Origin of the sequence: Vibrio sinus (assembly GCF_023634645.1) — a bacterium.
Taxonomy (GTDB): Bacteria; Pseudomonadota; Gammaproteobacteria; order Enterobacterales; family Vibrionaceae; genus Vibrio; species Vibrio sinus.
This window is the reverse complement of record NZ_JAMKMR010000006.1, coordinates 115,344-173,014: the sequence shown is the minus strand read 5'-3', so window position 1 is coordinate 173,014 and position 57,671 is coordinate 115,344. Positions and strand designations below refer to the sequence as shown.

The 57,671-nt window shown below is 44.9% G+C and carries 47 protein-coding genes, 1 other RNA gene and 1 pseudogene (1 of these 49 only partly in view); 40 read left to right on the top strand and 9 right to left on the bottom strand.

The window, feature by feature from the left end; all coding sequences use genetic code 11:
• Positions 1–90 precede the first annotated feature (90 nt).
• The 4 genes from M9194_RS08705 to hldE all read left to right on the top strand — a co-directional run bounded on the left by M9194_RS08705 (position 91) and on the right by hldE (position 7,584).
• On the top strand, positions 91–1,608 hold the full coding sequence (locus M9194_RS08705; protein ID WP_250612242.1) for a CYTH and CHAD domain-containing protein: 1,518 nt from the start codon (positions 91–93) through the stop codon (positions 1,606–1,608).
• 232 nt (positions 1,609–1,840) lie between these two features.
• Positions 1,841–3,097 (top strand): methyl-accepting chemotaxis protein, encoded by a 1,257-nt coding sequence (locus M9194_RS08700; protein WP_250612241.1) that lies wholly within the window; start codon positions 1,841–1,843, stop codon positions 3,095–3,097.
• 93 nt (positions 3,098–3,190) lie between these two features.
• Positions 3,191–6,049, top strand: coding sequence for a bifunctional [glutamate--ammonia ligase]-adenylyl-L-tyrosine phosphorylase/[glutamate--ammonia-ligase] adenylyltransferase (glnE, locus tag M9194_RS08695; protein ID WP_250612240.1), 2,859 nt, complete (start codon positions 3,191–3,193; stop codon positions 6,047–6,049).
• Between the two features lie 104 nt (positions 6,050–6,153).
• On the top strand, positions 6,154–7,584 hold the full coding sequence (gene hldE / locus M9194_RS08690) for a bifunctional D-glycero-beta-D-manno-heptose-7-phosphate kinase/D-glycero-beta-D-manno-heptose 1-phosphate adenylyltransferase HldE (RefSeq protein ID WP_250612239.1): 1,431 nt from the start codon (positions 6,154–6,156) through the stop codon (positions 7,582–7,584).
• A gap of 159 nt (positions 7,585–7,743) precedes the next feature.
• On the opposite strand, the pseudogene tolC reads toward hldE, so the two are convergent.
• Positions 7,744–9,078 (bottom strand): annotated as a pseudogene (tolC, locus tag M9194_RS08685) (outer membrane channel protein TolC); the annotation flags it as partial.
• 296 nt (positions 9,079–9,374) lie between these two features.
• Between tolC and nudF the strand changes: the two are divergent.
• The 6 genes from nudF (at position 9,375) to parC (ending at position 16,286) form a co-directional block, all read left to right on the top strand.
• Positions 9,375–9,998: an ADP-ribose diphosphatase gene (nudF, locus tag M9194_RS08680; protein WP_250612238.1), complete on the top strand. Its 624-nt coding sequence runs from the start codon at positions 9,375–9,377 to the stop codon at positions 9,996–9,998.
• A complete protein-coding gene (locus M9194_RS08675; protein WP_250612237.1) occupies positions 9,991–10,428 on the top strand; it encodes a DUF1249 family protein in 438 nt (145 codons plus the stop codon). Before nudF ends, M9194_RS08675 begins: the two co-directional genes overlap by 8 nt.
• A 32-nt stretch (positions 10,429–10,460) precedes the next feature.
• Positions 10,461–11,282, top strand: a complete 822-nt coding sequence (gene cpdA / locus M9194_RS08670) for a 3',5'-cyclic-AMP phosphodiesterase (RefSeq protein WP_250612236.1) — start codon at positions 10,461–10,463, stop codon at positions 11,280–11,282.
• A gap of 39 nt (positions 11,283–11,321) precedes the next feature.
• The gene (gene yqiA / locus M9194_RS08665) at positions 11,322–11,903 is read left to right on the top strand and encodes an esterase YqiA (RefSeq protein WP_250612235.1); all 582 of its coding nucleotides are present in this window, start codon (positions 11,322–11,324) and stop codon (positions 11,901–11,903) included.
• Positions 11,904–12,125: 222 nt separating this feature from the next.
• Positions 12,126–14,006 carry a DNA topoisomerase IV subunit B gene (parE, locus tag M9194_RS08660; RefSeq protein WP_250612234.1) on the top strand — a complete coding sequence of 627 codons (1,881 nt, stop codon included), beginning with the start codon at positions 12,126–12,128 and terminating at the stop codon, positions 14,004–14,006.
• A 3-nt stretch (positions 14,007–14,009) separates the two neighbouring features.
• Positions 14,010–16,286, top strand: coding sequence for a DNA topoisomerase IV subunit A (parC, locus tag M9194_RS08655; RefSeq protein WP_250612233.1), 2,277 nt, complete (start codon positions 14,010–14,012; stop codon positions 16,284–16,286).
• A gap of 80 nt (positions 16,287–16,366) precedes the next feature.
• On the opposite strand, the gene degS is transcribed toward parC, so the two are convergent.
• The 3 genes from degS to zapG all read right to left on the bottom strand — a co-directional run bounded on the left by degS (position 16,367) and on the right by zapG (position 19,529).
• Positions 16,367–17,431, bottom strand: coding sequence for an outer membrane-stress sensor serine endopeptidase DegS (degS, locus tag M9194_RS08650; RefSeq protein WP_250612232.1), 1,065 nt, complete (start codon positions 17,429–17,431; stop codon positions 16,367–16,369).
• 153 nt (positions 17,432–17,584) lie between these two features.
• Complete coding sequence (locus M9194_RS08645) at positions 17,585–18,946, bottom strand: Do family serine endopeptidase (RefSeq protein ID WP_250612231.1); 1,362 nt, start codon at positions 18,944–18,946, stop codon at positions 17,585–17,587.
• 130 nt (positions 18,947–19,076) lie between these two features.
• Positions 19,077–19,529, bottom strand: coding sequence for a Z-ring associated protein ZapG (gene zapG, locus M9194_RS08640; RefSeq protein ID WP_250612230.1), 453 nt, complete (start codon positions 19,527–19,529; stop codon positions 19,077–19,079).
• A gap of 155 nt (positions 19,530–19,684) precedes the next feature.
• On the opposite strand from zapG, the gene zapE reads away from it, so the two are divergent.
• The 8 genes from zapE (at position 19,685) to sspB (ending at position 26,027) form a co-directional block, all read left to right on the top strand.
• Positions 19,685–20,791 (top strand): cell division protein ZapE, encoded by a 1,107-nt coding sequence (gene zapE / locus M9194_RS08635; protein WP_250612229.1) that lies wholly within the window; start codon positions 19,685–19,687, stop codon positions 20,789–20,791.
• A 230-nt stretch (positions 20,792–21,021) separates the two neighbouring features.
• A complete protein-coding gene (gene rplM, locus M9194_RS08630; RefSeq protein ID WP_250612228.1) occupies positions 21,022–21,450 on the top strand; it encodes a 50S ribosomal protein L13 in 429 nt (142 codons plus the stop codon).
• A gap of 15 nt (positions 21,451–21,465) precedes the next feature.
• Positions 21,466–21,858, top strand: coding sequence for a 30S ribosomal protein S9 (gene rpsI, locus M9194_RS08625; protein ID WP_005436094.1), 393 nt, complete (start codon positions 21,466–21,468; stop codon positions 21,856–21,858).
• A gap of 335 nt (positions 21,859–22,193) precedes the next feature.
• Positions 22,194–22,787, top strand: coding sequence for a ubiquinol-cytochrome c reductase iron-sulfur subunit (gene petA, locus M9194_RS08620; protein ID WP_250612227.1), 594 nt, complete (start codon positions 22,194–22,196; stop codon positions 22,785–22,787).
• Positions 22,787–24,052 (top strand): cytochrome b, encoded by a 1,266-nt coding sequence (locus M9194_RS08615; protein WP_250612316.1) that lies wholly within the window; start codon positions 22,787–22,789, stop codon positions 24,050–24,052. The genes petA and M9194_RS08615 overlap by 1 nt, the downstream gene beginning before the upstream one ends.
• Complete coding sequence (locus M9194_RS08610; protein WP_250612226.1) at positions 24,049–24,789, top strand: cytochrome c1; 741 nt, start codon at positions 24,049–24,051, stop codon at positions 24,787–24,789. The genes M9194_RS08615 and M9194_RS08610 overlap by 4 nt, the downstream gene beginning before the upstream one ends.
• A 97-nt stretch (positions 24,790–24,886) precedes the next feature.
• Positions 24,887–25,522, top strand: coding sequence for a stringent starvation protein SspA (sspA, locus tag M9194_RS08605; RefSeq protein WP_250612225.1), 636 nt, complete (start codon positions 24,887–24,889; stop codon positions 25,520–25,522).
• A 10-nt stretch (positions 25,523–25,532) separates the two neighbouring features.
• Positions 25,533–26,027: a ClpXP protease specificity-enhancing factor gene (gene sspB / locus M9194_RS08600; protein ID WP_250612224.1), complete on the top strand. Its 495-nt coding sequence runs from the start codon at positions 25,533–25,535 to the stop codon at positions 26,025–26,027.
• Between the two features lie 76 nt (positions 26,028–26,103).
• Here the strand turns inward: sspB and M9194_RS08595 are convergent, their stop codons facing one another.
• From M9194_RS08595 to M9194_RS08580, 4 genes are read right to left on the bottom strand one after another with little or no spacing between them, the layout of a single operon-like run.
• Complete coding sequence (locus M9194_RS08595; protein ID WP_250612223.1) at positions 26,104–26,688, bottom strand: BON domain-containing protein; 585 nt, start codon at positions 26,686–26,688, stop codon at positions 26,104–26,106.
• Positions 26,689–26,692: 4 nt separating this feature from the next.
• Positions 26,693–27,283, bottom strand: a complete 591-nt coding sequence (locus M9194_RS08590; RefSeq protein WP_250612222.1) for a phosphoheptose isomerase — start codon at positions 27,281–27,283, stop codon at positions 26,693–26,695.
• A gap of 3 nt (positions 27,284–27,286) precedes the next feature.
• Positions 27,287–27,655 (bottom strand): YraN family protein, encoded by a 369-nt coding sequence (locus M9194_RS08585; protein WP_250612221.1) that lies wholly within the window; start codon positions 27,653–27,655, stop codon positions 27,287–27,289.
• Entirely contained in the window at positions 27,642–29,453 is a 1,812-nt protein-coding gene (locus tag M9194_RS08580) for a penicillin-binding protein activator (RefSeq protein WP_250612220.1), read from the bottom strand. Before M9194_RS08580 ends, M9194_RS08585 begins: the two co-directional genes overlap by 14 nt.
• Before the next feature lie 63 nt (positions 29,454–29,516).
• Here M9194_RS08580 and rsmI point away from each other — a divergent pair, with 63 nt between their 5' ends.
• From rsmI to lpxC, 16 genes are all read left to right on the top strand, one after another.
• Positions 29,517–30,377, top strand: coding sequence for a 16S rRNA (cytidine(1402)-2'-O)-methyltransferase (gene rsmI, locus M9194_RS08575; RefSeq protein WP_250612219.1), 861 nt, complete (start codon positions 29,517–29,519; stop codon positions 30,375–30,377).
• A 69-nt stretch (positions 30,378–30,446) separates the two neighbouring features.
• An RNA gene (gene rnpB, locus M9194_RS08570) (RNase P RNA component class A) lies at positions 30,447–30,828 on the top strand.
• 183 nt (positions 30,829–31,011) lie between these two features.
• Positions 31,012–31,962: a 16S rRNA (cytosine(1402)-N(4))-methyltransferase RsmH gene (gene rsmH / locus M9194_RS08565; protein WP_250612218.1), complete on the top strand. Its 951-nt coding sequence runs from the start codon at positions 31,012–31,014 to the stop codon at positions 31,960–31,962.
• Between the two features lie 6 nt (positions 31,963–31,968).
• The gene (ftsL, locus tag M9194_RS08560) at positions 31,969–32,286 is read left to right on the top strand and encodes a cell division protein FtsL (protein WP_250612217.1); all 318 of its coding nucleotides are present in this window, start codon (positions 31,969–31,971) and stop codon (positions 32,284–32,286) included.
• On the top strand, positions 32,283–34,019 hold the full coding sequence (locus M9194_RS08555; protein ID WP_250612216.1) for a penicillin-binding transpeptidase domain-containing protein: 1,737 nt from the start codon (positions 32,283–32,285) through the stop codon (positions 34,017–34,019). Before ftsL ends, M9194_RS08555 begins: the two co-directional genes overlap by 4 nt.
• Before the next feature lie 11 nt (positions 34,020–34,030).
• Positions 34,031–35,521, top strand: coding sequence for a UDP-N-acetylmuramoyl-L-alanyl-D-glutamate--2,6-diaminopimelate ligase (gene murE, locus M9194_RS08550; protein WP_250612215.1), 1,491 nt, complete (start codon positions 34,031–34,033; stop codon positions 35,519–35,521).
• Positions 35,518–36,879, top strand: a complete 1,362-nt coding sequence (locus M9194_RS08545; protein ID WP_250612214.1) for a UDP-N-acetylmuramoyl-tripeptide--D-alanyl-D-alanine ligase — start codon at positions 35,518–35,520, stop codon at positions 36,877–36,879. Before murE ends, M9194_RS08545 begins: the two co-directional genes overlap by 4 nt.
• Positions 36,876–37,958, top strand: coding sequence for a phospho-N-acetylmuramoyl-pentapeptide-transferase (mraY, locus tag M9194_RS08540; protein ID WP_250612213.1), 1,083 nt, complete (start codon positions 36,876–36,878; stop codon positions 37,956–37,958). The genes M9194_RS08545 and mraY overlap by 4 nt, the downstream gene beginning before the upstream one ends.
• A 15-nt stretch (positions 37,959–37,973) precedes the next feature.
• Complete coding sequence (gene murD, locus M9194_RS08535; protein ID WP_250612212.1) at positions 37,974–39,314, top strand: UDP-N-acetylmuramoyl-L-alanine--D-glutamate ligase; 1,341 nt, start codon at positions 37,974–37,976, stop codon at positions 39,312–39,314.
• Between the two features lie 13 nt (positions 39,315–39,327).
• Positions 39,328–40,527: a cell division protein FtsW gene (gene ftsW, locus M9194_RS08530; RefSeq protein WP_250612211.1), complete on the top strand. Its 1,200-nt coding sequence runs from the start codon at positions 39,328–39,330 to the stop codon at positions 40,525–40,527.
• The gene (murG, locus tag M9194_RS08525; RefSeq protein ID WP_250612210.1) at positions 40,514–41,575 is read left to right on the top strand and encodes an undecaprenyldiphospho-muramoylpentapeptide beta-N-acetylglucosaminyltransferase; all 1,062 of its coding nucleotides are present in this window, start codon (positions 40,514–40,516) and stop codon (positions 41,573–41,575) included. Before ftsW ends, murG begins: the two co-directional genes overlap by 14 nt.
• A gap of 13 nt (positions 41,576–41,588) precedes the next feature.
• Positions 41,589–43,061 (top strand): UDP-N-acetylmuramate--L-alanine ligase, encoded by a 1,473-nt coding sequence (gene murC / locus M9194_RS08520; RefSeq protein WP_250612209.1) that lies wholly within the window; start codon positions 41,589–41,591, stop codon positions 43,059–43,061.
• A 170-nt stretch (positions 43,062–43,231) separates the two neighbouring features.
• Positions 43,232–44,014 carry a cell division protein FtsQ/DivIB gene (locus M9194_RS08515; RefSeq protein WP_250612315.1) on the top strand — a complete coding sequence of 261 codons (783 nt, stop codon included), beginning with the start codon at positions 43,232–43,234 and terminating at the stop codon, positions 44,012–44,014.
• Positions 44,007–45,269 (top strand): cell division protein FtsA, encoded by a 1,263-nt coding sequence (gene ftsA, locus M9194_RS08510; protein WP_250612208.1) that lies wholly within the window; start codon positions 44,007–44,009, stop codon positions 45,267–45,269. The genes M9194_RS08515 and ftsA overlap by 8 nt, the downstream gene beginning before the upstream one ends.
• Before the next feature lie 30 nt (positions 45,270–45,299).
• Complete coding sequence (gene ftsZ, locus M9194_RS08505) at positions 45,300–46,520, top strand: cell division protein FtsZ (protein ID WP_250612207.1); 1,221 nt, start codon at positions 45,300–45,302, stop codon at positions 46,518–46,520.
• Positions 46,521–46,620: 100 nt separating this feature from the next.
• Positions 46,621–47,538: a UDP-3-O-acyl-N-acetylglucosamine deacetylase gene (gene lpxC, locus M9194_RS08500; RefSeq protein WP_250612206.1), complete on the top strand. Its 918-nt coding sequence runs from the start codon at positions 46,621–46,623 to the stop codon at positions 47,536–47,538.
• Positions 47,539–47,641: 103 nt separating this feature from the next.
• Here lpxC and M9194_RS08495 read toward each other — a convergent pair whose 3' ends face one another.
• Positions 47,642–48,106: a DUF721 domain-containing protein gene (locus tag M9194_RS08495; RefSeq protein ID WP_250612205.1), complete on the bottom strand. Its 465-nt coding sequence runs from the start codon at positions 48,104–48,106 to the stop codon at positions 47,642–47,644.
• Between the two features lie 331 nt (positions 48,107–48,437).
• Here M9194_RS08495 and secA point away from each other — a divergent pair, with 331 nt between their 5' ends.
• The 6 genes from secA to M9194_RS08465 form a co-directional block, all read left to right on the top strand.
• Positions 48,438–51,167 (top strand): preprotein translocase subunit SecA, encoded by a 2,730-nt coding sequence (gene secA / locus M9194_RS08490; protein ID WP_250612204.1) that lies wholly within the window; start codon positions 48,438–48,440, stop codon positions 51,165–51,167.
• Positions 51,168–51,289: 122 nt separating this feature from the next.
• The gene (mutT, locus tag M9194_RS08485; protein ID WP_250612203.1) at positions 51,290–51,691 is read left to right on the top strand and encodes an 8-oxo-dGTP diphosphatase MutT; all 402 of its coding nucleotides are present in this window, start codon (positions 51,290–51,292) and stop codon (positions 51,689–51,691) included.
• A gap of 73 nt (positions 51,692–51,764) precedes the next feature.
• On the top strand, positions 51,765–52,574 hold the full coding sequence (dapB, locus tag M9194_RS08480) for a 4-hydroxy-tetrahydrodipicolinate reductase (protein ID WP_250612202.1): 810 nt from the start codon (positions 51,765–51,767) through the stop codon (positions 52,572–52,574).
• Between the two features lie 450 nt (positions 52,575–53,024).
• Positions 53,025–54,164, top strand: a complete 1,140-nt coding sequence (gene carA / locus M9194_RS08475; protein WP_250612201.1) for a glutamine-hydrolyzing carbamoyl-phosphate synthase small subunit — start codon at positions 53,025–53,027, stop codon at positions 54,162–54,164.
• Between the two features lie 17 nt (positions 54,165–54,181).
• The gene (gene carB, locus M9194_RS08470) at positions 54,182–57,415 is read left to right on the top strand and encodes a carbamoyl-phosphate synthase large subunit (protein ID WP_250612200.1); all 3,234 of its coding nucleotides are present in this window, start codon (positions 54,182–54,184) and stop codon (positions 57,413–57,415) included.
• 206 nt (positions 57,416–57,621) lie between these two features.
• On the top strand, positions 57,622–57,671 hold the start of the coding sequence (locus M9194_RS08465; protein WP_250612199.1) for a TSUP family transporter. The gene runs 730 nt beyond the window's last position; the window shows 50 of its 780 coding nt (coding positions 1–50); the start codon lies at positions 57,622–57,624; the stop codon falls past the right edge of the window.

Here is a 57,671-nt window from a genome sequence, read left to right as displayed (position 1 = left end):
GTTTTAAATCATCTTCTCAAAGATATTTGTTTCTTGCTCCGCTGAAAGTTTGGCAATATGCTGTTGCCAACTGCTTGGAAAGGTAAAGATATGGAAACTGAGATAGAACTGAAGTTTTTGGTCTCCGCGGATTTTTCTCAATATTTACGCAAAACAATTTCTCAAAAAAAGGTCCTTCAGCATAGCAGCAAAGTGCTGGAAAACACCTACTTTGACACTCCAGAACATTGGTTACGTCAACACGATATCGGTTTGCGTATCCGCCGTTTTGATGATGTGTACGTGCAAACTGTAAAAACGGCAGGACGCGTGGTGGCTGGCTTACACCAAAGGCCAGAATATAATGCCGAGCATATCAACAATACGCCAGATTTATCTTTACACCCTGAAGACATTTGGCCGGATGACACCAATATCGATGAAGTTCAATCGAAGCTAATTCCCCTATTTACCACCAATTTCACTCGCGAGCAGTGGTTGATTGCCATGGACGATGGTAGCCAAATTGAAGTGGCTTTCGATCAAGGTGAGGTGGTGTCTGGTAATAGACAGGTGCCGATTTGTGAAGTGGAACTGGAGCTAAGATCGGGTCAAACCGATGCGCTATTTTCCCTTGCCAGAGTTATCTGTGAGCCAGGCGGGGTTCGTCTTGGCAACGTAAGTAAGGCAGCCAAAGGCTACCGTTTAGCACTCAATGCTAGCTGCAATAAAGTTAAGCCATTGGCCATCGTGCAAACTAGAGAAGAAGACAGTATTGAAAAGTGCTTTATCCACTCATTAGAGCATGCACTAAAGCACTGGCAATATCATGAGCAAATCTACGTTGAGCAGCCTCAAATCGACGCATTATTGCAGATTCGTCATTCGGTCAGCTTTATCTTGCAGATCCTCTCAACCTTCGCCAGCGTGGTGCCGAGAAAAGCCAGCGCAATATTGAGGCAAGAGTTGAAGTGGATGGAACAAGAGTTTGTATGGTTAGACGACAGCACGCATTTGCAAGGTTTAATGGCAGAAAAAGGCCATGCGCTGCGTAAACTAGATGCACGCAAACCGATTTTGAAAGCGTTAAATAGCAAATACCAAACTCTGCCTTCTCATGAAGACATGCTGGCGCTAATCTGTTCTGCTCGATATACGGAGTTGTTATTGGATGTCAGTCGTTGGGTACTTACTCGAGGCTGGAGGCCATTTTTAGACGATAAATCGGAATCCGAGATGTCGAGCAATGTGCACTATTTTTCTGTGCGTCAATTGGACAGAGCATGGGGAGAGCTATCAGAAATGTTCACCCCTGAGCTAAGTTTGTCGCGCCAAGATTATATTGAACAAAGACCACTGCTTAAGCGCAACTTATATACAGGGATCTCGTTTGCCAATTTATTTGATGTGGAAGAGCGTGACCAATATCGATTGCCTTGGGCCGATCTTCTGCAAGGAATTGAAGATCTGCTCATGCTCGAGCCAATGCAAGAGCAGTTAAGTAAATTGCAGGGTGAGGAAAAGGAACAACTTAATCGCTGGCTATCGCGCAAAGAAAACTCGATTCTTCATGCCATGGAGCAAACCCGTCAAATTTGTTTGGAAGCGATCAGATATTGGCAGCATTAACCGAGATCACTCTGCTTGAGTTTTATACTTAAGTTTCATTCTCCAAAGTCGATAAGACAAAAGTAGCCATGCCAAACTCACAATTTAAAACCATACGGTTTTTGTGAGTTTAGTGATCCCTAGCGTTCTGGCTATTCTTGCTTTTGTTATATCCTATCTCTTTTATAAGCGATACGAATGGATGACCAATAACAGATGAGTTATTGGGTTTTAGTGACAGTGGAGAACGACAATGACGACAATGGCATTTAAACCATGGGAGCGAGTGATCACCGATATTCGCTTGGTCCCGAAAATGGTTATGCTCATGGTGTTTAGCACCATCCTCATCATCATAAAGCAGCTTTGGGATGCAAGCACCTTTTACGATTCACTTCTGGCTGCAACCCAAAATGCCGATCTTGCTCAGAAACATTATGAAGCGTACTTACTTCAAGGGGTATGGCAAACCGTAGTTTTGATCGTCATCTTTGTCATTTTGCTCCTCGCTGCCGCGCATATCATGTTGCGACAAACGCAATACATCAGTCATTCGATACGCCAAATGGCGAGTAAAAATCTGTCCGTTCCAATTCGTATGGACTGCAAGGACGAATACGGTGATGTCGCGAGAGAGCTTGAAAAAACTCGCCAGCAATTACAAGAAATGATCAAAATGCAGATCGATTCGTCAAATCAGTTAGCTGGGCTGACAGAAAGCATGACACTGAGTATGTCTGAGACCAAACAGTCAGCTCAAGAAGAGTTCAATGAAATAGACCAACTAGCGACGGCTATGAGTGAAATGAGCTCAACCGTTCAAACCGTTGCTGATCATGCGAATAATGCTTCCTCTTTAACTGAGCAAGCGTCTAAACAAGCACAAACCGGACAACAATTTGTCCAAGGTACCGTGGCAAAAATCAGTGAGCTTTCTGAAGACATCTCTTCTTCGGCACAGGCGGTGAATGAAGTGGAACAAAGCGTTGACTCGATTGGTAGCGTGGTTGGGACAATACAAGGCATTTCTGAACAAACTAACTTATTAGCCCTTAACGCCGCGATTGAAGCCGCGCGAGCAGGAGAAGCAGGCCGAGGTTTTGCTGTGGTTGCAGATGAGGTGCGAAATCTAGCTCAAAGTACACAAAATGCTACCGTAGAAATCCAAGACATGATCAGTCAGTTACAAAATAGTGCCAAGTCTGCGGTGTCTTTGATGGAGAAAAGTGTTGAAGAGGCAGCAGAGGGCGTTAATTTGGTAACGAACGCTGGCAATGAGCTAGATGGTATCGTTGGTCAGGTAAATCAAATTAACGATATGAATTTCCAAATAGCGACCGCTGCGAGCCAGCAAAGCAGCGTTGCGGAAGAAATGAATCAAAACCTCACCAATGTTCGCCAGTTAGTCGAAGCGTCGGTAAACGTAGTCGGAGAGCTGTTAGACACATCAGAAGTGATGCAAAGAAATGCCGAAGAGCTGGATCAAAAGATAATGTCGTTTACGGTTTGACGAGAGACACAATAAACGCCCGCACGGGCGTTTTTTAATGCTTCTGGGTTGGGTATAGTAGGTTTCTATTGCGCTTAAAGACAAGGAAAGACAATGCCACTTCCTAACGAGCTGATTCCTCATTCAAAGTCGACTATACAAACCTTAGCAGACGCTCACCCACAGATTTTCTCTTCATGGCCGAAAATCAGGCAAGACGAACTGAATTATGTGGTGGCGTTGAGCCAGTTTGTTACCGAGACTTTGCGTAAAGATGAGGTGCTGTGCCACACCTTACCTCAAATGCTGGAGCAAACGTCTCGATCAGAGCACTATCGAATTGACTTAAAAAATCAGTTGGCGACCTGCCATAGCGAAGATGAAGCGTACCGAGTACTGAGACGGTTTCGTAATCGAGAAATGGTGTATATCGCTTGGCGGGATTTTAATCAGTCGTGGTCAGTAGAAACCAGTTTGTCTCACCTTTCACTGTTGGCAGAAGCGCTAATTTTTGAAACCTACCAATGGCAGTATCGCTTGTGTTGTCAAGAATGGGGCACACCCAGCAACGAAAGTGGTGAAGCTCAACCTATGCTGATCATAGGGATGGGCAAGCTTGGCGGCGGGGAGCTAAATTTCTCATCAGATATCGATCTCATCTTCACCTATCCAGAAAATGGACAGACCCTTGGCGCACGCCGCAGTCTTGCAAATGCACAGTTTTTTACCCGCTTGGGGCAAAGGATTATTAAAGCACTGGCTCACCATACGGTGGATGGATTTTGCTATCGCGTAGACATGCGCTTGCGCCCGTTTGGTGAAAGTGGCCCATTGGTCATGAGTTACGCTGCACTAGAGGACTACTATCAAGAGCAAGGGCGAGATTGGGAACGGTACGCCATGATCAAAGCCAGGGTGATGGGGCGTGAAATGTTTAGCCAATATCAAGAGCTTAGGCAATTGCTCCGGCCATTTGTTTTCCGCCGCTATATTGACTTTAGCGCCATTCAAGCACTGAGAAAGATGAAAGCCATGATAAGTCGCGAGGTGCGCCGCAGTGGCATGGAAAACAACATTAAACTTGGCGCAGGTGGGATTCGAGAAATTGAATTTATCGCCCAAGTCTTTCAGCTCATTCGTGGTGGACGTGAACCGGGGTTAAGGCAACGAGGTTTATTGGAAACCCTAGATGCGATTGAGTCATTGTCCTTACTAGAACAAGGTGAAGCGAGCTCATTAAGACAGGCTTATCTCTTTTTAAGGCGGTTAGAAAACCTGCTACAGGCACTTGATGATAAACAAACTCAAACCCTTCCGACAGAACAACTGGAGCAACTCAAGCTTGCCACAGCAATGGGCTACCAGAATTGGTCAGCGCTGATGCATGAGGTGCAATCTCATATGGCGGCAGTTCATCAGGTCTTTGAACAGTTAATTGGGGATGAAGCGCAAGATTGCACGGATATTGCGCCTTTTTATCAGGATCTTTGGGAAAGAACGGATAGCCCAGAAACGATTCTTCATGTGTTGCAAGAGGATATTGGCGCGGCAAAAAGTGAACAGATGGCGCAACAAGTCATCCAATTTAGTCAAGACTTAGCGAAAAGGACATTAGGGCCACGAGGAAGGGAAGTGCTGAATCGCTTAATGCCGAAGGTGTTTTCCCGGGTATTTGCGCATAAAGACGCGGAGTTCGGTTTGTCACGCGTATTACATTTGTTAAACAAGATAGCGACTCGAACGACTTATCTTGAATTGCTCGATGAACACGATGCGGCGCTAGGTCAGCTGGTTCAATTGTGCACTGCAAGCCCAATGATATCTGAGCAATTAGGTCGTTATCCTATATTGTTAGACGAGCTGCTGGATCCACAGCAGCTTTATAATCCACCTCCCTTTTCTGCTTACAAAGCAGAGCTGAGTGACTACCTCGCGCGCATTCCCACTAGTGATATGGAGCAGCAAATGGAAGCCCTGCGCCAATTTAAGCAGATCTGTATGCTGCGTATCGCTGTTGCTGATATTGCGGGGGCTTTACCGATAATGAAAGTCAGCGACCACCTTACCTATTTATCTGAAGCGATTGTGGCAGAAGTGGTCCAACAGGCTTGGTCACAAATGATAGAAAAGTACGGTGAACCTACTCATATCAAAGATAAGCAGGACAAGGGCTTTGCCGTGATTGGTTATGGCAAAGTGGGTGGTTGGGAGCTTGGCTACAATTCTGACTTAGACTTAGTCTTTATGCATAATTGTCCCTCTGATGTCTATACCGATGGGCAAAAAGAAATCGATGGAAAGCAATTTTACTTGCGACTGGCACAGCGCATTATCCATATTTTTTCTGTGCGCACCTCATCGGGCATCTTGTATGAAGTGGACACTCGGCTGCGGCCATCAGGAAGCTCGGGTTTGTTGGTTATCTCATCGCGAGCCTTTGATGAGTACCAAAAGCAAGACGCGTGGACATGGGAACATCAAGCCTTGGTTCGTGCCAGAGTGATTTGGGGCGATCAAGATTTAACCCAGAGCTTCCAGCAAACTCGTGCAGAGGTACTTAGCGCAACTCGTGAATCCACTGAGCTTAAAAAGAAAGTGGTCGATATGCGCCAGAAAATGTACCAGCATTTAGCGGCGAAAAAGCCAGGCCGATTTTTGCTTAAGCAAGACAGTGGTGGGATCACAGACATTGAGTTTTTAGCTCAATACTTGGTGTTGCAATTTAGCTCAGAGAAGCCAAAACTCACTGAATGGTCTGATAACGTGCGCATTTTCGAAAGTATGGTGGCACAAGGGGTGATGGAACGTGATCAAGCAGAGCAAATTACTCAGGCTTACACCTCTATGCGAGATCAAATTCATCACAGAAATCTACTCAATTTGGATGCCGATGTTGCACAGGACAAGTTCCAACCGCAGCGCGAAGTGGTGCGGCAAGCATGGCAAGAATGGTTGGGTGAGAGCAATAGCTAGCGCTCTTTCGTGACTTGAGCTTATATTCTGTTAAAATTCTGCGCAGCAAATAGGCGCTAGGTCTTTGCCCTAGGCCAACTGTCCAAATATTATGGAGAACGAGAATGAAACCAATCCTACCTGATTACAGTGACTCAGGCGTGCTGATTATCGGTGATATTATGCTAGATAGATACTGGCACGGCCCAACTGGGCGGATTTCACCTGAAGCTCCTGTCCCTGTGGTTAAAGTAGAGAATAATGAAGAGCGTCCAGGCGGTGCGGCAAACGTGGCCATGAACATCGCATCATTAGGAGGACATGCTCATCTGGTTGGTTTTACAGGGATTGATGAGCCAGCCAAAACGCTTAATGAAATCCTGTCTTCGTTGAAAGTGACTTGTGATTTTGTCTCACTGCCGAACTTTCCAACCATCACCAAACTACGTATTTTAAGCCGTGGTCAACAATTGATTCGCCTCGATTTTGAAGACAAGTTTGACAATATTGATGAAGAATTGGTCCTGTCACGTATGGAGCAAGCACTGCCCAAAGTAAAATCCGTCGTACTGTCAGACTATGCCAAAGGAGCGCTGCAGCACGTGCAGCGGTTTATCCAGAAAGCGAAAAAAGCTAACGTACCCGTTTTTATTGACCCAAAAGGGGCGGATTTTGAACGCTATCGCGGCGCAACGTTACTGACACCAAATATGTCTGAGTTTGAAGATGTGGTGGGTAAGGTCGACTCTGTGCCGGACTTGGTTGAGAAAGGGTTAGCGCTGATTGAAAAATTCGATTTTGAGGCGTTGCTCGTTACCCGTAGTGAACATGGTATGACTCTACTTCAACGTGATAAAGAGCCTTTGCATTTGCCGACTCAAGCCAAAGAAGTATACGACGTCACAGGTGCTGGAGATACGGTGATTTCGGTGTTAGCGGCTTCGGTTGCATCGGGTAAACCTCTTGATGAAGCCTGCGCGCTGGCCAATGCTGCTGCTGGTGTCGTGGTCGGTAAAGTAGGGACCTCAACCGTGTCTACCATTGAATTAGCAGAAGCGGTGCATGGTAGCCAAGACAGTGATTTTGGTGTGGTTGAAGAACAGGAACTGATTGCCGCCGTGAAACGTGCTCAAGAAAAAGGCGAAACCGTGGTCATGACCAATGGTTGCTTTGATATCTTACACGCCGGCCATGTTTCTTATTTAAATCACGCCAGAGAATTGGGCGATCGCCTTATTGTGGCGGTGAACACCGACGAGTCGGTAAAAATGCTGAAAGGGCCTGGCCGTCCAATTAATCCAACAGATCGCCGTATGGCGGTGCTAGCCGGTCTTGGTGCGGTGGATTGGGTGGTGCCTTTTAGTGAAGAAACGCCACGACGATTAATTTCTGAAGTGCTACCGAACCTATTGGTAAAAGGCGGGGACTACAAACCTGAAGACATCGCTGGGGGTAAAGAAGTGATTGCTGCCGGTGGTGAGGTGAAAGTGCTTAACTTTGAAGATGGTTGCTCAACGTCAGAGATCATCGATGCGATCAAAGGTGGTAGAGGCTAACTCTGTTGCTTAGGCTAACAGTATAAACAAAAAGCGCTTGCCATCTGGCAAGCGCTTTTTTAGGTCTTATCTATCTTATTTCTTATGTGGTGCTTTTTTCTTCGCTGCAGCAGCTTTGGCTTTTTCTGCCTTTTCAGCGGCTAGCTTTTGTTGAGCCGCTTTAGTGGCAGACTCCAATCCAGCATTGACATCTAAGATATCTTGCTCGCTTAAAATACCCACGGACTCTTTAAGCTGTAGCACATTCAAAATGTAGCTATAACGAGCATCGGCCAAGTTTTCATTGGCTTGATAGAGGCTTTGAGTGGCACTAAGCACATCAACAATAGTACGAGTACCTACTTCAAATCCCGCTTCGGTGGCTTCTAGAGAGGACTTAGCCGAAATTACCGACTGCTTGTACGCTTGAATGGAACCAATAGACGCATTGACGTTGTTGTAGTACAAGCGTACGTTTGCCACAACAGAGCGGTAAGTAGATTCAAGATCTTGGCTTGCAGCAATGTAATTGTATTCAGCTTGCTTAGTTAAGGAAGTGACACTACCACCTGAATAGATTGGCACACTCAGTTTCAATCCAATGTTAGCTTGATCCTTGTGATAATCGGTCGTTGTTCTTGAACCGTCACTTTGTCCCGCGTTGGTATAACCGCCTTCCAGAGAAAGAGTGGGCAGATGGCCAGCTTCTGCATTCTTTATATCATCGCGCGCAATATCCTGCGAAATACGTGCCGCGAGTAGGCTTAAGTTTTTCTTTTTCGCTTCAGCAAGTAATTGATCAAGGCTCTCTGGTAGCTTGTTAGCAGAGAAACGCTGTGTATCTAATACTGAAAGATGAGAAGGTTCTTGACCAGTAATTTCTCTTAGTCCTTCATAACTATTAACTAGATCATTTTTTGCGGTAATTTCATTAGCAAGAACCGTATCGTAATCGGCCTGAGCATTTTGTACATCGGTAATGGCTGATAGACCTACATCAAAACGCTGCTTAGTTTGTTCTAGTTGACGACCGACTGAGGCTTTTTCTGCTTGGACAAAAGCTAAGTTATCTTTGGCTTTCAACACATCAAAATAAGCGGTGGCGGTGCGCATCATCAGATCTTGTTGCGCTGCTGCGTAGGTTGCATCTGCTTTACGTGCATTTTTTTCTGCTGTAGTCAGATCAATCCAGCTAGAGCGATTATAAAGGGTTTGTGTGAAACCGAGTGTTGAAGTCCAAGTATTACCAGCAAGACTACCTGAATCTGCTTGAACTGTACTCACCTGGCTACCAGTCACTCTATCTACTTGTCCAGTTAGATTTATTTGTGGTAGTAATGTTGCGCGCGTAGAGTTAACCGCTTCCACCGTCGAATCACGAGTGGCTGCAGAGCTTAGGAGAGTGGGGTCATTATTTTTTGCTTGGTTATAGATCTCGGTGAGATTCTCGGCCCAAGACGATGTACTGACGGTGCCGATTGCCGCACTGATTAACAATGGAAGCAGTTTTTTCATTTGTCCTATTCCTGCTAAATATATTTTAGGGATGCATCTGAGAGTGTAACCGAAATTGATGCTATTTTATCCGGAATTTAATACTTTTTACAATTAATTGTCCGCTTGGGCAACAAATTTTTTTAACATATTTAAATTTTTCTACAATCTTTGTATCAAAAGTTGAACTAAGTCCTTTATCGTTTTACCTTAATCTCAGTAAACTGTACCCAATAATATCCAACTCATTGTCTAACTTCACTTGGAATATCGTATTTTAAGGTGGTTTGGTTGTACACAGCTAATTTGAGGTAAAAATGCGACATTCTAAAGAGTCCCGTGCTTCGTTTGGTCCGCAAGACATCAAGATAGTGTCAAAGGAGCCGTTATATTCTGGTTTCTTAAAGATGGTGAAGTATCACTTTCAACACAAATTGTTTAATGGTGGTTGGAGTGCACCATTAGAAAGAGAGCTGGTAGAGCGCGGACACGCTGTGGCGGTATTGCCCTACGATCCAAATACCGATCAGGTAGTGATAGTTGAGCAGATAAGAGTAGGCGCACTTAATGATACTAGCCCTTGGCAGCTGGAAATTGTTGCTGGTGTCATCGATACCGATGAGTCTTCAGAGCAGGTAGCGATACGAGAAGCTGAAGAAGAGGCAGGTATTGAAGTCACTAACTTGCGCAAGATCACTTCCTTTTATCCGTCTTCTGGTGGGTGTTCAGAAAAGATTGATGTATACGTCGGAGAAACCGATGCGTCTACTGCACATGGCATTCATGGTTTAGACTATGAAGGAGAAGATATAAAAGTCCATGTGATGAGCCGCACGCAAGCATATCAAGCGGTTGAAGCTGGAATTATCGAAAATGGGGCGTCAATCATTGCCTTGCAATGGTTGCAATTAAACTACGAGTCTATACAAAATCATGGCTAATACCGCACTGAATAACTCGTATCACGTTGACCTTGCTGAGCTGATGCGTGTGTACGAAACCAATTATGCAAAGCTGAACGCGTTGCTGCCAAGTGACGCTCAGGTGGGGCATATTTGTTGTTATCAAGCGGCGAACATGACCTATCAGCTGCAAGTGGGGGAAATCACAAAGTACACAACTCTTGTTGATATTTGTCAAAGTGATGACGTCCCAGTGTTCCCATTACCAAAAATGTCTGTCAGGCTCTACCACGATGCCCGTGTAGCAGAAGTGTGTAGTAGTGAGCACATTCAACGAGTGAAGCCCATTTATCATTACCCCAATGATAAAATGCTCCAAAAAGACGAAAAAGCGCAACTGAATCGCTTTTTAGGAGACTGGCTGTCATTTTGTCTTAAGCATGGCATCAGTAAAACAACAATATTATAAATAGTTAGCATTGAAATTTAGGTTTCTAAGTTATGAAATTGCCGTTAAGGTCAGCACATCAAAGCAGCATAAAGTTATTGCAGATCACCGACACGCACCTTTTTGCCTCGTCAAAAGATTCTCTATTAAGTGTTAACACCGGGCGAAGCTTCCAAGCGGTTATCGATGCCGTTGCGCAGGAAGGTTTTGATTTTGATGCGATTATCTCGACAGGAGATATTTCCCAAGATCACACTGAGGGCTCTTACCAAAAATTTGTTTCGGGCATTGCTAAGTTAAAGCAGCCATGCTTTTGGCTACCTGGCAATCACGATGAAAAAACGGCGATGGACGCTATTTTTCCAAACAGTCAAATATTCCAACACAATCACGTCCTGCTTGGTGAGCATTGGCAAATGATTTTGCTGGACTCGCAAGTTGTGGGTGTGCCTCATGGCCGGCTAGAGTTGGACCAGCTAGAGCTGTTAGAACAAAAGCTTGCGCAGCATACGAATAAACATAGTTTAGTGTTATTGCATCATCATTCTATTTCGGCTCAGAGTGCTTGGCTGGATCAGCATATTCTTAAAAATCATGATGAGTTTTGGCGCATTTTGGCGCGATTCCCTGCGGTGAAAGCGGTTGTTTGCGGGCATATTCACCAAACATTGGACAAAATGGTGAATGAGGTTCGAGTATTGGCAACACCTTCAACATGCGTGCAATTTAAACCTGTGTCTGATGATTTTGCCCTCGATACTGTTCCTCCTGGTTGGAGAGAGTTAGAGCTTCATGCTGATGGCTCCATCACCACCCAAGTCAAAAGATTGCAATCGGGGCAGTTTTTACCTGACTTTGATGCGTCGGGTTATTAATATTAAGCCCGATATGTCCCTAGCCTAAGAATTCTAAACATGAAAAAGTCTTTGTTGTTGTATATCCATGGTTTCAACAGTTCTCCTTTATCGCTAAAAGCGAATCTCATGCAGCAGTTTTGCCAGTCTCATCGCCCTGATATTAAAGTGGTGATCCCAAAACTGCCGAACTTTCCCGAGCAAGCGTCCATCGTGCTTCGCGATTTAGTCGAAGAGTACCGCCACCAGTATCAAATTGGATTGGTTGGCAGCTCTCTAGGTGGCTATTTATCGGTATGGCTTAATGAGCAATATGGCTTTAAATCTGTATTGGTGAACCCCGCTGTTAAGCCTTATGAGCTGCTCGCTGATTATCTAGGGGAGCAAACCAACCCTTACACCAATGAAACTTATTGTTTAGAAACGCATCATATTGATGAGCTTAAACAGCTTGATGTGGCAACTATCGCGTCACCTTCAGATTTTTGGTTGTTGCAACAAAAAGAGGATGAAGTCTTAGATTATCGCCAAGCCGTAGAGCGATTCCAAGGGGCGAAACAAACGGTTGAAGAAGGGGGCGATCACAGTTTTGTTGATTTCGAGCGTTACCCGGAGAAAATCGTAAGTTTCCTAGATTTATAATGTTTTGCTGTTGTTAATAGAACAGAATCTGGAAATTCGATAAATCCTATACTTTGCAGGGTAAATTTGTGATGGTAATCTCTGCTTCTAACTATGCTGATACTGTTTTCATCTCTTTTGACTATAAATTAATTCGCAAACAGTATCGATTTGCCGCTCTATTTTAATTGATCGATGAGTGTGCAAAGCTACTTACATTTTTCTAATTAAGCATTCCGTATTATGACTGAACAATATAATGCTGGTGCCATTGAAGTTCTTAATGGTTTAGAGCCAGTACGTCGCAGACCAGGGATGTATACGGATACAGCGCGCCCAAACCACTTGGGCCAAGAAGTGATCGACAACAGTGTCGACGAAGCGCTTGCCGGATATGCTTCCAAGGTTCAGGTGATTCTTCATGCCGACCAATCACTAGAGGTGATTGATGATGGGCGAGGAATGCCAGTGGATATACACCCCGAAGAGAACGTCTCAGGCGTTGAATTGATTTTGTGCAAGTTGCACGCAGGGGGAAAATTTTCAAATAAAAACTACCAGTTCTCTGGTGGTTTACACGGTGTGGGTATCTCGGTCGTTAACGCCCTTTCCAAACGAGTGGAAGTTGTGGTTCGCCGAGATGGCCAAGTGTACGAAATCGCGTTTGAACATGGTGAAAAAGTTTCGGATTTGACCGTGACTGGCACTTGTGGGCGCAGAAACAAAGGGACCAGCGTACATTTTTGGCCAGACAGTCAGTATTTTGATTCAGGTAACTTCTCTGTTACTCGCTTGCTCAATAACTTGCGGGCTAAAGCCGTATTGTGCCCCGGCCTTGAAATTACCTTTAGCGATAAAGTGAATGGCAACGAGCATCGTTGGTATTACGAAGATGGCCTAAAGGATTACCTGGCCGAAGGGGTCAAAGGTTACACCTTGATTCCAGAGCAGCCTTTCACTGGTGAGTTTTCTGCTGAAACCGAAGTGGCGAACTGGGCGGTGGTGTGGCAGCCTGAAGGCGGTGAGATGATCACCGAAAGTTACGTGAACTTAATTCCTACTGCTCAGGGTGGTACGCACGTTAACGGCCTTCGCCAAGGCTTGCTAGACGCCATGCGCGAGTTTTGCGAATTCCGCAACTTGTTGCCTCGTGGTGTAAAGCTCACCGGGGAAGACGTTTTCGACCGCTGCTCCTACGTGCTGTCAGTAAAAATGCAAGACCCACAATTTGCTGGCCAAACGAAAGAGCGCTTATCTTCACGCCAAACTTCTGCGTTTGTCTCTGGGGTGGTGAAAGATGCATTTAGCCTTTGGCTTAACGAAAAGCCGCACCTTGCAGAGCAGTTGGCTGAAGTGTGCATTGCTAATGCTCATCGACGCATGCGTGCCAGCAAAAAAGTGGTGCGTAAGAAGGTTGCTTCTGGTCCAGCATTACCTGGCAAACTCACTGACTGCTCGGTACAAGATCTCAACCGAACTGAACTATTTTTGGTCGAGGGTGATTCGGCTGGCGGTAGTGCGAAACAAGCCCGTGATCGTGAGTTTCAAGCAGTGATGCCGCTGCGAGGTAAAATATTAAACACCTGGGAAGTCTCAGCAGATCAAGTGCTTGCTTCACAAGAAGTTCATGATATCTCTGTTGCCTTAGGTATTGATCCCGATAGCAGTAATCTTGACGCGTTACGTTACGGCAAAGTATGTATTCTTGCTGATGCGGACTCCGATGGTCTGCACATTGCAACTTTGTTGTGTGCGTTGTTTACTCGACATTTCCGTGCGCTCGTTGAAGCGGGGCATGTTTATGTGGCTATGCCGCCACTGTTTCGTATCGATTGCGGTAAAGAAGTCTATTACGCACTCGATGAAGAAGAAAAAGAAGGCGTGTTAGAGCGGTTGAGTAAAAAGAAAGCCAAGATCAATGTTCAACGTTTCAAAGGCCTTGGCGAAATGAACCCGCTTCAGTTGCGTGAAACCACAATGGATCCCAATACTCGTCGTTTGGTGCAACTAACCATCGACGATGATGAAGCGACAGTGGAAATGATGGATATGCTACTGGGTAAAAAGCGTGCCGATGATCGTCGGAGTTGGTTACAAAATAACGGCGATCTGGCAGAGGTGTAATGCATGTCTATTGAAATGTCTTTTGATGGTGTTGAACAACTGCCACTGCGCAAGTTTACTGAAGACGCCTATTTGAACTACTCCATGTATGTCATCATGGATCGGGCACTACCTTACATTGGTGATGGCCTTAAACCCGTTCAGCGGCGAATCATTTACGCCATGTCTGAACTTGGTCTGTCCGCTGCGGCAAAATACAAAAAATCCGCGCGCACGGTGGGTGATGTTTTAGGTAAATATCACCCGCACGGTGATTCTGCTTGTTATGAAGCCATGGTGTTAATGGCTCAGCCATTTTCTTATCGTTATCCTTTGGTGGATGGCCAAGGAAACTGGGGTGCTCCGGATGATCCAAAATCGTTCGCGGCCATGCGTTATACCGAAGCGAAGTTATCCAAATTTGCTGAAGTACTGTTAGGCGAATTGGGGCAGGGTACGGTTGAGTGGCAACCTAACTTTGATGGCACGATGAAAGAGCCGCAGATGTTGCCAGCTCGATTGCCGCACATTTTGTTAAATGGCGTGACGGGTATTGCGGTTGGTATGGCGACGGATATTCCGCCACACAATGTACGTGAAGTTGCCGAAGCTGCGATTCATCTTATCGACAAGCCTAAGTCTGAACTTGCAGATGTGATGGAGTTTGTCAAAGGGCCAGACTACCCAACTGAAGCAGAAATTATTACTTCTAAGACTGATATTGAGAAAATCTATCGTACAGGCCGAGGCAGCATAAAAATGCGCGCCGTTTGGCAGCGCGATGGTGGCGATATTGTGATTACCGCTTTGCCTCATCAAGTTTCTGGAGCGAAGCTTTTGGAGCAAATTGCTAACCAAATGCGTGCGAAGAAACTGCCAATGGTGGATGATTTGCGTGATGAGTCGGATCATGAAAACCCAACGCGTATTGTGATTGTCCCTCGCTCTAATCGTATTGATTGTGAGCAGTTAATGGATCACCTGTTTGCTTCGACCGATTTAGAGAAGAGCTATCGTGTCAACCTCAACATGATCGGTTTGGATAATCGTCCTCAAGTTAAAGGCCTGGTGCAAATCCTATCTGAGTGGATAGAGTTTCGCCGTGCCACTGTACGCCGCCGCCTACAACATCGGTTGGATAAAGTGCTGGCACGTTTGCATATCCTTGAAGGTTTGCTGGTTGCGTTTCTCAACCTCGATGAAGTGATTGAGATCATCCGCAACGAAGATGATCCAAAAGCGGTATTGATGAGCCGTTTTGGTATCACTGATATTCAAGCTGATGCGATTCTTGATACCAAACTTCGCCACCTCGCGAAGTTAGAAGAGATGAAAATTCGTGGTGAACAGGACGAGCTAGAAAAAGAGCGTGAAAAGTTAGAGCAACTGCTAGGCTCTGAACGTCGCTTGAACACTCTATTGAAAAAAGAAATTAAAGCCGATGCGGACAAATATGGCGATAATCGTCGATCGCCTTTAATTGAGCGCTCTGAAGCAAAAGCACTGACTGAGCGTGATTTGGTGCCAAGTGAGCCGATCACCGTGGTATTGTCTGAAAAAGGATGGATTCGTCACGCAAAAGGTCATGAAGTTGATGCGTCTGGTTTGAACTATAAATCTGGCGACCAATATCTGGCTCACGCACGTGGCAAGAGCAATCAACAGGCCATTTTCTTGGGTAGTGATGGTCGAAGCTATTCACTCGAATCTCATTCATTGCCTTCTGCTCGTAGTCAAGGTGAACCCATAACGGGTCGATTGAACATCACTGCCGGAACGAGCATTCGTCAGGTTGTCATGGGAGAAGAGGAGCAGCTTTGGTTGGTGGGCTCTGACGCTGGCTACGGTTTTGTTTGTAAGGGCTCTGATTTACTATCGAAAAATAGAAGTGGTAAAGCCTTAGTAAACCTTCCGCAAAATTCACAAATTATGCCACCAAAAGCGGTGATTGATCTTGAAAGTGATGAGATATTAGCGATCACCAATTTAGGTCGCATGTTGCTTTTCCCAATTAAAGATCTTCCTCAATTAGGTAAAGGCAAAGGCAATAAGATTATTAATATTCCGGCTGCCAAATCGAAAGATCGTGAAGAATATTTATCCCATTTGTTGTCTTTACCGCAAGATAGCGTATTAACCCTATACGCAGGAAAGCGAAAGTTAGGTTTAAAATCAAGTGATTTAGATAACTTTAGAGGGGAAAGAGGTCGACGCGGTGCGTTGCTCCCGCGTGGGTTGCAGAAAGTCACTCGTGTGGACATCGAACGTTCCGCAACAGTTTCAGAAGAGACGGAAGAATAAAAGTTTCGTCATAAAAAGGACCAGATAAAATACCTGCTTGGAACAAGCAGGTATTTTTTTGCCTCAAGGTTGGAGGTTTTCTATCCTCTCGGATCTTCTGAAACCGTGACGGGTAAAGTCATTTTCTTACCATGGCGGACAATCTCGACATCAACGGTGGTGCCTGGGCGCAAGTTAGTGACGATATCCATGACGCTTTGGCGGCCTGAAATTTTCTTGCCATCGATTTTTAAAATAATGTCTTGTGGTTCGAAGCCTGCTTTGGCTGCTGGGCTATTCGGGTCGACGCCGAGCACGACTATACCACCCAGATGTTCATTACCAGACAGGCGGGATGCGAGAGAGTTAATATCTTGCCCGTCAATACCAATGTAACCGCGAATGACGCGACCATCAGCGATGATTTTCTGCATGATTTTGTTGGCTAGTGAGTAGGGGATGGCAAATGAAATACCGTAAGTTTCCAAGTCGCTGCCTTGCTGGAAAGAAGCGGTGTTAATACCGACTAATTCGCCTCGAGTATTGACCAAAGCACCACCAGAATTTCCTTTGTTGATCGCCGCATCCGTTTGAATGAAGTCTTGCCTACTTCCCGCGTTGATTGATGAACGTCCCACCGCTGAAATGATGCCAAATGTTGTCGTTTGTCCCAAGTTGTAAGGGTTACCAATAGCCAATACAACATCACCCACTTTGGGTTTGTAGTTAGGGTTCAGTGGGATAACAGGTAGGTCATTCATTTGAATACGCAATACGGCGATATCGGTGCGACGGTCGGTGCCAACGAGTTGCGCGGCGGCAACTCTGCCATCTTGCAAGGCAACCACGATTTGATCGGCATTAGCGATGACATGGTAGTTGGTAATAATATAACCTTTCTTACTGACGATAACGCCGGAGCCCAACCCTTGGGTTGAGAGTTTAGTACGGTCATTTTCGGTATATTGCCGACTGTAAATATTGACGACCGCCGGAGCTGCCCGTCTTACAGCTGCATTAAATGACAGCTCGACGTTGTCAAAATTTTCAGCAGTTGGTGATGAGAAATCGGGCATAACCTTAGAACGCAGGGAAGGGACCGCCAATAGAAGTATTAGCGCGGCGAGTAAACCAAGCGCAACAGATTGGAGTAGTTTTTTAAGCATGCCTTCAAATCACTGTAATTACGTCGATAGAATGGCAAGAATAGCATTAGTTGAATAAATAAAAAAAGGGGCAAACTTAAAAGCTTGCCCCTTTAATATTCTGCAAAATCCCATTTCCTAGTGAATAAAAATAGACTCTTTTAGGGTGATTGTTTATCTCACCACAAGGTATATCATCCTGTCGCCACGGCGGACGTTAAGCGCTAACACTGACGGTTTAGTATCCAAAATTGCACGGAACTCCGCCAAATTCTTCACACGTTTGCGGTTGACGCTCATAATGATATCGCCTTTTTCAATTTGATAATTTTGCGCAGGTGAGCCTTCTTTTACCGAGTTAACTTTCACGCCTTGTACCGGGTCACTCTTGGTTGTATTGGTTAGCTCAGCGCCAGTTAAACCTTTATGCAGCTTGTCTGCGTCTGTTTTAACGTTGGTTTGCTCACCAAGTGTGACTTTGAAAGTTTTGTCTTTACCATCGCGAATAACGCCAATCGTGACCTTTTTTCCGGCTCCTAGAGTGGCCACTTTCGCTCTTAGTTCACCAAAGGTGTTGATCTTTTTACCATTGATAGACACGATGATATCGCCTGCCTTGATACCAGCCTTGTCTGCGGCACTGTCCGGCACCACTTGGCTAACAAACGCCCCTTTACTGGATTCATAGCCTAAGGCTTCAGCTAACTCAGAGGTGACTTCACCGCCTTGTACGCCCAACATGCCGCGTTTCACTTCACCGTATTCCAGTATTTGGTCGGTGAGGTTTTTCATCATGTTGGATGGAATAGCAAAGCCAATACCCACATTGCCGCCATTCGGTCCCAGTATTGCGGTGTTAATGCCGATGAGCTCGCCTCGTAAGTTGACTAATGCACCGCCAGAGTTACCACTATTGATAGCGGCATCAGTCTGGATAAAGTTTTCAAAGTTCTCGATATTCAGTCCACTTCGTCCCAGTGCAGATACTATGCCTGACGTTACTGTCTGGCCGAGACCAAACGGATTACCAATGGCGACAGCAAAGTCGCCGACTCGGAGCTTGTCCGAATCCGCGACCGTAATTTGAGTCAGGTTTTTGGCTTTTTCGAGTTTTAGTAGCGCAATATCTGACATTTGATCACCACCGATCAACTCGGCGTCATATTCTCGTCCATCACGCAGACGAACCTTGATCTTCTTCGCGCCGTTGATTACATGGTAGTTGGTCACCACATAACCTTTTTTGGCATCAATGATGACGCCTGATCCTAGCCCTCTAAATGGTCTTTCTTTGAGTTGCTCTGTGGGAAAATCAGGGCCGAAAAAGAATCTAAAGTGTTCTGGCACTTGTTGTTTAGAGACTTGGGTGCCTTCGACAGCAATACTCACCACAGCAGGCGTAACCTTTTCTAACATAGGGGCTAAGCTAGGAACTTCGCCGCCTTCCATCGCAGCAGGGATAGAAGCAGACGCGTAGATTGGGGTGAGGATGGTACTTAAAGAGAGAATCGCTACAGCAAGCAAAGGCTTTTTCATCTTACAACTCCTTTTTCACGATGGCCTTTTGTTTTTATCCTTCCAAGCACACATTTGATCGGTGCTGGTGAAATTTCTGACTAGGATGGTCAAGGAAAGTTCACCCTCTCACAAAGAGAGGGTGTAAGACTTAACGCAACGTCACAACTTCGGCAGATTTGACATATTCTTTGTCGCTGTCCCCTTCCAATAGGCCGCTAGAGCCACTGGCGTAATCTTTGGGGGCTTCATCACTGCTAGTAGGAGGCGGTGGCGGTGATTTCGGTTCTTCCGTTTTTGGAGTTGTGGTTTTTTTCGAAAATGGATTATCTTGCTCGGGCAAGTGAGAGAGCATCTCTGCCGAGGTGTTTTCCATATGTTGATAGAGTTTGGTGTAGTCTTTGCCCAATGTATCGAGCATTTCAGCCGTTTGAGCAAAATGATCTGCGACTTCTTGCCGTTTTTGCTCTAGTTCATATTTGGCCGCGTCTAGGTTTTTTTGAATGACTTTATGTTTTTTATAGTCAGGGGTAGTTAAGCGTGTGATGAGAACCCCAATAACAATGCCGGCTATCAAGCCCACCAGCGCAAAGATCCAAGGCATAATCACTCCTTCTCTTGATGTTGTGCTACATATCTATAAGCGAGTTTGGTTAGACATGTACAAATCACATGGTACTATGTCAGCCCTTTGTAATAAAGCAATATACAGTGGTTGTAGTTTCCACTGCAAATTTATCGTCTGTGAGCATTTTAGCAATGACACCTAAACGTAAATATCAACAAGACATTGAACAACTTGGCTTTAAAGAGGATGAGGCTCAAAGAAGAGCGGTGGAAGCCCTAGATAAGTTGTACATCGACCTTATCGATTATCTCAATGCACCAATAGAAAACAAGGGAAAAGCTTGGCAAAAGTGGTTTAAGAAGACGGATAACTCAGTTCAGACACCTAGAGGTCTGTATTTATGGGGTGGAGTGGGTCGAGGCAAAACCTATTTGATGGATTCGTTTTACGAATCTTTACCGACCAACAATAAAATGCGCATGCATTTCCATCGGTTTATGTTACGAGTTCATGATGAACTGCGCGAGCTTGGCGATATCAGTGATCCTTTGGAATCTGTTGCCGATACGTTTAAAGAAGAAGCCGAAATCATATGTTTTGACGAGTTCTTTGTCTCCGACATCACCGACGCCATGATTCTTGGTACTTTGTTCCAAGCTCTGTTCAAGCGTGGTGTGATTCTCGTCGCCACTTCCAATATTCCTCCTCATGAGCTGTACCGGAACGGGTTGCAAAGAGCTCGATTCTTACCAGCGATAGAGGAAATAGAGAATAATTGCTTGGTACTGAATGTGGACAGTGGTGTTGATTATCGCTTGCGGACGCTCACCAAAGCGGAAATTTATCATTACCCATTAGATCAAGCGGCGATCAATAATCTTGAGCACTGCTTTGATAAGCTGTCTGGCGAAGACAAACATATTGAAAACAGTATTGAAATCAATCGCAGACAGATTGATGTTATTCAGGAAAGCGACGGTATTTTGTATGCATCGTTTGAGCAACTTTGCCAAACGGCGCGCAGCCAAAATGACTATATTGAACTCTCACGCCTTTACCACACCGTGTTGCTTTCGGATGTAAAAGCGATGGGGAGCAGTCTTGAAGACGCTGCGAGGCGATTTATTGCTCTTGTAGACGAGTTTTACGAGCGCAACGTCAAACTGATTATTTCGGCAGAAGTGCCAATGAATGAGCTATATACCAATGGCTTACTCGAGTTTGAGTTTAAGCGTTGTGTGTCTCGTTTGACAGAGATGCAAAGCTGTGAGTATCTAGCTAAAGAGCACTTGTCTTAAGCTTCTTGATAGCTTTACTTTTTATCACTGAAAAAAATCGCCTTTTTGTGTAAAAAAAGGTGATTTTTTCGTCTTACTTCACTATAATCCTGCGACCCACCGTTACTGCAGGCATATTTTCATAGAAATGCCGAGAGTGCCAACCACTCGAAGGGGTGATGAATGGGCTCTTAGACAGTGGGAGCAATGCTCCTTTAAGTTTAAATTTAAATTAACGGGTTATTATTAGCATGAAAACTTTCGTTGCTAAACCAGAAACTGTAAAACGTGACTGGTACGTTGTAGACGCAGAGGGTAAAACTCTTGGTCGTCTAGCAAGTGAAATTGCATCTCGCCTACGTGGCAAACACAAAGCTGAATATACTCCTCACGTTGACACTGGTGATTACATCATCGTAGTAAACGCTGAGAAAGTTACTGTTACTGGTAATAAGGCTAAAGGTAAAGTTTACCACCGTCACACTGAGTTCCCAGGCGGCCTAAAATCAATCACTTTTGAAAAGTTGATCGATCGTAAGCCTGAAATGGCTCTTGAACTAGCGGTTAAAGGTATGCTTCCACGTGGTCCTCTTGGCCGTGCTATGTACCGTAAGCTAAAAGTTTACGCTGGCGCTGAGCACAACCATGTTGCTCAACAACCACAAGTACTAGACATCTAATTGGGGATTTCGAAAATGGCAGAGAATCAATACTACGGCACTGGCCGTCGCAAAAGCTCAGCTGCACGTGTTTTCATTAAACCAGGCAGCGGCAACATTGTAATCAACAAGCGTAGCCTTGATGAGTACTTCGGTCGTCCAACTTCTCGTATGGTTGTTAAGCAACCTCTAGAGCTAGTTGAACTAACTGAAAAATTAGACCTATACGTCACTGTTAAAGGTGGTGGTATTTCTGGTCAAGCTGGTGCTATCCGTCACGGTATCACTCGCGCGCTTATGGAATACGATGAGTCACTACGTCCTACTCTACGTGCAGCTGGTTACGTTACTCGTGACGCTCGTTGCGTTGAACGTAAGAAAGTTGGTCTACGTAAAGCACGTCGTCGTCCACAATTCTCTAAGCGTTAATCTCTCATACTTGTTTGAGATTACGTTTCAGTTTTTTGCTGAATTGTGTATCAAAAGCCTGGTTTTCGACCAGGCTTTTTTGTTTCTTTTTCTTACAAATATTCCCCCAGCATCCAACGCTTAAACCGCCTTTCTTTTCCTTTTATCCCTTTTGTGACCTTGCGTCTGACCTACCTCACAATTGTTACAAAATCGTAGCTTTATCTTGTCAAAAAGTAGGGTTTTAATTATGCTTTCCGACCAAATAGATACAAAATAATTAGTAATTTAGTAGCCATGCTCTTTAATAGGAATTAAAGATTAAATCCAAAGGGAGCAATTTGGAGAGTGTTTGGATGAGCAATGTGCCTTTAAACAACGGACGTAGGCGCTTTTTAACTGCTACAACTGCGGTTGTTGGTGGACTTGGAGCAGTCGCTGTTGCCGTACCTTTTATCAAATCATGGAACCCAAGTGCGAAAGCCAAAGCTGCGGGTGCCCCAGTCGAAGTCGATATCAGTAAGCTAGAAGATGGACAAATGATCCGCGTTGAGTGGCGTGGTAAGCCCGTTTGGGTTGTTCGGCGTTCTGCTTCTGTTGTTGATAATCTACCTAATATTGATAGTCAGTTGAGAGATCCAAAATCTAAGGAGGAACAGCAGCCTGACTATGCCCAGAATGAGTACCGTTCGATAAAACCAGAGTATTTTGTTGCCGTAGGTATCTGCACCCATTTAGGCTGTTCACCCACTTATTTACCTGACAGTTTTAGTGATCAAGTGAAAGGCGTGAAGTCTGGTTTTTTCTGTCCGTGCCATGGTTCAAAATTCGATATGGCTGGGCGTGTTTTTCAGGGAGTACCGGCACCATTAAATTTGGTTGTACCCAAGCATATGTACTTGAGTGAAACCAAGATCATTGTCGGTGTAGATGAAACGGGAGAAGCATGATGCAAGCTCTACTAGACTGGGTGGAAAAACGCCTTCCCGCGATGAATGCGTATAAAAAGCACCTATCCGAATATCCAATGCCGAAGAATTTCAACTTTTGGTATTTATTCGGTTCATTGGCGATGTTGGTGTTGGTCAACCAGATACTAACGGGTATCTGGTTAACGATGAACTATGTACCTTCTGGTGAAGGTGCGTTTGCCTCTGTGGAATACATCATGCGTGATGTAGACTATGGTTGGTTGCTTCGTTATATGCACTCTACTGGCGCTTCTGCGTTCTTTGTTGTCGTATATTTACATATGTTCCGCGGGCTAATTTATGGCTCCTACCAAAAACCCAGAGAGCTTTTATGGCTGTTTGGGATGCTGATATTTTTGGTACTGATGGCAGAAGCCTTTATGGGCTACCTACTACCATGGGGGCAAATGTCCTATTGGGGCGCACAAGTTATCATTTCTTTGTTTGGTGCTATTCCGGTTATCGGTGATGACCTGACGTTATGGATTCGTGGTGACTATGTTATATCCGGCGCTACGTTGAACCGTTTCTTTGCCTTGCATGTGATTGCACTACCCATTGTCTTACTCTTATTGGTTGTATTGCATGTATTGGCGCTTCACGAAGTGGGCTCTAATAACCCTGATGGTATAGATACTAAGCTACCAAAAGGAAGCCAAGGAGATGATCACAAAACCCAGTTTAAATTCCATGAGTATTACTCAAAGAAATACGACATCATTGATTCGATACCTTTCCATCCTTATGGGACGGTGAAGGATTTAGTCGGGGTGGCAGGCTTCCTATTCTTATTCTGTTACGTGCTGTTCTTTAACCCGGAAATGGGGGGCTATTTCCTAGAGCCACCAAACTTTGAGGCTGCTAACCCTCTAAAAACACCTGAGCATATCGCACCCGTTTGGTACTTTACGCCGTTCTACGCCATTTTACGTGCAGTGCCAGATAAGTTACTCGGTGTGATCGCCATGGGCGCGTCCATTGTGGTGTTGTTCTTGTTGCCTTGGTTAGACCGTTGCAAGGTGCGTTCATATCGCTATCGTAGCAAGTTCCATTTACTCAATATCATTCAGTTTACTATTTGTTTCATTGCATTAGGTATATTAGGTGCGTTACCAGCAACGCCAACCTATACGTTGATGGCGCAGATATTTAGCTTAGGATATTTCATGTTCTTCGTATTACTGTATTTCTATAGTAAAAACGAAAACACCAAACCGTTACCAGAGAGGGTGAGGTTCAAATGAGGAAATGGATTTTAGTGATGTTTGTTACCTTGCTGCCTTCAGTCGTACTGGCAGCAGGAGCAAATGTTCCATTAGACAAGGCAAACAATGATTTGTCTGATAAAGCTTCGCTACAAAATGGCGCAAAGCTGTTTATGAACTATTGTTTTGGCTGCCATGCCACTCAATATCAGCGCTATGAAAGAGTTGCCAACGATCTTGGTATACCACTGGACTTGATGAAGGAAAACTTAGTGTTTAACCCAGAGTCCAAAATTGGCTCCTTGATGACCAGCGCGATTCCAGAAAAGTCAGCGGCGAAATGGTTTGGCGCGCCACCACCAGATTTGACTCTGGTGGCACGGGTAAGAGGTGTCGACTGGTTGTACACCTATTTGCGTTCGTTTTATGCTGATCCTAGCCGCCCCTTTGGCGTCAACAATATTGTCTTCCCTAGTGTGGGGATGCCTCATGTACTCGAAGAGTTGCAAGGTATTCCTACCCCAATATATGGCAAAAGAGTGATCAATGGTGAAGAAGTCAATACGGTGGTTGGCATTGAAACCGATGGAACAGGGGAGCTAAACCAAGAGGAATACGACAGTGCAGTACGCGATCTGGTGAATTTCTTGGAGTACTCAGGCGATCCGGTGAAATTAGAACGACATACCATGGGTTGGTGGGTGATGGGCTTCTTAGTTATCTTGACCATTCTTGTGGTGCTACTCAAGAAAGAGTATTGGCGTGATGTTCACTAATTGTGCTATCATACCGTGCTAATATCCAAATTTTATGTTTTCAATGGAGGCTTAGCCTCCATTGATTTTTTATACCTTTTAAGTGCTGGAGGGCTCCATGGCTGTAGCTGCCAATAAACGTTCTGTGATGACTCTATTTTCAAGTACATCTGATATGTATAGCCATCAGGTACGTATTGTTTTGGCCGAGAAAGGCGTAAGTGTTGAAGTTGAACTGGTTGATGAAGCAAATCTTCCAGCAGAACTCATTGAACTTAACCCGTATAAGTCGGTACCAACTTTGGTTGATCGTGAGCTGGCACTGTATGATTCAAAAATCATAATGGAATACTTGGACGAGCGTTTCCCTCACCCGCCACTGATGCCTGTTTACCCAGTGGCACGTGGCAATAGCCGTCTAATGATTTATCGTATTGAGAAAAACTGGTACTCCTTAGCTGATAAAATCGTTAGTGGTAACGCGGAAGAGTCTAACGCAGCACGCAATAAGCTTAGAAATGACTTACTTACTCTTGCTCCTGTGTTTGCTGAATTCGAGTATTTCATGAGTGAAGAATTTAGCTTGATCGACTGTTATTTAGCTCCATTGCTTTGGCGTTTACCTCAACTTGGTATCGAGTTGGTAGGCCCTGGCTCGAAAGAGTTAAAAGTCTACATGAACCGTGTATTTGAACGCGATTCATTCTTAGCATCTCTTACAGAAGCTGAGCGCGAAATGCGCCTAGCCCGATAATGGATAGGTGATGGACGTATCAAACATGACTCCGCGCAGACCTTATATGCTGCGCGCTTTTTATGATTGGCTAGTTGATAATGATTTGACCCCCCATTTGGTGGTAGATGCAACGCTTCCAGGCGTTCGTGTTCCACTAGAATTTGTTCAAGATGGTCAAATTATTCTTAATATTGTTCCAAGAGCGGTAGGTAATTTAGAGCTGGGTAATGAAGCGATTACTTTCAATGCCCGTTTTGGTGGAAGGCCGCATTCTGTCATTGTCCCTCTCTATGCGGTACAAGCTATCTATGCTCGTGAAAATGGCGCTGGGACGATGTTTGAACCTGAAGACGCATATACACAGCAGCTAGAAGAAGATGGCTTTGAGCTGGAAGAGCAGCAAACAACACCTGCTCCATTAAGCGTGGCAAGTCTTGAAGAAGAGACAGAAGCTTCTTCGTCAGACCCAGATGATGAACCACCTAGACCGAAAGGCAAACCGAGCTTGCGAGTGGTAAAATAAATTACTCTTATTGGTTTTAAGAATTAAAAAAGCAGCACATGATGCTGCTTTTTCTTTGCTTGTTAGACACTAACGACTAACTGGTCGCATTTTTATCATTGTATTGGAAAGCTTGGACCACTCTTTTCACTCCGGAAATGTTACGAGCAATCTGTGTCGCAATATCGGCTTGCTTATGATTGACGTAACCTAACAAGAACACTTCACCGTTTTCGGTAATGACTTTGATTTTAAGACCATTTAAGTCATTGCTGGTCAATAATGCAGATTTTACTTTAGTGGTTATCCAGCTATCGTTACTGACACCAGCTAGATCAAGTGGCTGCATTATTTGCACTTCGCTGTGAACGGATTTGACCCCTTTTAGCTTGCGAACTTTAGCTTCGAAATCTTCATTTAACTGTTCGGTATTGGCTTGGCCCATCAACACTACAACGCCATTGTAGCTGCTAGACGCGATTCTTACATTACCAGCATAGGGAGCTTTGTTGTTCATACCCGCAATTTCAAACTCAATGCTTTCGTCTGTCCATATTTGCTGGCTAGAGCGAGGGTCGGTCGCTACTAGTACGCCAGTGGTTGCTGCGCCTGCGACAAGCCCGACACAGCCGGACGTCGACAGCACGACGAGGGTTAATAATATTGCGTATAGGTATTTCATAGCTTTATTCTTCATGTGCAGGGAACAAGACTTGGTCGATCAAATCACAAAGGCAGTGAAGTGTGACCATGTGAACCTCATGTATTCTCGGTATCCTGTGGGAAGGAATACGAATTTCTACGTCGTTTTCTCCTAATAGGCCTGCCATTTCGCCACCGTCTTTTCCGGTCAAGGCAATGATAGTCATATCACGAGTCACGGCTGCTTCCATGGCCTTAATGATATTTTTGCTATTTCCACTGGTAGAAATGGCAAGAAGGATATCTCCCGCTTGTCCGAATGCGCGAACTTGCTTAGAGAATATTTCATCATAGTGATAGTCGTTAGCAACAGCAGTAAGAGTGGTATTGTCAGCCGTCAATGCCATTGCGGGTAGGCTAGGGCGCTCGGTTTCGAACTTATTTAATAAGCAGGAGACAAATTGTTGTGCATTTGATGATGAGCCGCCGTTGCCACAGCAAAGCACTTTGTTGCCATTCAGTAAGCTGGTTACCATGGCTTGTGCTGCATGAGTAATGACGTCTGGGAGGGCTTCTGCAGCCGCAATTTGAATTTGAATACTCTCTTTAAAGCTATCTTTAATGCTATCTAGCATCGTTTATCCTTCGGTTATTGCATTTTTGATCCACTCAATATGATCGCCATTTTGATGAATAGCCACAACATCAAATCGAAAATCCGTCGAGTGGGGGCTTAAATTATGTTTATTCAGCCACAAATTTGCGCTGTTCACCAGCTTTCTCATTTTATTGCGGGTGACACTCTCAGCAGCGTGACCAAATTGCTGTGTTTTTCGATATTTCACTTCAACAAACACAATGATGTCACCTTCGCGCATAATTAAATCTATTTCGCCACACTTCACCGAGAAGTTCTTCTCGATGAAGTGGAGGCCATGTTGCACAAGGTATTTTTGCGCAGTAGCTTCGTATTTAGAACCGATGTTTTTTCGGTTAATCAGCCCCATACACTGCCCAGTCGACTTTTCTTTGCACGACACACTGTTTGTTAATACTTAGTACGCCTGTTTCACCGTCAATACTATAGCCATCAATCACTTTCATTTGTGGCAGCTTCTCCATTAGCTGGTAAGCATCCATCCCAAGTGCTTGTAAGCGCTTTTGTGAGTTAGTAATGGTTGGCCAAATTTTACTCATTTCCTCAGCAATTGCTGGGTTTGGATTCAGTATCATTGGAATATCACTGTAAGAGATACCAGACAGATCTTCGTATTTTGTGTCGCCACTATTGCTGGTTGAAGTAGCAAACAATTTAGGTGGATTGGCATCTGGGTTAACGGCCACTTCAATAAACGGCTTAATCAAAGTTAACTGGCTGCTATTGGCAACAATATACACAGCATCGATATCTCTACGGCTGCGTGGTTGGGACTGCAGCGGGATACCCATTAATCTATCCATTTGTGCAATACGCTGTTGGCTAGACTGCAAACCAAACACATTATTGATGTTTCGTTGTAGCTCACGCTTATCACCGAATAAGCTCACGGCGACTTTATCTGTGCTGTATTTTTGCCATTCATTTTCAAATGCTTGTACCACTCGATCACCGAAACTGCCTTTTGGCGCAAGTATCAGAGGGTATTTATAGCCCAGCTCAAATAGGTGTTTTGCACCTTGAGCCACCTCTTGCTCGGGTGAAAGGGCAACGTAGCAAGTATCGATGCCTGGATCAATCGACTCAGGAATGTTCAAAGCGAGTGTCGGTATCGGTGTTGGTAGCTGTTCTTGCAGTTGCTGAAGCTTCTGGACATTACTCTTTAGCAGTGGACCGACGATAAAATCAATCTTCTTGTTTTTCAGCGTATCTTCAATCGCTTGGCCATTGTCGCTGTTGGTGTCCACAATGGTTAAGGTTGCGTTGGGGTTACGGTCTTTGTCATTAAGCATCTCTAAAATGAAACCGTCTCTTATTAACTGGGCTTGTTTAGAAAACTTACCTGTCAAAGGTAGCAACAAGGCAGTATGGACAGGTTTAACAAACTTCAGCGATAAAATGTCTTGAATGTCTTTTGGCGTGTACTTAGCCGCTGGGTGGTGACTGTTTTCCTCTAACCAATGTTTCAAGGTATTTTGTAACTGAGGGATGTTGTTGGCGAGCGTTTTCATGTAGACCGCGAGTTGTAGCCAACCATCTAAGACATCTTCATTCGGTTTTGCACTCAGTTTAGTGATTTCTTGCGGAGAATATTGATTTAAGTTGTGCCATACCTCTTGCGCGATCTTTGGTTGATCGGACTCTGGTAAGTAATCAGACAATAAGATCAACTCGCGGCTGGCTTGAAAATAGTTATTGAGGCCGGTAAATGCTTTAGCGCGATACTCGTGGTATTCTTTCCACTGCACGTCATCCAGTTTCCACCATAGCTCAAAGTTAAGTTTGTCGAGTGCTTGCTGATATTGCTGATCATGAATCAGTTGATTGGCTAGGGTCAAATCAATTTCTGCTTGCTGACGCTGGTCGAGTTTTTGCTTAGAAAGTCGGCCTAGTAACAGTTTGGTTTGATCTTTATTATCGGCTTTAATGGATGCCTTCAGCGCCATGATTAACCAATCATTTTGCAGTGTACCAACGCTTGCATCGGCCCGCATAATATAGGTCTGAGCAGATTCAGTAGCAGGGGGAGTGATATCGATGTCACCTTTGCCTGTTGGCACGGAAGAGCAGGCTGCCAAGGTCATTGTTATTACAACTGGAGTTAATAAGCGTGTTACACTAATTTTCTTATGGTTCTTTATAGCCATGAGTTTTTATGAGGTTCCATATTAAAGTGTTTCTATATTAATCGTTGAAGTGATAGTTAACAAATGACAGATAGCAAAACCTTATCGGCTAACATCCCAACTCTATACATTGTCCCGACTCCTATTGGTAATTTGAGTGATATCACCCAAAGGGCGATAGAAGTATTGACGGAGGTCGATCTGATTGCAGCAGAGGATACTCGACATACCGGGAAATTATTATCTTACTTCAATATCCATACTAAAACTTTTGCGTTACATGATCATAATGAACAGCAAAAAGCGCAGGTTTTAGTCGAAAAAATTCTACAAGGACATTCCATAGCACTGGTTTCAGATGCAGGCACTCCTCTGATTAGCGATCCAGGTTACCACCTAGTCCATCAGTGTCGTCAAGCCGGTGTCAGAGTTGTCCCTCTGCCAGGTGCTTGTGCTGTGATTACTGCCCTGAGCGCTTCTGGTTTGCCTTCAGATAGATTTTGCTTTGAAGGTTTTCTGCCTGCAAAGTCCAAAGCACGAGTAGACAAGCTGAATTCGATTGCAAAACATTCACATACGTCGATATTTTACGAATCAACTCATCGAATTCTAGATTCTTTGCAGGATATGTTACACGTCTTAGGTTCTGAAAGAGAAGTAGTGTTAGCACGTGAGCTCACCAAGACGTTTGAAACCATACAAGGCTTGCCGTTAGGTGAGCTGATCGAGTGGGTAAAACTAGACCAGAATCGCACCAAAGGTGAGATGGTGGTGCTGGTTCATGGCTACCGCGAGACATCGCAAAATGAAATCCCCGCCGAAGCGATACGCTTACTGACGTTACTGGCAAAGGAGCTTCCTCTTAAAAAAGCGGCAGCCATCACCGCAGAGATGCACAATCTGAAGAAAAATGCCTTGTATAAATGGGGATTGGAAAGTCTTTAGCCTTCCATCTTGAAGTAACTTGGGTATAGCTATGGACAGTCGATTCGATTATCTATACAATCCGCCCCCGGAGTTGACTGGGTAGTCGCTGCTTCATTGAGGTCCTTCGGGAAACTGATGAAGGGGAGGAAAGTCCGGGCTCCATAGAGCAGGGTGCCAGGTAACGCCTGGGGGGCGCGAGCCCACGACAAGTGCAGCAGAGAGAAAACCGCCGATGGCCCAATAGGGCACAGGTAAGGGTGAAAGGGTGCGGTAAGAGCGCACCGTGCGTCTGGTAACAGTTCGTAGCAAGGTAAACTCCACCCGGAGCAAGACCAAATAGGCTTCCATATTGCGTTGCTCGCGTAAGGAGGCGGGTAGGTTGCTCGAGCCAGTGAGTGATTGCTGGCCTAGACGAATGGCTACTACCGCGAAAGCGGCACAGAACCCGGCTTATGTGTCAACTCCTCCCATTTTATAGGCCCATCATAACAACAAGTTATGATGGGTTTTTTACTTGCAACTGACGAAAACTAATTTCTAAATAATAGAATTAGCTCAATATCATGAGGTGTTCGCAGCTTCCCTCAATGTTATAGTTCACAGTTACTGATTGCTGTATTCAATGACGACTAAACCGCCTAACGAGATGACCATGACCGAACCATTCCAACATGTATCTGTATTGTTAAACGAATCGATAGATGGTTTAGCGATTAAACCTGATGGTATCTATATTGACGGTACGTTCGGTCGAGGTGGCCATAGCCGCACAATCCTAACCAAATTAAATGAAAATGGTCGTCTGTACAGTATCGATAGAGATCCTCAAGCCATTGCTGAAGCCAATACTATAGAGGACCCAAGATTCACCATTATTCATGGCCCCTTCTCCCATATTGCTCAGTATGCGAAAGAGTACGACTTAGTAGGCAAAGTAGATGGCGTCTTATTCGATTTAGGCGTGTCTTCTCCCCAGTTAGACGATGCGGAACGTGGTTTCAGCTTTATGAAAGACGGCCCATTGGATATGAGAATGGATCCGACAAGCGGCATACCTGTGTCTGAATGGTTAGCTCAGGCCGATTTGGATGATATTACTTGGGTGATCCGTGAGTTTGGCGAAGACAAGCATGCGCGACGAATTGCAAAAGCCATTGTCGCATTTCGAGAAGACGAAGAACAGCAGCCATTGACACGCACCACTCAGTTGGCCAAATTAATATCTGATGCAGCGCCGAAAAGCTTCAAAGAAAAGAAACACCCGGCCACTCGAACCTTTCAAGCCTTACGCATGTATATCAACAGTGAGTTGGAAGAAATCGATACTGCACTTAAAGGTGCTGCTAGTATTTTGGCTCCGCAAGGTCGTCTATCAGTGATCAGTTTTCATTCACTGGAAGATAGAATGGTTAAGCGGTTTATACGTAAGGAAAGCCAAGGCCCGCAAGTGCCGCATGGCTTGCCATTAACGGATAAGGAAATTCAAGCTTTGGGCTCTGCTGATTTAAAAGCCATTGGGAAGGCAATTAAGCCATCTAAACAAGAAATAGAAGCGAATGTACGCTCGCGTAGTTCCGTATTACGAGTCGCCGAGAAACTGTAATTCATTATGGACCAGTCCTCGCCCAACCTCGCCAAATTGATTGCTAAAGATTTAGTAACGGTCGGGCGTTTGCCTCTCATCTTAATGTTGCTGGTATTAGGTTCGGCGCTAGGTGTGGTGTATACGACACACAATACTCGTATCGCCGTTGCTCAGAAAGACAAGACTCTGGTTACTCGGGAAAAACTCGATGATGAGTGGCGTAACTTACTCATCGAGGAGACTTCGCTGGCCGATAGCAGCCGAGTGGAAACCATAGCGAAAAACGACCTTAACATGGAGCGTCCTGATTCAAGCAAGGAAGTCACCTTTTCAGCACAATGAAACCAAAACAGCCTAAGCCAAATTCAAAGCCAGATATCGCCGACGAAAAAAATGCCCCTTTGCTGATTCGTTGGCGCTTTTATCTGGTCATTTTCTTTGTTTTTGTCGCCTTTGCCGCTCTTGTCAGTCGTATTGCCTATATACAGGTTGTTGAGCCTGGCAACCTTATCCATCAAGGTGATATCCGTTCTATTCGAGCAAAAGTCTTGCATTCAGCTCGCGGTATTATCTATGACCGTAATGGTGAACCTCTTGCCGTCAGTGTTCCTGTTGATGCCGTTTGGGCAGACCCTGCCACCATTATTAAAGATGGCGATCTGAAAGATCTCAACCGTTGGTATGCCCTTGCTGACGTTTTGGACCTCGATAGACACGAGCTAGTCAATAAAATAAAAAGTAATGCCAAGCGCAGGTTTATCTACATCCAGAGACAAGTTAGCCCTGCGATGGCTAACTATGTACGCGAGCTTAAGATAAAAGGGATTGGGCTAAAACATGAATCTCGCCGTTATTATCCGGCAGGTGAAGTGAGTGCTCATGTCGTCGGGGTGACCGGGATTGATGGACATGGTTTGGAAGGCGTTGAGCGCAGTTATGATGACTGGTTAACTGGCGAAGCGGGAAAACGCGTCATTCGTAAAGATCGCTACGGACGAGTAGTAGAAAACATCTCTTTGGAAAAACGCCAAGAAGGAAAACCGCTCACTTTGACGATCGATCAAAGGATTCAAGCGATTGCTTATCGAGCCATCAAACAAGTGGTGGCCGATTATCGCGCGACCTCGGCATCCGCAGTCCTGATTGATGTCAAAACTGGCGCGATACTGGCGATGGTCAATGCGCCATCCTACAACCCGAATAATCGTGCCGATCTGAAGAGCTTTAATATGCGCAACCGTGTCATTACTGATGCATTTGAGCCCGGCTCGACGGTCAAGCCCTTTGTTATTTTAGCGGCGCTCGACAGTGGTGTCGCCAATCCTGACACCGTGATTGACACAGGAAATGGCGTCATGCGTGTGGGCGGCAGTTTGGTCACCGACACGGAAAAAGTCGGTAAAGCCGACCTGACCACGATACTACAAAAATCCAGTAACGTCGGTGTAGCAACGCTTGCACTACGAATGCCGATTGAAACGCTTTTGCATATGTATAGTGTGGCTGGATTTGGCCAGCTTTCTGGATTGAATCTTGTTGGAGAAACGACGGGTATCTTTCCTAATCGTCGCCGCTGGTCGAAAATTGAAATCGCTACTTTAGCGTTTGGCTATGGATTAAGTATTACCCCTCTCCAGCTCGCCCACGCTTATGCCACCTTAGGCAATTATGGCGACTATTTACCTCTACATATTGTAAAGACCGACCACCCAGTCAAAGGTCGCCAAGTTTTTGGCCATGAAAACGTAAAACGTGTTTTAAAAATGCTGGAAGCGGTGACCGAACCAGGAGGCTCGGCTGTGAAAGCGGCGGTGCCTGGATACCAAGTCGGGGCAAAAACAGGCACCTCCCGAAAAGCGGAGAATGGTGAATATAGCGATGAATATTTTGCTTATACCGCAGGGATTGCACCTATTAGCAATCCAAGGCTGGCACTTGCTGTGATGGTGAATGAACCACAAGGGGATAACTATTACGGAGGGACAGTCGCCAGTCCAGTATTTGCCAAAATCATGAAGGGCGCGTTGCAAATACTCAATATCCCACCCGATGCGAAGAAAAAGACAAAAGAGTAGGTAAGTAGATTATGACTCAACCATTCACTTTATCTTGGTTACTTTCCCCTTGGCTGGATCTCAGCCAAGTCGCTTTCTCTCAATTAGAAGTGAGTGAGCTTGAGCTTGATAGCCGAAAAATATCGTCAGGAATGACGTTTGTCGCAATCAATGGGCATGAAGTCGATGGGCGAAATTTTATTGATGCTGCCATTAGCAATGGTGCCAATTGTGTTATTGCACAGGCATGCAAGCAGCATGTACATGCTTCGATTGAAATCAAAAATCAGGTCCCTGTTGTTTATATGGATGAGTTGTCAACGCACTTATCCGCCTTGGCCGCTCGCCTGTACCCACGCCAGCAGTCTCGATTGATTGGTGTAACAGGTACCAATGGAAAAACGACCATAAGCCAATTAATTGCCCAATGGTTAGAACTGACAGGTGTGAAAGCGGCAGTAATGGGCACCACAGGTAATGGTTTTTTATCCAACCTAACGCCTGCATTAAATACAACGGGAAGTGCGATTGAGATTCAGAAAACTTTGCACCAGCTTGAGTTAGAGGGCGCGCAGGTGACGGCGCTTGAAGTGTCTTCTCACGGACTGGTGCAAAATAGAGTCAAAGCGACATCCTTTGATGTGGGTGTGTTTTCTAATCTCAGCCGTGACCATCTCGATTACCATCATACGATGGAAGAGTATGCTGATGCGAAGTTGATGCTATTCACTCAGCATGACACGAAAAAGCCAGTGATTAATATTGATGACGAGGTAGGCAAGCGCTGGATGACTCAGTTACCCGATGCCTTGGCGGTGTCGTTGCAAGCTCCACTTGAATCATATAGCCGCGTATTGTGGGCCAAGGCCGTCAGCTACTCTGAGCAAGGTATTGAAATCCAGTTTGACGGCGCATATGGTAGCGGCACACTCAATGTGCCTCTTATAGGTCAGTTTAATGCCTCGAATGTGCTACTTGCATTTGGCGCTTTACTTGAGCTCGGTATAGATAAAGCCCTTCTAGTACAACACGCTAATACTATAAAGCCAGTGATAGGTCGTATGGAGCTTTTTCAATCTGACAACCAAGCCAAAGTCGTGGTCGATTATGCGCATACGCCTGATGCGTTAGAAAAGGCTTTGCAAGCATTAAAAGTACATTGCAATGGCAAGCTCTGGGCTATTTTTGGTTGTGGTGGTGATCGTGATGTGGGTAAACGGCCCATGATGGGAGAGATCGCAGAACGTCTTGCTGATCACGTCATAGTGACGGATGACAACCCACGTAGTGAGGGCCCAGACATAATAGTGACAGATATTTTGCGTGGTACTAATACACCGAATAAGGTTTTAGTAGAACATGATCGATTCAAAGCGTTAGCACACGCACTCAACGCAGCAAGCCCTGAAGATATCATTCTTCTTGCAGGGAAAGGGCACGAGGACTATCAGGTGATGGAAAACGAAACGGTTCATTATTCTGATCGAGAGTCTGCCAACACATTATTAGGGCTCAACTCATGATTAAAGTTTCTCTTCAGGCACTCGCTCAAATACTCGATGCCAAGCTCGTTGGACACAATACTGAGGTTGAGTCTATTTCAACCGATACCCGGAAAATTGCTTCAGGTGCACTATTTGTTGCCCTGGTTGGTGAGCGTTTTGATGCCCATCAGTTTGTTGAAAATGCTGTTAGTTCTGGAGCTTGTGCGGTATTGGTTTCTTCTCAGCAGGATATATCCGTACCGCAACTGGTGGTAGAAGATACCAAGATAGCGCTTGGCAAAATGGCTAAATGGGTTCATCAAGAGTGCCAGACTAAGACAGCGGCGATCACGGGGAGCTGCGGAAAAACCACCGTTAAAGAGATGCTCAGCAGTATTTTGGCCCAGATTGGTCAAGTCATGTACACCGATGGCAACTTTAATAATGAAGTGGGCGTGCCGTTAACGTTATTGCGCTCAACTCCCGAAGATCAGTTCGCTGTGGTTGAATTAGGCGCTAATCACATTGGCGAAATTGCCTATACCACAGAGTTGGTTAAGCCTGACGTAGCTTTGGTCAATAATGTCGCAGAAGCTCACTTAGAAGGGTTTGGCTCTTTAGAAGGGGTAAAAAAGGCCAAAGGTGAGATTTATCAAGGGCTATCAGAAGGCAGTAGCGCCATTATTAACTTAGATAGTCAAGGCGAATCGCTGTGGGAAGATGTGCTTAGCGATAAAAACGTGCTCACCTTTTCCGCCACCAACCAACAAGCAGACTTTTATCCATCATCAGTCCGTATGAATGAGAAAGGCGAAGCCGATTTTGTTCTGCATACACCAAAAGGCTCGACGCCAGTGCAACTTGGGATTGTCGGTGACCATAACGTGAGCAATGCGCTCGCCGCGTCGGCCCTAGCTTTGGAAATGGGGGCAACGCTCAAAGATATACAAACCGGCCTTGCGCATTTATCTAATGTAAAAGGGCGCGTAGAGGTGATTAACTTAACTGAGTCTATCACTCTTATTGATGATAGCTACAATGCCAGCGTTCCCGCAATGAAAGCCGCCATCGACCTTTTGCATTGTTATCAAGGAAAAAAGTGGCTTATTCTTGGCTATATGGCGGAGTTGGGCCATGAAAGTGAAGCATTGCACAGAGAAGTGGCAGAACATGCGGCTCAATATTCGTTTGATCATGTCTTAACCTTTGGTGATCCGGCACAAGTAATTAGCCAAGTCTGTCACGGAAATCACTTTGCTAGTCATAACGAATTGATATCTTACATAAACCATCATCTATTATTAGAAGAAAATTACTCACATACCCTATTAGTCAAAGGGGCAAATAGCGCTCGCATGTTCGAAGTTGCTGCGTCTTTGAAGGAGACCTATTCATGATTATTTGGCTCGCACACTTGTTACAGCCATACTTTTCCTTTTTTCGGCTGTTCGAATATCTATCTTTTAGAGCCATCGTTAGTATTTTAACCGCATTAGCCTTGTCGCTTTGGATGGGGCCAATCATGATCAAGCGTTTGCAAAAATTGCAAATTGGTCAAGTTGTCCGCCATGATGGACCAGAGTCTCATTTTAGTAAGCGAGGCACGCCGACAATGGGTGGCATCATGATTTTGGCATCTATCGTGATTACCGTTTTATTATGGACGGACTTGAGTAACCCCTACGTCTGGGCTGTGTTGTCGGTGCTAGTCGGCTATGGCATTATCGGCTTTGTTGATGACTATAGAAAAGTCGTGCGTAAAAATACCGATGGTTTGATCGCCAGATGGAAGTATTTTTGGCAGTCGGCCATTGCCTTAGTTGTGGCCTTCGCTCTGTATGCTCATGGTAAAGACACGGCAGCCACCCAATTAGTGGTGCCCTTTTTCAAAGACGTGATGCCGCAATTAGGCTTTCTGTATATCATTCTTACCTATTTCGTAATCGTGGGTACCAGTAATGCCGTGAACTTAACCGATGGTTTAGACGGACTGGCGATTATGCCAACCGTTTTGGTCTCTGCGGGAATGGCTGCTATCGCTTGGGCTACGGGTAATTTCAACTTTGCCAACTACCTTCATATTCCTTATATCCCAGAAACCTCTGAGCTTGTGGTGGTTTGTACTGCTATGGTCGGAGCAGGCTTGGGCTTTTTATGGTTCAACACCTACCCAGCACAAGTATTTATGGGAGATGTTGGCTCACTTGCTTTGGGCGGCGCGTTAGGTACTATCGCGGTATTAGTGAGACAAGAATTTGTGTTAGTGATTATGGGCGGTGTGTTTGTTATGGAAACCGTATCGGTCATTTTACAAGTTGGCTCCTATAAATTGCGTGGCCAAAGAATCTTTCGTATGGCTCCCATACATCACCACTACGAGTTAAAAGGTTGGCCTGAGCCAAGAGTGATTGTACGCTTTTGGATAATTTCTATTGTTTTGGTTTTGATTGGTTTAGCAACCTTGAAAGTGCGATAGTCGAGTAGGAAAGTGGTGGATAAACAAGCAACAGATTTTTGGGCCGATATTGAGAATGTCTTGGTTGTCGGCCTTGGCGTTACTGGTCTTTCGGTAGTGAGCTTTCTTGATAATTTGCCAAGAGAGCTGTGTATTCGCGTAATAGATACAAGAGACAACCCACCAGGTAAAGAGCAGCTAGCCGACCACATTCAGCTTCACTCAGGTGGCTGGCAGTCAGATTGGCTAGCTCAAGCTGATTTGATAGTACTGAGCCCTGGTATTGCGCTTGCAACTCCGGAAATTCAACAAGCGATCTCGCAAGGCTGCCGAGTGGTGGGAGACATTGAGTTGTTTGCCTGGTACGTTGATAAACCTGTTATTGCTATCACAGGATCAAATGGTAAAAGCACGGTGACTGATCTGACGGGAGTAATGGCAAAAGCTTGCGGTATTCATGTTGGAGTTGGTGGCAATATCGGTGTGCCTGCACTTGATCTGCTAGGTCATGATCACGAATTGTATGTATTAGAGCTTTCCAGCTTTCAATTAGAAACCACCAACAGCTTAGCTACGATTGCCTCTGTGTTTTTAAACCTTTCAGAAGATCATATGGATCGCTATGAGTCGATGGAAGAATATCGTCAGGCTAAGCTGAAAATCTTTGATCATGCCCAATTCTCCATCGTTAATCATGCAGATCGCGCCACTTATCCAGATGGCGTTTCGGAAAACCAGCTTATTACATTTGGTCTAGACGAAAATAGTCAATATGGCTTAAGTAGCTATAAAAACGAAGAGTATTTAACGTCCAATGGAGATAGAGTGCTTGCGACGAAAGACTTGTCTTTAGTTGGTAGGCACAATGTCGCGAATGCATTAGTAGCCATTGCGTTACTTGATAGTGCCAAGATTGATTATGTTGCAGGGCTTGAGGCGTTGAAGTCTTACACTGGGCTAACCCATCGTTGCCAGGTGGTGGTAGATAACAATAACATCAAGTGGATAAACGATTCTAAAGCAACCAATGTCGCCAGTACTCTTGCTGCTTTATCGGGGCTGAGCTGCCAAGGTAAGCTTTATCTTTTGCTTGGCGGTGAAGGCAAAGGTGCTGACTTTACTGACTTGAAAGAGCCTTTATCGGCTATCAATGTCGAACTATGTTGTTTTGGTAAAGACGCTGCGCAGTTTCTGTCTCTCCATCATTCGGCAAAACAATATGACACAATGCACGATGTCATCGAATCAATCGCTCCATTATTACAGCCACATGATATGGTGATGCTTTCGCCAGCATGTGCGAGTTTTGACCAGTATAAAAATTTTATGGCGCGAGGAGAAGCGTTCACTGAGCTTGCTCATCAATACGCTGATTAGGGTTGTCGCAGTTATGCAAATGAAGGGTTCCATAGCAAGCATGAGACAGTGGCTGGTAAAACCATCCGCTGAAGCTCTGTTTGACAGACAGCTGGTTTGGATCGCTTTGAGCCTGATGGTCTTTGGCCTGATAATGGTCACTTCCGCCTCGTTTCCAGTGAGCACTAGATTAACTGGTCAACCTTTCTATTTTATGACAAGGCACGCCTTATTTTTGCTCCTTTCCATCGGTGTCTCTTCGGTCGTACTACAAATCCCAACAGAAAAGTGGTTGAAATACAGTTCTTGGCTGCTCGGGATCTCTTTTGTCATGCTGATTATCGTTCTTATCGGAGGACGTTCAGTTAATGGTGCTTCTCGTTGGATCCCTCTGGGCTTTTTCAACTTACAGCCCGCAGAAGTCTCTAAATTGGCTCTGTTTGTTTTTATGGCAGGATATTTGGTTCGAAAGCAAACTGAAGTGAGAGCGACGTTTTTTGGCGGTTTTATGAAGCCAATAATGGTGTTCGGTGCTTTGGCTGTGTTGCTATTGGGCCAGCCAGATTTAGGTACGGTCATCGTCATGTTGGTCACTTTATTTGGCATGCTGTTTATTGCTGGGGCGAAACTATCTCAGTTTGTCGCCTTGATGATGGCAGGTATTGCTGCTGTGATTGGCCTTATATTGGCTGAACCCTATCGTGTGAGGCGGGTCACTTCATTTCTGGACCCGTGGCAAGACCCTTTTGGCAGTGGATATCAATTGACTCAATCTCTTATCGCGTTTGGCCGTGGTGGTTGGTTTGGTCAAGGGTTAGGGAATTCGATTCAGAAACTGGAATACCTTCCTGAAGCCCATACCGATTTTGTGTTTGCTGTGATTGCTGAAGAGCTTGGAATTGTCGGGGTGGTGTTGGTATTGATGCTGATATTTAGTCTGGTTTTTAAGGCGATCATGATCGGTAAAAGAGCGTTTGAGCAAGAACAAAATTTTGGTGGCTATCTGGCCATAGGTATTGGCATTTGGTTTGCCTTCCAGACTCTGGTTAACGTTGGAGCGGCTGCTGGTATTATGCCAACCAAAGGTCTTACGTTACCTTTGATTAGTTATGGTGGTTCGAGTCTAGTTGTGATGTCTATCGCAGTGTCTCTATTGTTGCGAATCGACTACGAATGCCGTTTGAAGAAAAGAAATCAAGATTTAGTGGAACAAAGCACTGATGACAACGAATAAACGATTAATGATTATGGCTGGCGGTACTGGAGGCCATATTTTTCCCGGGTTGGCGGTTGCTAAAAAATTGCAGCAGCAAGGCTGGGACATTCGATGGCTAGGAACGGCCGATAGAATGGAAGCGGACTTAGTCCCGAAACACGGTATAGATATTGATTTTATTCGGGTAAAAGGCTTGCGAGGTAAGGGTATTTTGCGTCTGATAGCCGCTCCTTTCCAAATTGCTAAAGCGATATTACAAGCTCGCCGTCATATGAAAAAGTGGCAGCCGAATGCAGTCCTCGGTATGGGGGGCTATGTCAGTGGGCCTGGTGGTGTTGCCGCTCGGATGCTTGGTATTCCCATTATATTGCATGAACAAAATGCCGTTGCGGGATTAACCAATCGTTGGTTGTCAAAAATCGCAAGTAAAGTGTTTCAAGCCTTTCCTGGCGCGTTTCCATTTGCAGAAGTGGTTGGTAATCCGGTTAGACAGGATGTGGTCGCGTTACCCGCTCCCGGCGATCGCATGCATGATAGACAAGGGCCTATCCGCATATTGGTTATGGGTGGCAGCCAAGGGGCGCAGATCTTAAATCGCACTCTACCTGTTGTGATGGCAAGGCTGGGTCAAGACTTTGAAGTGCTGCATCAAGCGGGCAAAGGCAACAAATGTAGCGTGATCGATAGCTATAAAAAGAATAACGTGCAGAATGCCTCTGTGGTGGAGTTTATCAATGATGTTGCCGAATCTTATGCATGGGCAGATTTGTTGATATGTCGATCTGGAGCGTTAACGGTCTCTGAGGTATCAGCGGCAGGTGTTGGTGCGATTTTTGTTCCTTTTATGCATAAAGATCGTCAGCAAGCGCTTAATGCTGATCAATTGCTGCAATGTGCGGCAGCCAAGATGATAGAACAGCCAGAGCTAAACGTTGAAAAACTGACACAAGAAATTAAAAACCTTGATCGTGAAAGCCTGTTAGAAATGGCAAACAAAGCACGCACAATGGCCAAGGTGAATGCGGATAGTGTGGTGGCTGACGCCATCATTGCAACGGCAAATTAACGAGATACACAGAATGACGGTTAAACACACTCAAAATTTGGCTCGAATCAGAGCCGTTGTTCCTGAAATGCGTCGAGTGAAGCGTATTCACTTTATCGGAATTGGTGGCGCTGGCATGAGCGGAATTGCAGAAGTGCTACTAAATGAAGGCTACGAGATCACAGGCTCAGACATTGCCCATAATGTAGTGACCGAGCGTTTGGAAAGTAAAGGGGCAACAGTATACATCGGCCACCAACAATCAAACGTAGAGAAAGCCAGTGTTGTCGTAGTTTCAACCGCAATCAATGAAGAAAACCCTGAGATTTTAGCAGCAAGAGAGCGCCGCATTCCAGTGGTGAGGCGTGCCGAGATGCTAGCAGAACTGATGCGATTTCGTCATGGTATTGCCGTTGCTGGAACACATGGAAAAACTACCACCACGGCATTGGTGACTCAGATATACTCCGAAGCAAACCTTGACCCAACCTTCGTCAATGGTGGTTTGGTGAAAAGTGCAGGGACGAATGCTAGATTGGGTTCAAGCCGTATTTTAATTGCTGAGGCGGATGAAAGTGATGCCTCGTTTCTTCACCTACAACCTATGGTGAGCATTGTTACCAATATCGAAGCTGATCATATGGATACCTATGGCGGTGATTTCGATACTTTGAAACAAACCTTCATCGATTTTCTGCATAACTTACCTTTTTATGGTCAGGCGATACTGTGTATTGATGATCCTGTTGTGCGTGAGCTGATTCCTAACATTAGTCGTCAAGTTATCACTTACGGTTTTTCTCAAGAAGCGGATGTGAGAGTCGAAAACTATCGCCAGGAGCGCCAGCAAGGGAAATTTACTGTGGTAAGAAAAGGAAAAGAGAGCCTTCCTATCACCTTAAATATACCAGGTAGACATAACGCCTTGAATGCGGCGGCCGCGATTGCTGTGGCAACAGAAGATGATATTGCCGATGATGCGATATTAAGGGCGATGGAAAATACCCAAGGCACGGGCAGACGCTTTGAGCACCTTGGTGAGTTTGATACTGGTAATGGTAAAGCGATGTTAGTTGATGATTATGGGCATCATCCAACAGAGGTCGACGTTACCATAAAAGCCGCTCGGGACGGGTGGAATGATAAACGCTTGGTGATGATTTTTCAGCCACATCGATATAGCCGCACGCGAGACCTATACGATGATTTTGCCAATGTGTTAGATCAAGTCGATGTATTGATTATGTTGGACGTATACGCTGCTGGAGAAAAGCCAATTTCAGGTGCTGATGGACGTGCATTGTGCAGGACTATTCGCGCACGAGGTAAGCTAGATCCAATTTTTGTCCCTGATAGCGAGACGTTGCCCTCTGTTTTGGCTAATGTTTTACAAGATGGTGATTTAGTTTTAACTCAAGGTGCTGGTGATGTTGGCAAAGTAGCAAAGCATTTACAGTCTCTAGAGTTAAATGTCAGTAAGATGCAGAATGCATATAAAGTGAATTAATGCTGTGACTCAGGTAGACAATTAGTGAATTTGGCGTGATGATTTGACGTTTTCACTGTTTGATAACTGTGACTTCCCCAGTATAATTCGAAAGTTAGAGTATTATATCTTTTTATATGTCGAACGGTGCGAAAAAGATATTTTCTTGGTTTGTTCAGGGACAACGGATTTTGGATGAAAGAGCTCTAGATAAAAGCCCACGAGTATCAAAACATCCATTTTTGAAAGCGCATGCTACTGGTATTGGTTTTTTGTTGGTAGTGTTGCTGCTTGTTGGTGTTCTTCTATACATGACCATATCTTGGATGTGGGACGATCAGCGATTGCCTTTGTCTAAGATGGTTGTTCAAGGAGATCTTCACCATGTGACGGCCAAAGACGTGCAACGTTCGTTAGCGAACCTGGGACACCTTGGCACATTTATGTCCCAAGATGTGGATACTCTGCAAAAAGCCGTGCTGACAATACCTTGGGTTGCTCATGCTTCAATACGAAAACAGTGGCCAGATACGATAAATGTTTTTCTGACGGAATATCATGCAGAAGCCATTTGGAATGGCAACGAGCTACTGAACAACCAAGGTAAAGTATTTAATGGAGATATAGGCCAACTGCAAGGCAGTCGAGTCAAGCTATATGGGCCCAAAGGGACCAGTGTTCAAGTCTTGGACTTGTGGAAAGAAATTAATCCAAAGTTTCATCGATTGGGGCTGAACATAAGTTCATTGGTGTTGAACCAGCGCGGGGCTTGGCAGATCATTCTTGGTAATGGCGTGCGGTTGGAACTAGGAAAGGATGCATTACACGAAAGAATTGCTCGATTCCTCTCTCTATATAAGCAATTAGGAACAAAAGCGGATAAGGTCAGTTACGTCGATCTCAGGTATGATACAGGAGCCGCCGTGGGGTGGCTTCCAAATGAAGAATCAAAGCAAGAGAGTAAAAATGACTAGAACCTCTGACGACAACTTAATTGTTGGTCTAGATATCGGGACTGCAACCGTATCAGCTTTGGTCGGTGAACTTTTACCAGATGGTCAAATCAATATTATAGGTGCAGGAACTAGCCCTTCTAGAGGCATGGATAAAGGCGGAGTTAACGATTTAGAATCGGTCGTTAAATCTGTGCAAAGAGCTATCGATCAAGCAGAGCTCATGGCAGAATGCCAAATAAGTAGCGTATTTATTTCCCTTTCTGGTCGACATATCGCAAGTCGAATCGAAAAAGGTATGGGCACCATCTCTGATGAAGAGGTGTCCCAAGAGGACATGGACAGAGCCATTCACACTGCTAAATCTATAAAGATAGGTGATGAGCAAAGGATTTTACATGTTATTCCTCAAGAATTTACAATCGACTACCAAGAAGGAATAAAAAATCCTCTTGGATTATCTGGTGTGCGCATGGAAGTTAGCGTACATCTGATTTCTTGCCATAATGATATGGCAAGGAATATTATCAAAGCGGTGGAGCGCTGCGGGCTCAAAGTGGAACAAATTGTTTATTCTGGGCTAGCAGCAAGTAATGCGGTGATCACTGAAGATGAGCGAGAGCTGGGCGTTTGCGTAGTTGATATCGGTGCAGGAACCATGGATGTTTCCATCTGGACCGGGGGGGCACTTCGTCATACCGAAGTCTTCTCTTATGCTGGCAATGCTGTTACCAGTGATATTGCGTTTGCCTTCGGTACACCAGTCAGTGATGCTGAAGAAATAAAAGTTAAGTATGGATGCGCACTCAGTGAATTGGTCAGTAAAGATGATGCAGTTAACGTTCCTAGCGTTGGCGGGCGTCCATCACGCAGTTTACAACGACAAACCCTGTCAGAAGTCATTGAACCTCGCTACACTGAACTTATGGGGCTGGTCAATCAAACGATTGATACAGTTCAAGACAAGTTGAGAGAAGAAGGTATCAAGCATCATTTGGCCGCTGGTGTTGTGCTCACAGGCGGTGCAGCTCAGATAGAAGGTTTGATCGAGTGTGCGGAAAGAGTATTTCGCAATCAAGTAAGAGTGGGGAAACCACTGGAAGTCAGTGGACTCACAGATTACGTAAAAGAGCCGTATCATTCTACGGCGGTTGGTTTACTTCATTATGCAAAAGATGGCCAAGTTATTGACGATTCCGAATACAGGGAGCCGAAAAGGCAACCTGTGTCGAGTATGTTTGGCCGATTGCGTAATTGGATACAAAAAGAGTTTTAACCTGATAAGCAGGAAAAACGGAGATAACACATGTTTGAACCGATGATGGAAATGTCTGACGATGCGGTAATCAAAGTCGTTGGAGTAGGTGGCGGCGGTGGTAACGCTGTAGAACACATGGTGCGTGAATCCATCGAAGGAGTGGAATTCATTAGTGTTAACACGGATGCTCAAGCACTTCGTAAAACGAGCGTGAATAGTGTCATTCAAATTGGCGGTGACATTACTAAAGGTCTAGGTGCTGGGGCAAATCCTCAAGTAGGACGAGACGCTGCTTTAGAAGATAAAGATAGAATTAAAGAAGTGCTTACTGGTGCCGATATGGTGTTTATAGCCGCTGGAATGGGTGGCGGTACTGGGACTGGAGCGGCACCTGTTATTGCTGAAGTAGCAAAAGAACTCGGTGTTTTAACCGTAGCAGTAGTGACCAAGCCGTTTAGTTTTGAAGGCAAAAAACGTTTAGCGTTTGCCGAGCAAGGTATTGAAGAGCTTTCCAAGCATGTGGATTCGTTAATTACGATTCCAAATGAAAAGCTATTGAAAGTGTTGGGCCGAGGGGTAACGTTATTGGAAGCGTTTGCTAGCGCCAATGATGTATTAAAAAATGCGGTACAAGGTATCGCAGAATTGATTACTCGACCTGGTATGATCAACGTCGACTTTGCAGACGTAAGAACCGTGATGTCAGAAATGGGCCACGCTATGATGGGCAGTGGTATTTCTAAAGGTGAAGATAGAGCTGAAGAAGCGGCGGAAACCGCTATCTCAAGCCCACTTCTTGAAGACATCGATCTTGCTGGTGCTCGTGGTGTTCTTGTTAACATCACAGCTGGTTTGGATATGCGCCTTGATGAGTTTGAAACTGTGGGCAATACTGTTAAAGCATTCGCATCTGATAATGCCACGGTTGTGATTGGTACTTCTCTTGACCCAGATATGTCTGAAGAAATCCGCGTAACCGTGGTGGCAACAGGCATTGGCAACGAAAGAAAGCCAGACATTACTCTGGTTGCAGGTGGGAAAGCGAAACCTTCGCAGCCACAGCAGCAAGTAATTACGCCACAGCAATCGTCAGTGAAAACTGAAGAAAAACCGGCACAAACTATGCAAGTAAATAACCAGGTGACTCCTCAGCCGTCTTCACCTGCTTCGTCTCCGGCGTCACAAAGCAGTCAGAACACGGCACCGAAGACAGAAAAAGAGAGTGGTTATCTAGATATACCGGCATTTTTACGTCGTCAGGCTGATTAGAAGTTAATCATAATTTGACACTGTTCAAAATTATGGTAGGATGCGCGGTCGATAGAGGAATCGATCGCTATTTAACGCACTTGGGTATTGAGGCAAGTACATGATCAGACAACGTACCTTAAAAGAAATCGTCAAGACAACAGGCGTAGGCTTGCATTCTGGCCGTAAAGTCACTTTGACATTGCGACCTGCTGCAGCGAATACAGGTATTGTCTATCGCCGAACGGACTTAGAGCCCGCGGTCGATTTTCCTGCAGATCCTGAATCGGTTCGCGATACTATGCTTTGTACAGCATTAGTGAATGATGAGGGCGTTCGTATCTCCACGGTTGAGCATTTAAATGCTGCTTTAGCGGGGATGGGAATTGATAACATCATCATTGAAGTTGATGCACCTGAGATTCCAATCATGGACGGCAGTGCCAATCCGTTCGTTTATCTTATTCAGCAAGCAGGTATTGAGACGCTCAACACACCGAAGCGCTTTATTCGAATCACTAAACCTGTTCGCTTTGAAGATGGTGATAAATGGGCTGAGTTGCGTCCATACAATGGCTTCCGCATGGACTTTGAAATCGAGTTCAATCACCCTGCTATTGATGCTGACCAACAACACTTGTTATTTGATTTTTCCTCACAAGGGTTTATCAAAGAGATTTCTCGAGCTCGTACGTTCGGCTTTATGCAAGATATCGAGTATTTGCAGTCTCAGCGCCTTTGCTTAGGTGGTAGCTTTGATTGTGCCATTGTTCTTGATGAGTACCGAATCTTGAATGAAGAAGGTTTGAGATTCGATAACGAGTTTGTCACACACAAAGTGCTTGATGCAATTGGTGACTTGTATATGTGTGGTCATGCTATTGTTGGTGAATTCAAAGCGTTTAAATCAGGCCATGGGCTGAACAACAACCTGTTGAGAGCCGTCCTAGCAGACCAAGAAGCCTGGGAATGGGCGACATTTGAAGAAGAAGCTGGTTCTCCTGTTGCTTTTGCTGAGCCTAATATGGTTCTTGCCTAAATCGAAATAGAAAGATCATAAAAGCCAGACACTTGTTGTCTGGCTTTTTTACTTTTTAGGAGGAGCTTTTAGGACTCTTCGCCGTATGCCGTCGTATGAGCTGCTACTGGCGAGACTTGGCTAGCTGTGCAATTCGCTCTAATCTAAGCTGTACTTTTTTTGGTGCGTTTTTGGCAACCGTTAGTAGTGTTTGTGCTGTGGCATCCGAAACAGATCGGTGTGAGGACACGTTAGCACTCTCCTCGTTATTGTTAGTAAGCTGCCGATAGAGATCAGGGTTTATTTTGACTTCAATGGTCACCAATTTTGCAAACCCAGATCTTCTAAGCTGGTTCAGTATCGACAACCTTTCATATTCAATTTTTAACTTCAACGCACCACTTGCCGCTTCCAATATGAGTAAGCTGCCTCTGACATTAGCAGCGCGGCAATGATCTGCCACTGATGGCGATAAGATCTTTTTTAGCTCCGAATTGATCTTGATGATCTCTGCGGAATGACGCTGAATATCAGAGTACTTCGATTGAGCAATGATCTCATTTGTCGAAGTGGGTCGATGATCGCGCATTAATACCTCTAAATTGAAAGTTCTTAATTAGTTTACACCTTGAGTGGCAGAAAAACTAAGGCTGTATCTAGTTTAATTTAGGCATATTTGCACTTTAAGTTGAGAGAAAAGTAAAAAGTATCGCAAACATATCAGTTTGCTATTGGTTGTTCAGGGCAAAATTACTTACACTAGGGTCTTTTAATTTATGTATTCGGCTTGAAATTCAACCTCATCACCTCAATGTACGAGGTACATGATGTATCTCAGTATCCTTAGTTAAAAATAGGTAGAGACTGAAAAGCAGGACAGTAGACAAAGAAATGTCGAAGAAAAGAGAGATTCACAGCAAATGATAACTAAGCTACTGACAATGTTATTGGGCAGTCGTAACGAAAGAACTTTACGTCGCCTCAAAAAAATTGTTAAAGAAATTAATAATTATGAACCTTCATTTGAGGCTCTTAGTGACGAAGAACTGAAAGCTAAGACCGTCGAGTTTCGTCAGCGTTTAGAAAGGGGAGAGACGCTTGATCAACTGCTTCCTGAAGCATTTGCAACGGTACGTGAAGCGTCGAAACGTGTATTTGGTATGCGTCATTTCGATGTACAGCTTATTGGTGGTATGGTCCTCAATGCTGGGCAAATCGCGGAGATGCGTACAGGTGAAGGTAAAACTTTAACGGCGACATTGCCAGCCTATCTGAATGCCTTGCCAGCTAAAGGCGTCCATGTTGTCACTGTGAACGATTATCTTGCGGCACGTGATGCGGAAACTAACCGTCCTCTATTTGAATTCTTGGGGATGACGGTTGGCGTTAACGTGCCGAACATGATTCCAGAAGAAAAAAAAGAAGCCTACAAAACAGACATTCTTTACGGCACGAACAACGAATTTGGTTTTGACTATCTTCGTGACAACATGGCCTTTAGAAACGAAGACCGTGTTCAACGTGAGCGTTTCTTTGCTGTTGTGGATGAAGTTGACTCAATTTTAATCGATGAAGCGAGAACTCCGCTTATCATTTCTGGCCCTGCTGAAGATAGCTCAGAACTCTACACTCGCATCAATACTCTGATTCCATACCTTAAAAAGCAAGACAAAGAAGATTCTGAAGATTACCGTGGTGATGGTCACTACACCGTTGATGAGAAGCAAAAGCAAGTGCATCTAACGGAAACGGGTCAAGAGTATGTCGAAGAGCTGTTGATTAAAAACGGTTTGATGGAAGAAGGTGACACCCTATACTCTCCGGCAAACATCAGCTTACTGCATCATGTCAATGCAGGTCTACGTGCTCACGTTCTTTTTGAAATTAACGTTGACTATATTGTCGATGACAAAGGTGAGATCGTCATTGTTGATGAGCATACTGGGCGTACCATGCCTGGTCGCCGTTGGTCTGAGGGCTTGCACCAAGCGGTAGAAGCAAAAGAAGGCGTCAAGATCCAAAATGAGAACCAGACCCTTGCTTCCATTACCTTCCAGAACTATTTCCGCTTGTACGAAAAACTATCAGGCATGACAGGTACGGCAGATACGGAAGCCTTTGAGTTTAAATCTATTTATGACTTGGAGACCGTGGTTATTCCAACTAACCGCCCAATGGTTCGTAATGATATGCCTGATGTGGTTTACCGGACGGAAGCTGAGAAGTTCAACGCCATTATTGACGATATCAAAGGACGAGTCGAAAAAGGACAGCCTTCCCTAGTTGGTACCGTATCGATTGAGAAATCCGAACTGCTTTCTAATGCATTGAAAAAAGCTAAGATTAAGCACAATGTATTGAACGCTAAGTTCCATGAAAAAGAAGCCGAAATTGTTGCTGAAGCCGGTGCTCCTGGAGCCGTCACTATCGCGACGAACATGGCAGGTCGTGGTACCGATATTATGTTAGGCGGTAGTTGGCAAACGAAAGTTGAACAACTAGACAATCCAACTGATGAGCAAATCCAATCCATTAAAGCGGAGTGGAAAGACGTTCACGATAAAGTGCTTGAAGCCGGTGGCTTGCATATTATTGGTACAGAGCGTCATGAATCTCGCCGTATTGATAACCAGCTACGTGGTCGTGCAGGTCGTCAAGGTGATGCAGGTTCTTCTCGTTTCTACCTATCCATGGAAGATAGCCTACTACGTATCTTCACCTCTGATCGCATGGCCAGCCTTATTCAAAGTGGCATGGAAGAAGGTGAAGCAATTGAAAGTAAGATGTTATCTCGCTCGATTGAAAAAGCACAGCGTAAAGTCGAAGGGCGTAACTTTGATATTCGTAAGCAGCTGCTTGAATACGATGATGTTGCCAATGACCAACGTCGAGCAGTTTACGAGCTTCGTGATGAATTGATGGGTTCTGATGACATCAGCGATATGATGAATCAAAACCGCGAAGACGTTCTCAACAGCATCATTGACGAGTTTATCCCGCCTCAATCTCTTGAAGATATGTGGGATATCTCTGGCTTAGAAGAGCGCCTGAAAAATGACTTCGACTTAGTGCTTCCGATCAAACAATGGCTGGAAGAGGATGACAAGCTTTATGAAGAAGCACTGCGTGAGAAAATTGTCGAGCAGTCAGTGGTTATTTACCGTGAAAAAGAAGAAGCTGTTGGTGCTGAAGTATTAAGAAACTTTGAAAAGTCCGTCATGCTACAAACGCTAGATACCTTGTGGAAAGAGCATTTGGCAGCGATGGACCACCTACGTCAAGGCATTCACTTGCGCGGATACGCGCAAAAAGATCCTAAGCAAGAGTATAAGCGAGAATCATTTGAATTGTTTGAAGGCTTATTGGATGCGTTAAAGTTTGATGTTATTAGCATCTTGTCCAAAGTTCAGGTTCAACAGCAAGAAGAAGTGGAAAGAATGGAAGCCCAGCGTCTTGCTCAAGCTGAAGCCGCAGCGCGATTGGCGCAGGCCCAACACAGTGCCGCTCATAGCCAATTTGATGATGGTGAAGAACCAGCTCCTGTTGCCCAGCAACCTATGGTTCGAGACGAACGTAAAGTAGGGCGAAATGAACCTTGTCCTTGTGGAAGTGGCAAAAAATACAAGCAATGCCATGGCAAAATAGCCTAGGATAAAACTGTTGGAAAAAGAGTCGCTACGGCGGCTCTTTTTTTGGCTTTGATTTAAGTGCGTCTACGTATGAGCGTATTTAAATAGAATGTTAATCATTACACCCGTGAGATTTCACTGTTATGAAAAGAGTACATATTGTCGCTGCCATCATTTTTAATCGTGACAAATCAGAAGTATTTATTACCAAGCGTCCTGACAAGAAGCATAAAGGTGGTTTTTGGGAGTTCCCTGGTGGAAAAGTTGAGCAAGGCGAAACTCCAGAACAAGCATTGAGTCGTGAGCTCAATGAGGAAATCGGCATTGTCGTGACGCAATGTGAGCACTTTGAGTATTTAACTCATGATTATCCTGAGAAGAGTCTTCAGTTTGACTTTTATACGGTCAGCAACTTTGCAGAACAGCCATATGGTAAAGAAGGCCAGCAAGGAAAGTGGGTTCAATTGGAAAAACTCATGGAGTACGATTTTCCTGAAGCCAACATCCCAGTGTTAAATCGAGTGATTGAAGAATACTCAAGCTAGAAAACCTAGCCAAATATTGTTAGTTTAAACCGATATTGAAGTCGAAATTAATTGAGAAATTGGAGAGTTTGCTGTGGTCAGAATAGCGATAGCCGGTGCTGCGGGCAGAATGGGGCGTAATTTAGTGAAGGCAACCTTGCTCAATGAGAAAGCTAAGATGGGCGCGGCATCAGAAAGGCCTGGTTCATCGCTGATAGGTGTTGATTTAGGAGAACTGTGCGGTAGAAGTAAGCTTGATATTAGTTTAGTGGATGACTTAACGAAATCCATTGAAAACTTCGATGTCATTATCGACTTTACTGCCCCAGCAAGCACTTTGGCGAACGTAGAGCTTTGTAAAACTCACAGTAAAAAAATCGTGATTGGTACAACAGGTTTTGATGAACAACAACAGCAAGTCATAGACGAAGCCGCAAAGCACATACCACTCATCATGGCGCCTAACTACAGTGTCGGTGTGAACCTTGTTTTCAAGTTGCTAGAAAAAGCGGCTAAGGTCATGGGAGATTACTGTGATATTGAGGTAATTGAAGCGCACCACAGGCACAAAGTCGATGCCCCATCAGGAACAGCAATTGGTATGGGGGAAGCGATTGCAGGTGCGATGGGCAATAATCTTAGTGATGTTGCCGTTTATGCCAGAGAAGGGATTACTGGTGAAAGAACGAAAGACGAAATTGGCTTCGCTACCATTCGAGCGGGAGACATTGTTGGCGAACATACCGCGATGTTTGCAGATATCGGAGAACGAGTTGAAATCACTCATAAAGCCAGTGATCGAATGACGTTTGCCAATGGAGCGGTGAAAGCTGCAGTGTGGCTCGCGGATAAAAATCCGGGGTTTTATACCATGACAGATGTTCTCGCTTTAAATGAGCTATAAACCTTAAAGAATGTGCGCCAAATAGTGGCGCATTTTTTTATATTATTTTAAATTGTGGCTATTTTCAGTCGCTTATGTTTATTTGTTGTTTTTTTTATGATTTTAAGGGGAAACCAGTTCTAGCTTTACAAAATCCCATATTATCTTTGTTGGGTTATCGATTACCTAATGTGAAGGAGTGGAAATTCTCTTTATTTTTCTTGGTTTTCATAAAATAGGCTGATTGTCAGTTTTATTTGTACAAAAATTGTTACTTAACTTGCTTTTTCATCGAATTGGATAGCAAACTGTACTTACATGGGTATTTTTTCTTATTTGTTTGTTGACAGGCATATTGAGCATCATTAGAATACCGCCAATTTGTCTGGAGTGCTCTGAGATTAGATTTAGAGACGTAAAATTTAGGCAGAGCGACACGGTTACTTTTGCATTTTTATTCTGGAGGTTATCTTGAGTAAACCAGCACTGTTAGTCCTCGAAGATGGGACTGTATTCCGCGGTGTATCCATTGGAGCAGATGGTTCATCAGTTGGAGAAGTTGTTTTTAATACCTCGATGACGGGGTACCAAGAAATCCTCACTGATCCTTCCTATTCTCAACAAATTGTTACTCTCACTTATCCCCACATAGGCAATACCGGAACCAATTCCGAAGACGAAGAATCCTCTTCCATTCATGCCCAAGGCCTTATCATTCGTGACCTCCCTCTAATCGCTTCCAACTTCCGCAACGAACAATCCCTTTCTGAATACCTTAAATCGCAAAACATTGTCGGTATCGCTGACATTGATACTCGAAAACTTACTCGAATCCTGCGAGAAAAAGGGGCGCAAAATGGTTGTGTGATGGCAGGTAATAACCTAGATGAAGTGTTAGCCCTAGCCAAAGCAAAGGAGTTTCCTGGATTAAAGGGAATGGATCTTGCGAAAGTGGTGACAACCAAAGAATCTTATCAGTGGAAGCAGGGATCGTGGACGTTGGAAAACGGTTTGCCGCAGGCTAAGGACGATGCTGAACTTCCATACCATGTTGTGGCTTACGACTTTGGAGCAAAACGTAACATCCTTCGTATGCTGGTGGATCGCGGTTGTCGTTTAACGGTTGTACCAGCAGAAACGTCAGCGGAAGAAGTATTGGCATTGAATCCAGATGGTGTCTTCCTTTCAAACGGCCCTGGAGACCCAGAGCCATGTGAGTATGCCATCGCGGCGACAAAAACCTTCTTAGAAAAAAACTTACCTATTTTCGGTATTTGTTTAGGGCATCAGATTCTTGCACTCGCGTCAGGCGCGCAAACGGTAAAAATGAAGTTTGGCCACCATGGTGCGAACCACCCTGTGAAGGATCTTGATAGAAATGTCGTGATGATTACTTCACAAAACCATGGTTTTGCTGCTGACGAGAAGATGCTACCTGAGAATTTGCGAGCGACTCACGTTTCACTATTTGATGGTTCACTGCAGGGGATTCACCGTACAGACAAGCCAGCATTTAGTTTCCAAGGTCACCCAGAAGCAAGCCCTGGCCCTCATGATGCGGCCCCGCTTTTTGACCACTTTATTGATCTTATTAAACAACACAGCGCTTAATGTTGGAGTAGTAAAAAATGCCAAAACGTACTGATATTAAAAGTGTTCTCATTCTAGGTGCTGGCCCAATCGTGATTGGTCAGGCTTGTGAATTCGACTACTCTGGCGCTCAAGCATGTAAAGCACTGCGCGAAGAAGGTTATCGAGTTATTCTGGTTAACTCGAACCCAGCGACCATCATGACCGATCCAGAAATGGCCGATGCGACTTATATAGAGCCTATTCACTGGGAAGTGGTACGCAAAATTATTGAAAAAGAGCGTCCAGATGCGGTGTTACCGACAATGGGTGGACAAACCGCGCTTAACTGCGCGCTCGAGTTAGAACGTCAAGGTGTTTTAGCTGAGTTTGGCGTAGAAATGATCGGCGCGACAGCCGATGCGATTGACAAAGCGGAAGATCGCTCGCGCTTTGATGCGGCGATGAAGTCAATAGGCTTAGAATGTCCGCGCGCAGATACAGCGAAAAACATGGAAGAAGCCTATAAAGTACTCGACATGGTTGGCTTCCCATGCATTATTCGCCCATCTTTCACCATGGGTGGCTCTGGTGGCGGTATTGCCTATAACAAAGAAGAATTCGAAGAAATCTGTCGCCGCGGTTTGGATTTGTCACCAACCAATGAGCTGTTAATCGATGAGTCATTGATTGGTTGGAAAGAATACGAAATGGAAGTGGTTCGTGATAAAGCGGACAACTGCATCATCGTTTGTGCTATTGAAAACTTTGACCCAATGGGTATCCACACTGGTGACTCAATCACCGTTGCTCCAGCTCAGACTCTAACGGACAAAGAATACCAGCTCATGCGTAATGCATCGCTAGCAGTGTTACGTGAGATTGGCGTTGAAACTGGTGGCTCCAACGTTCAGTTTGGTATCAATCCAAAAGATGGTCGCATGGTGATCATCGAGATGAACCCGCGTGTTTCCCGCTCTTCGGCCCTCGCATCTAAAGCTACCGGCTTCCCGATTGCAAAAGTTGCAGCCAAACTCGCCATTGGTTTCACGCTTGATGAGTTGATGAACGACATCACAGGTGGCGCGACGCCAGCTTCGTTCGAGCCAACTATCGATTATGTCGTCACTAAGATCCCGCGTTTTAACTTTGAGAAATTTGCAGGTGCCAATGACCGATTGACCACGCAGATGAAGTCGGTGGGTGAGGTTATGGCCATCGGCCGTAATCAGCAAGAGTCACTGCAAAAAGCATTGCGTGGGCTAGAAGTTGGCGCGAACGGTTTTGACGAAATGGTCGACATCGACGCACCGGACGCATTATCTAAAATCCGCCATGAACTCAAAGAAGCTGGTGCAGAGCGTATTTGGTACATTGCCGATGCCTTCCGAGCGGGCTTATCCGTAGATGGCGTATTTAACCTTACTCAAATTGACCGCTGGTTCCTCGTTCAGATTGAAGAGATCGTTAAGCTTGAGGAGCAAGTGAAAGCGGGTGGTTTTGCTGGGTTATCTGAAGACGTATTACGTCGCATGAAGCGCAAAGGTTTCTCAGATGCTCGTTTGTCAACTTTGCTTGGTGTGTCTGAAAACGAAATTCGTCGTCTGCGTGACCAATATAATATTCACCCGGTCTACAAGCGTGTCGATACTTGCGCTGCGGAGTTTTCATCTGATACGGCGTACATGTATTCATCTTATGATGAAGAGTGTGAGTCAAATCCATCAGATAAAGATAAGATCATGGTTCTTGGCGGTGGTCCAAACCGTATTGGTCAAGGTATTGAGTTTGACTATTGTTGTGTTCATGCATCGCTTGCATTGCGTGAAGATGGCTATGAAACCATTATGGTTAACTGTAACCCAGAGACGGTTTCGACCGATTATGATACCTCAGACCGTCTTTATTTTGAGCCGGTGACGCTTGAAGATGTATTATCTATTGTTCGTGTTGAAAAACCAAAAGGGGTCATCGTTCAATACGGTGGACAAACGCCATTAAAACTTGCACGTGCACTAGAATCAGCAGGTGTGCCAATCATAGGAACCAGTCCGGACGCAATTGACCGCGCTGAAGATCGTGAACGCTTCCAAGCTGCCGTTGAACGCCTAGGTTTGAAACAGCCAGAAAATGCAACCGTCATGACGGTGGAGCAAGCGGTAGAAAGGTCGCGTGATATTGGCTTCCCACTGGTTGTCCGCCCTTCTTACGTGTTAGGCGGGCGCGCCATGGAAATTGTCTACGATGAGCAAGACCTACGTCGTTACTTCAACGAAGCGGTTAGTGTATCCAATGAATCTCCAGTGCTGCTTGACCGATTCTTAGATGATGCGGTGGAAGTGGACATTGATGCGATTTGTGATGGTGAGCGTGTGGTTATCGGTGGCATAATGGAACATGTAGAACAAGCAGGAGTACACTCGGGAGATTCAGCTTGTTCGCTTCCAGCTTATACGCTAAGCCAAGACATTCAAGATGTGATGCGTGAACAAGTAGAAAAGCTGGCCTTTGAGCTGGGAGTTCGAGGTTTAATGAATACCCAATTTGCGGTAAAAGATAACGAAGTATACCTTATTGAAGTGAACCCTCGTGCCGCTCGTACTGTCCCTTTTGTATCGAAAGCTACTGGTGCGCCGCTGGCAAAAATTGCCGCTCGCGTTATGGCTGGTCAGTCTCTCGAATCTCAAGGATTTACTAAAGAGATTATCCCTCCTTACTACTCAGTAAAAGAAGTTGTGTTGCCATTTAACAAGTTCCCAGGTGTTGATCCTCTTTTGGGGCCAGAAATGCGCTCAACAGGTGAAGTAATGGGCGTGGGCGGAACGTTTGCCGAAGCGTTTGCTAAAGCAGAACTTGGTTGTGGCAAAGAGTACCCAGAAGGTGGTAGAGCGCTTCTTTCAGTTCGTGAAGGTGACAAAGAACGTGTAGTAGATCTAGCTTCTAAACTTATCGAGCTTGGTTATCAATTGGACGCCACACATGGTACGGCGGTGATTCTTGGTGAAGCTGGTATTAACCCTCGTCTGGTCAACAAAGTGCATCAAGGTCGTCCTCATATCTTTGATCGCATTAAGAACAATGAGTACACCTACATCGTTAACACCGCAGAAGGTCGTCAAGCGATTGAAGACTCAAAAGTATTGCGTCGTGGCGCTTTGGCTGAAAAAGTCAATTACACTACAACACTTAACGCCGCTTTTGCCACTTGTATGTCTCACACCGCAGATGACCGCAATACGGTAACCTCAGTTCAAGAGCTACACGCGAAAGTAAAGGAAAGTTTGGCTAAATAAATTTGACCAACATGTTCTAATACAACGAAAGCCCGCTGTCTAGCGGGTTTTTTAGTGCGCTGAATATTTAAAGTCATTGGGTATACACCTAGAACAGAAAGGTTAAATGATGAAAATTGGGAATAGATAACAATCTAGAGATTCAATTTTCACCTTACTGAAACAATGGTATTTTGTCGCCAACTTGAGTAAGTAAGTGTTCAACTATGGAAGTCACAGCAGACATTTTAATCATATTATTTTTGGTCGCGACTGC

What these genes read in the sequence shown, in the direction of transcription:
- nudF (WP_250612238.1), top strand. Translation starts at nt 9,375, where the DNA reads ATGCGACATTCTAAAGAGTCCCGTGCTTCGTTTGGTCCGCAAGACATC.
- M9194_RS08645 (WP_250612231.1), bottom strand. Translation starts at nt 18,946, where the DNA reads ATGAAAAAGCCTTTGCTTGCTGTAGCGATTCTCTCTTTAAGTACCATC.
- ftsZ (WP_250612207.1), top strand. Translation starts at nt 45,300, where the DNA reads ATGTTTGAACCGATGATGGAAATGTCTGACGATGCGGTAATCAAAGTC.
- sspA (WP_250612225.1), top strand. Translation starts at nt 24,887, where the DNA reads ATGGCTGTAGCTGCCAATAAACGTTCTGTGATGACTCTATTTTCAAGT.
- M9194_RS08705 (WP_250612242.1), top strand. Translation starts at nt 91, where the DNA reads ATGGAAACTGAGATAGAACTGAAGTTTTTGGTCTCCGCGGATTTTTCT.
- yqiA (WP_250612235.1), top strand. Translation starts at nt 11,322, where the DNA reads ATGAAAAAGTCTTTGTTGTTGTATATCCATGGTTTCAACAGTTCTCCT.
- mraY (WP_250612213.1), top strand. Translation starts at nt 36,876, where the DNA reads ATGATTATTTGGCTCGCACACTTGTTACAGCCATACTTTTCCTTTTTT.
- carB (WP_250612200.1), top strand. Translation starts at nt 54,182, where the DNA reads ATGCCAAAACGTACTGATATTAAAAGTGTTCTCATTCTAGGTGCTGGC.
- M9194_RS08700 (WP_250612241.1), top strand. Translation starts at nt 1,841, where the DNA reads ATGACGACAATGGCATTTAAACCATGGGAGCGAGTGATCACCGATATT.
- parE (WP_250612234.1), top strand. Translation starts at nt 12,126, where the DNA reads ATGACTGAACAATATAATGCTGGTGCCATTGAAGTTCTTAATGGTTTA.
- secA (WP_250612204.1), top strand. Translation starts at nt 48,438, where the DNA reads ATGATAACTAAGCTACTGACAATGTTATTGGGCAGTCGTAACGAAAGA.
- mutT (WP_250612203.1), top strand. Translation starts at nt 51,290, where the DNA reads ATGAAAAGAGTACATATTGTCGCTGCCATCATTTTTAATCGTGACAAA.
- parC (WP_250612233.1), top strand. Translation starts at nt 14,010, where the DNA reads ATGTCTATTGAAATGTCTTTTGATGGTGTTGAACAACTGCCACTGCGC.
- ftsW (WP_250612211.1), top strand. Translation starts at nt 39,328, where the DNA reads ATGCAAATGAAGGGTTCCATAGCAAGCATGAGACAGTGGCTGGTAAAA.
- rpsI (WP_005436094.1), top strand. Translation starts at nt 21,466, where the DNA reads ATGGCAGAGAATCAATACTACGGCACTGGCCGTCGCAAAAGCTCAGCT.
- M9194_RS08615 (WP_250612316.1), top strand. Translation starts at nt 22,787, where the DNA reads ATGCAAGCTCTACTAGACTGGGTGGAAAAACGCCTTCCCGCGATGAAT.
- zapG (WP_250612230.1), bottom strand. Translation starts at nt 19,529, where the DNA reads ATGCCTTGGATCTTTGCGCTGGTGGGCTTGATAGCCGGCATTGTTATT.
- sspB (WP_250612224.1), top strand. Translation starts at nt 25,533, where the DNA reads ATGGACGTATCAAACATGACTCCGCGCAGACCTTATATGCTGCGCGCT.
- murE (WP_250612215.1), top strand. Translation starts at nt 34,031, where the DNA reads ATGACTCAACCATTCACTTTATCTTGGTTACTTTCCCCTTGGCTGGAT.
- M9194_RS08545 (WP_250612214.1), top strand. Translation starts at nt 35,518, where the DNA reads ATGATTAAAGTTTCTCTTCAGGCACTCGCTCAAATACTCGATGCCAAG.
- M9194_RS08590 (WP_250612222.1), bottom strand. Translation starts at nt 27,283, where the DNA reads ATGCTAGATAGCATTAAAGATAGCTTTAAAGAGAGTATTCAAATTCAA.
- glnE (WP_250612240.1), top strand. Translation starts at nt 3,191, where the DNA reads ATGCCACTTCCTAACGAGCTGATTCCTCATTCAAAGTCGACTATACAA.
- ftsL (WP_250612217.1), top strand. Translation starts at nt 31,969, where the DNA reads ATGGACCAGTCCTCGCCCAACCTCGCCAAATTGATTGCTAAAGATTTA.
- M9194_RS08595 (WP_250612223.1), bottom strand. Translation starts at nt 26,688, where the DNA reads ATGAAATACCTATACGCAATATTATTAACCCTCGTCGTGCTGTCGACG.
- ftsA (WP_250612208.1), top strand. Translation starts at nt 44,007, where the DNA reads ATGACTAGAACCTCTGACGACAACTTAATTGTTGGTCTAGATATCGGG.
- M9194_RS08580 (WP_250612220.1), bottom strand. Translation starts at nt 29,453, where the DNA reads ATGGCTATAAAGAACCATAAGAAAATTAGTGTAACACGCTTATTAACT.
- M9194_RS08555 (WP_250612216.1), top strand. Translation starts at nt 32,283, where the DNA reads ATGAAACCAAAACAGCCTAAGCCAAATTCAAAGCCAGATATCGCCGAC.
- hldE (WP_250612239.1), top strand. Translation starts at nt 6,154, where the DNA reads ATGAAACCAATCCTACCTGATTACAGTGACTCAGGCGTGCTGATTATC.
- rsmI (WP_250612219.1), top strand. Translation starts at nt 29,517, where the DNA reads ATGACAGATAGCAAAACCTTATCGGCTAACATCCCAACTCTATACATT.
- murC (WP_250612209.1), top strand. Translation starts at nt 41,589, where the DNA reads ATGACGGTTAAACACACTCAAAATTTGGCTCGAATCAGAGCCGTTGTT.
- degS (WP_250612232.1), bottom strand. Translation starts at nt 17,431, where the DNA reads ATGCTTAAAAAACTACTCCAATCTGTTGCGCTTGGTTTACTCGCCGCG.
- cpdA (WP_250612236.1), top strand. Translation starts at nt 10,461, where the DNA reads ATGAAATTGCCGTTAAGGTCAGCACATCAAAGCAGCATAAAGTTATTG.
- rsmH (WP_250612218.1), top strand. Translation starts at nt 31,012, where the DNA reads ATGACCGAACCATTCCAACATGTATCTGTATTGTTAAACGAATCGATA.
- M9194_RS08495 (WP_250612205.1), bottom strand. Translation starts at nt 48,106, where the DNA reads ATGCGCGATCATCGACCCACTTCGACAAATGAGATCATTGCTCAATCG.
- M9194_RS08610 (WP_250612226.1), top strand. Translation starts at nt 24,049, where the DNA reads ATGAGGAAATGGATTTTAGTGATGTTTGTTACCTTGCTGCCTTCAGTC.
- lpxC (WP_250612206.1), top strand. Translation starts at nt 46,621, where the DNA reads ATGATCAGACAACGTACCTTAAAAGAAATCGTCAAGACAACAGGCGTA.
- rplM (WP_250612228.1), top strand. Translation starts at nt 21,022, where the DNA reads ATGAAAACTTTCGTTGCTAAACCAGAAACTGTAAAACGTGACTGGTAC.
- M9194_RS08585 (WP_250612221.1), bottom strand. Translation starts at nt 27,655, where the DNA reads ATGGGGCTGATTAACCGAAAAAACATCGGTTCTAAATACGAAGCTACT.
- zapE (WP_250612229.1), top strand. Translation starts at nt 19,685, where the DNA reads ATGACACCTAAACGTAAATATCAACAAGACATTGAACAACTTGGCTTT.
- murG (WP_250612210.1), top strand. Translation starts at nt 40,514, where the DNA reads ATGACAACGAATAAACGATTAATGATTATGGCTGGCGGTACTGGAGGC.
- petA (WP_250612227.1), top strand. Translation starts at nt 22,194, where the DNA reads ATGAGCAATGTGCCTTTAAACAACGGACGTAGGCGCTTTTTAACTGCT.
- M9194_RS08675 (WP_250612237.1), top strand. Translation starts at nt 9,991, where the DNA reads ATGGCTAATACCGCACTGAATAACTCGTATCACGTTGACCTTGCTGAG.